Source organism: Microbacterium sp. Z11_20 (assembly GCF_057197605.1).
In genome coordinates, this window is record NZ_JBXVOQ010000002.1 from 278741 (window position 1) to 334692 (window position 55952).

53 protein-coding genes and 2 tRNA genes (2 of these 55 running past the window's edge) are annotated in these 55952 nt (G+C 69.5%); 25 read left to right on the top strand and 30 right to left on the bottom strand.

The features are described 5' to 3' along the window. Positions 1-43 carry the 5' end (the start) of an ABC transporter substrate-binding protein gene (locus tag AC2DFQ_RS06325; protein WP_484533298.1) on the bottom strand. Its footprint begins 905 nt before the window's first position, so 43 of the gene's 948 nt are visible here — the first part of the coding sequence; it begins with the start codon at positions 41-43; the stop codon falls past the left edge of the window. 197 nt (positions 44-240) lie between these two features. On the opposite strand from AC2DFQ_RS06325, the gene AC2DFQ_RS06330 reads away from it, so the two are divergent. Then, a complete protein-coding gene (locus AC2DFQ_RS06330; RefSeq protein ID WP_484533299.1) occupies positions 241-1677 on the top strand; it encodes an IclR family transcriptional regulator in 1437 nt (478 codons plus the stop codon). A gap of 9 nt (positions 1678-1686) precedes the next feature. Here AC2DFQ_RS06330 and AC2DFQ_RS06335 read toward each other — a convergent pair whose 3' ends face one another. Beyond that, on the bottom strand, positions 1687-2580 hold the full coding sequence (locus AC2DFQ_RS06335) for a LysR family transcriptional regulator (protein WP_484533300.1): 894 nt from the start codon (positions 2578-2580) through the stop codon (positions 1687-1689). A gap of 109 nt (positions 2581-2689) precedes the next feature. On the opposite strand from AC2DFQ_RS06335, the gene AC2DFQ_RS06340 reads away from it, so the two are divergent. The 3 genes from AC2DFQ_RS06340 to AC2DFQ_RS06350 are packed head-to-tail and all read left to right on the top strand — an operon-like array spanning position 2690 to position 8255. Beyond that, positions 2690-6151 carry a bifunctional proline dehydrogenase/L-glutamate gamma-semialdehyde dehydrogenase gene (locus AC2DFQ_RS06340; protein WP_484533301.1) on the top strand — a complete coding sequence of 1154 codons (3462 nt, stop codon included), beginning with the start codon at positions 2690-2692 and terminating at the stop codon, positions 6149-6151. Next, positions 6148-6792 (top strand): FMN-binding negative transcriptional regulator, encoded by a 645-nt coding sequence (locus AC2DFQ_RS06345; RefSeq protein ID WP_484533302.1) that lies wholly within the window; start codon positions 6148-6150, stop codon positions 6790-6792. The genes AC2DFQ_RS06340 and AC2DFQ_RS06345 overlap by 4 nt, the downstream gene beginning before the upstream one ends. Beyond that, positions 6792-8255, top strand: a complete 1464-nt coding sequence (locus AC2DFQ_RS06350; RefSeq protein WP_484533303.1) for an amidohydrolase — start codon at positions 6792-6794, stop codon at positions 8253-8255. Before AC2DFQ_RS06345 ends, AC2DFQ_RS06350 begins: the two co-directional genes overlap by 1 nt. A gap of 42 nt (positions 8256-8297) precedes the next feature. Here AC2DFQ_RS06350 and AC2DFQ_RS06355 read toward each other — a convergent pair whose 3' ends face one another. Then, positions 8298-9782: a helix-turn-helix domain-containing protein gene (locus tag AC2DFQ_RS06355; RefSeq protein WP_484533304.1), complete on the bottom strand. Its 1485-nt coding sequence runs from the start codon at positions 9780-9782 to the stop codon at positions 8298-8300. Positions 9783-9855: 73 nt separating this feature from the next. Here AC2DFQ_RS06355 and AC2DFQ_RS06360 point away from each other — a divergent pair, with 73 nt between their 5' ends. The 8 genes from AC2DFQ_RS06360 (at position 9856) to AC2DFQ_RS06395 (ending at position 20031) form a co-directional block, all read left to right on the top strand. Then, positions 9856-10962, top strand: a complete 1107-nt coding sequence (locus tag AC2DFQ_RS06360) for an S-methyl thiohydantoin desulfurase family protein (RefSeq protein WP_484533305.1) — start codon at positions 9856-9858, stop codon at positions 10960-10962. Beyond that, positions 10959-12539: a hydantoinase/oxoprolinase N-terminal domain-containing protein gene (locus AC2DFQ_RS06365; RefSeq protein ID WP_484533306.1), complete on the top strand. Its 1581-nt coding sequence runs from the start codon at positions 10959-10961 to the stop codon at positions 12537-12539. The genes AC2DFQ_RS06360 and AC2DFQ_RS06365 overlap by 4 nt, the downstream gene beginning before the upstream one ends. A 43-nt stretch (positions 12540-12582) precedes the next feature. Beyond that, the gene (locus AC2DFQ_RS06370; protein ID WP_484533307.1) at positions 12583-14172 is read left to right on the top strand and encodes an ABC transporter substrate-binding protein; all 1590 of its coding nucleotides are present in this window, start codon (positions 12583-12585) and stop codon (positions 14170-14172) included. A 10-nt stretch (positions 14173-14182) separates the two neighbouring features. Then, positions 14183-15196, top strand: coding sequence for an ABC transporter permease (locus AC2DFQ_RS06375; RefSeq protein WP_484533308.1), 1014 nt, complete (start codon positions 14183-14185; stop codon positions 15194-15196). A 9-nt stretch (positions 15197-15205) separates the two neighbouring features. Continuing rightward, a complete protein-coding gene (locus AC2DFQ_RS06380) occupies positions 15206-17023 on the top strand; it encodes a dipeptide/oligopeptide/nickel ABC transporter permease/ATP-binding protein (RefSeq protein ID WP_484533309.1) in 1818 nt (605 codons plus the stop codon). Next, on the top strand, positions 17020-17793 hold the full coding sequence (locus AC2DFQ_RS06385; protein WP_484533310.1) for an ABC transporter ATP-binding protein: 774 nt from the start codon (positions 17020-17022) through the stop codon (positions 17791-17793). The genes AC2DFQ_RS06380 and AC2DFQ_RS06385 overlap by 4 nt, the downstream gene beginning before the upstream one ends. Then, complete coding sequence (locus AC2DFQ_RS06390) at positions 17790-18980, top strand: M20 metallopeptidase family protein (protein ID WP_484533311.1); 1191 nt, start codon at positions 17790-17792, stop codon at positions 18978-18980. Before AC2DFQ_RS06385 ends, AC2DFQ_RS06390 begins: the two co-directional genes overlap by 4 nt. Positions 18981-19089: 109 nt before the next feature. Beyond that, positions 19090-20031 carry a hypothetical protein gene (locus AC2DFQ_RS06395; protein ID WP_484533312.1) on the top strand — a complete coding sequence of 314 codons (942 nt, stop codon included), beginning with the start codon at positions 19090-19092 and terminating at the stop codon, positions 20029-20031. A gap of 75 nt (positions 20032-20106) precedes the next feature. On the opposite strand, the gene AC2DFQ_RS06400 is transcribed toward AC2DFQ_RS06395, so the two are convergent. Then, positions 20107-21693 carry a phytoene desaturase family protein gene (locus AC2DFQ_RS06400; protein WP_484533313.1) on the bottom strand — a complete coding sequence of 529 codons (1587 nt, stop codon included), beginning with the start codon at positions 21691-21693 and terminating at the stop codon, positions 20107-20109. 47 nt (positions 21694-21740) lie between these two features. Here AC2DFQ_RS06400 and AC2DFQ_RS06405 point away from each other — a divergent pair, with 47 nt between their 5' ends. The 4 genes from AC2DFQ_RS06405 to AC2DFQ_RS06420 all read left to right on the top strand — a co-directional run bounded on the left by AC2DFQ_RS06405 (position 21741) and on the right by AC2DFQ_RS06420 (position 24171). Then, positions 21741-22535, top strand: a complete 795-nt coding sequence (locus tag AC2DFQ_RS06405; protein ID WP_484533314.1) for an inositol monophosphatase family protein — start codon at positions 21741-21743, stop codon at positions 22533-22535. Between the two features lie 327 nt (positions 22536-22862). Continuing rightward, a complete protein-coding gene (locus AC2DFQ_RS06410) occupies positions 22863-23936 on the top strand; it encodes a M23 family metallopeptidase (protein ID WP_484508366.1) in 1074 nt (357 codons plus the stop codon). 64 nt (positions 23937-24000) lie between these two features. Then, positions 24001-24072, top strand: a tRNA-Thr gene (locus AC2DFQ_RS06415). 25 nt (positions 24073-24097) lie between these two features. Further along, positions 24098-24171 (top strand) — tRNA-Met (locus tag AC2DFQ_RS06420). Positions 24172-24228: 57 nt separating this feature from the next. Here AC2DFQ_RS06420 and AC2DFQ_RS06425 read toward each other — a convergent pair. Further along, positions 24229-25353, bottom strand: coding sequence for an acyl-CoA dehydrogenase family protein (locus AC2DFQ_RS06425; RefSeq protein WP_484533315.1), 1125 nt, complete (start codon positions 25351-25353; stop codon positions 24229-24231). 96 nt (positions 25354-25449) lie between these two features. Continuing rightward, the gene (locus AC2DFQ_RS06430) at positions 25450-25872 is read right to left on the bottom strand and encodes a winged helix-turn-helix transcriptional regulator (protein WP_484533316.1); all 423 of its coding nucleotides are present in this window, start codon (positions 25870-25872) and stop codon (positions 25450-25452) included. A gap of 108 nt (positions 25873-25980) precedes the next feature. Between AC2DFQ_RS06430 and AC2DFQ_RS06435 the strand changes: the two genes are divergently transcribed. Both AC2DFQ_RS06435 and AC2DFQ_RS06440 read left to right on the top strand, forming a co-directional pair. Then, entirely contained in the window at positions 25981-26853 is an 873-nt protein-coding gene (locus tag AC2DFQ_RS06435; RefSeq protein WP_484533317.1) for an oxidoreductase, read from the top strand. A 270-nt stretch (positions 26854-27123) separates the two neighbouring features. Next, the gene (locus AC2DFQ_RS06440) at positions 27124-27402 is read left to right on the top strand and encodes a 2TM domain-containing protein (protein WP_484508370.1); all 279 of its coding nucleotides are present in this window, start codon (positions 27124-27126) and stop codon (positions 27400-27402) included. A gap of 13 nt (positions 27403-27415) precedes the next feature. Here AC2DFQ_RS06440 and AC2DFQ_RS06445 read toward each other — a convergent pair whose 3' ends face one another. From AC2DFQ_RS06445 to AC2DFQ_RS06460, 4 genes are all read right to left on the bottom strand, one after another. Continuing rightward, entirely contained in the window at positions 27416-29089 is a 1674-nt protein-coding gene (locus AC2DFQ_RS06445) for a glycoside hydrolase family 13 protein (protein ID WP_484533318.1), read from the bottom strand. Positions 29090-29155: 66 nt separating this feature from the next. Then, positions 29156-30055 carry a carbohydrate ABC transporter permease gene (locus AC2DFQ_RS06450; protein ID WP_484508372.1) on the bottom strand — a complete coding sequence of 300 codons (900 nt, stop codon included), beginning with the start codon at positions 30053-30055 and terminating at the stop codon, positions 29156-29158. Continuing rightward, complete coding sequence (locus tag AC2DFQ_RS06455; RefSeq protein ID WP_484533542.1) at positions 30055-30966, bottom strand: carbohydrate ABC transporter permease; 912 nt, start codon at positions 30964-30966, stop codon at positions 30055-30057. The genes AC2DFQ_RS06450 and AC2DFQ_RS06455 overlap by 1 nt, the downstream gene beginning before the upstream one ends. Continuing rightward, positions 30966-32273: an ABC transporter substrate-binding protein gene (locus AC2DFQ_RS06460; RefSeq protein WP_484533319.1), complete on the bottom strand. Its 1308-nt coding sequence runs from the start codon at positions 32271-32273 to the stop codon at positions 30966-30968. Before AC2DFQ_RS06460 ends, AC2DFQ_RS06455 begins: the two co-directional genes overlap by 1 nt. A 120-nt stretch (positions 32274-32393) precedes the next feature. Here AC2DFQ_RS06460 and AC2DFQ_RS06465 point away from each other — a divergent pair, with 120 nt between their 5' ends. Further along, on the top strand, positions 32394-33632 hold the full coding sequence (locus tag AC2DFQ_RS06465) for an ROK family protein (protein ID WP_484508374.1): 1239 nt from the start codon (positions 32394-32396) through the stop codon (positions 33630-33632). 70 nt (positions 33633-33702) lie between these two features. Here the strand turns inward: AC2DFQ_RS06465 and AC2DFQ_RS06470 are convergent, their stop codons facing one another. The 10 genes from AC2DFQ_RS06470 to AC2DFQ_RS06515 all read right to left on the bottom strand — a co-directional run bounded on the left by AC2DFQ_RS06470 (position 33703) and on the right by AC2DFQ_RS06515 (position 44330). Continuing rightward, a complete protein-coding gene (locus tag AC2DFQ_RS06470) occupies positions 33703-34410 on the bottom strand; it encodes a Type 1 glutamine amidotransferase-like domain-containing protein (protein ID WP_484533320.1) in 708 nt (235 codons plus the stop codon). Continuing rightward, positions 34410-35579, bottom strand: a complete 1170-nt coding sequence (locus AC2DFQ_RS06475; RefSeq protein WP_484533321.1) for an amidohydrolase family protein — start codon at positions 35577-35579, stop codon at positions 34410-34412. Before AC2DFQ_RS06475 ends, AC2DFQ_RS06470 begins: the two co-directional genes overlap by 1 nt. A gap of 35 nt (positions 35580-35614) precedes the next feature. Further along, the gene (locus AC2DFQ_RS06480; RefSeq protein ID WP_484533322.1) at positions 35615-36571 is read right to left on the bottom strand and encodes an ABC transporter ATP-binding protein; all 957 of its coding nucleotides are present in this window, start codon (positions 36569-36571) and stop codon (positions 35615-35617) included. Beyond that, the gene (locus AC2DFQ_RS06485) at positions 36571-37566 is read right to left on the bottom strand and encodes an ABC transporter ATP-binding protein (RefSeq protein WP_484533323.1); all 996 of its coding nucleotides are present in this window, start codon (positions 37564-37566) and stop codon (positions 36571-36573) included. The genes AC2DFQ_RS06480 and AC2DFQ_RS06485 overlap by 1 nt, the downstream gene beginning before the upstream one ends. Before the next feature lie 60 nt (positions 37567-37626). After that, complete coding sequence (locus AC2DFQ_RS06490; RefSeq protein ID WP_484533324.1) at positions 37627-38772, bottom strand: metal-dependent hydrolase family protein; 1146 nt, start codon at positions 38770-38772, stop codon at positions 37627-37629. Next, positions 38772-40340 (bottom strand): ABC transporter substrate-binding protein, encoded by a 1569-nt coding sequence (locus tag AC2DFQ_RS06495; protein WP_484533325.1) that lies wholly within the window; start codon positions 40338-40340, stop codon positions 38772-38774. The genes AC2DFQ_RS06490 and AC2DFQ_RS06495 overlap by 1 nt, the downstream gene beginning before the upstream one ends. A 118-nt stretch (positions 40341-40458) precedes the next feature. Beyond that, positions 40459-41631, bottom strand: coding sequence for a metal-dependent hydrolase family protein (locus AC2DFQ_RS06500; RefSeq protein ID WP_484533326.1), 1173 nt, complete (start codon positions 41629-41631; stop codon positions 40459-40461). 3 nt (positions 41632-41634) lie between these two features. Further along, entirely contained in the window at positions 41635-42489 is an 855-nt protein-coding gene (locus tag AC2DFQ_RS06505) for an ABC transporter permease (RefSeq protein ID WP_484533327.1), read from the bottom strand. Continuing rightward, positions 42486-43418 (bottom strand): ABC transporter permease, encoded by a 933-nt coding sequence (locus tag AC2DFQ_RS06510; protein ID WP_484533328.1) that lies wholly within the window; start codon positions 43416-43418, stop codon positions 42486-42488. The genes AC2DFQ_RS06505 and AC2DFQ_RS06510 overlap by 4 nt, the downstream gene beginning before the upstream one ends. 3 nt (positions 43419-43421) lie before the next feature. After that, positions 43422-44330, bottom strand: coding sequence for a MurR/RpiR family transcriptional regulator (locus tag AC2DFQ_RS06515; protein WP_484533329.1), 909 nt, complete (start codon positions 44328-44330; stop codon positions 43422-43424). Positions 44331-44655: 325 nt separating this feature from the next. Here AC2DFQ_RS06515 and AC2DFQ_RS06520 point away from each other — a divergent pair, with 325 nt between their 5' ends. Then, a complete protein-coding gene (locus AC2DFQ_RS06520) occupies positions 44656-45186 on the top strand; it encodes a hypothetical protein (protein ID WP_484533330.1) in 531 nt (176 codons plus the stop codon). Then, complete coding sequence (locus tag AC2DFQ_RS06525; protein ID WP_484508376.1) at positions 45141-45695, top strand: OmpA family protein; 555 nt, start codon at positions 45141-45143, stop codon at positions 45693-45695. The genes AC2DFQ_RS06520 and AC2DFQ_RS06525 overlap by 46 nt, the downstream gene beginning before the upstream one ends. 206 nt (positions 45696-45901) lie before the next feature. Here the strand turns inward: AC2DFQ_RS06525 and AC2DFQ_RS06530 are convergent, their stop codons facing one another. The 3 genes from AC2DFQ_RS06530 to AC2DFQ_RS06540 all read right to left on the bottom strand — a co-directional run bounded on the left by AC2DFQ_RS06530 (position 45902) and on the right by AC2DFQ_RS06540 (position 46743). Further along, positions 45902-46069, bottom strand: coding sequence for a hypothetical protein (locus tag AC2DFQ_RS06530; protein ID WP_484533331.1), 168 nt, complete (start codon positions 46067-46069; stop codon positions 45902-45904). Between the two features lie 127 nt (positions 46070-46196). Beyond that, complete coding sequence (locus AC2DFQ_RS06535) at positions 46197-46421, bottom strand: hypothetical protein (protein ID WP_484508378.1); 225 nt, start codon at positions 46419-46421, stop codon at positions 46197-46199. After that, complete coding sequence (locus AC2DFQ_RS06540; protein ID WP_484508379.1) at positions 46408-46743, bottom strand: DUF7882 family protein; 336 nt, start codon at positions 46741-46743, stop codon at positions 46408-46410. The genes AC2DFQ_RS06535 and AC2DFQ_RS06540 overlap by 14 nt, the downstream gene beginning before the upstream one ends. Positions 46744-46939: 196 nt before the next feature. Between AC2DFQ_RS06540 and AC2DFQ_RS06545 the strand changes: the two genes are divergently transcribed. Then, complete coding sequence (locus tag AC2DFQ_RS06545) at positions 46940-47101, top strand: hypothetical protein (protein ID WP_484508380.1); 162 nt, start codon at positions 46940-46942, stop codon at positions 47099-47101. A gap of 24 nt (positions 47102-47125) precedes the next feature. Here the strand turns inward: AC2DFQ_RS06545 and AC2DFQ_RS06550 are convergent, their stop codons facing one another. From AC2DFQ_RS06550 to AC2DFQ_RS06580, 7 genes are all read right to left on the bottom strand, one after another. Continuing rightward, positions 47126-47995: a metal ABC transporter permease gene (locus AC2DFQ_RS06550; RefSeq protein ID WP_484508381.1), complete on the bottom strand. Its 870-nt coding sequence runs from the start codon at positions 47993-47995 to the stop codon at positions 47126-47128. Further along, a complete protein-coding gene (locus tag AC2DFQ_RS06555) occupies positions 47992-48732 on the bottom strand; it encodes a metal ABC transporter ATP-binding protein (RefSeq protein ID WP_484508382.1) in 741 nt (246 codons plus the stop codon). Before AC2DFQ_RS06555 ends, AC2DFQ_RS06550 begins: the two co-directional genes overlap by 4 nt. Next, positions 48729-49658 carry a metal ABC transporter substrate-binding protein gene (locus AC2DFQ_RS06560; protein ID WP_484533332.1) on the bottom strand — a complete coding sequence of 310 codons (930 nt, stop codon included), beginning with the start codon at positions 49656-49658 and terminating at the stop codon, positions 48729-48731. Before AC2DFQ_RS06560 ends, AC2DFQ_RS06555 begins: the two co-directional genes overlap by 4 nt. A gap of 110 nt (positions 49659-49768) precedes the next feature. Continuing rightward, a complete protein-coding gene (locus AC2DFQ_RS06565) occupies positions 49769-50818 on the bottom strand; it encodes an LLM class flavin-dependent oxidoreductase (RefSeq protein ID WP_484533333.1) in 1050 nt (349 codons plus the stop codon). 2 nt (positions 50819-50820) lie between these two features. Beyond that, on the bottom strand, positions 50821-52146 hold the full coding sequence (locus tag AC2DFQ_RS06570; protein WP_484533334.1) for an O-acetylhomoserine aminocarboxypropyltransferase/cysteine synthase family protein: 1326 nt from the start codon (positions 52144-52146) through the stop codon (positions 50821-50823). Beyond that, complete coding sequence (locus tag AC2DFQ_RS06575) at positions 52143-52838, bottom strand: alpha/beta hydrolase (RefSeq protein WP_484533335.1); 696 nt, start codon at positions 52836-52838, stop codon at positions 52143-52145. The genes AC2DFQ_RS06570 and AC2DFQ_RS06575 overlap by 4 nt, the downstream gene beginning before the upstream one ends. A gap of 57 nt (positions 52839-52895) precedes the next feature. Further along, on the bottom strand, positions 52896-53093 hold the full coding sequence (locus tag AC2DFQ_RS06580) for an ATP-binding cassette domain-containing protein (RefSeq protein WP_484533336.1): 198 nt from the start codon (positions 53091-53093) through the stop codon (positions 52896-52898). A 159-nt stretch (positions 53094-53252) separates the two neighbouring features. Here AC2DFQ_RS06580 and AC2DFQ_RS06585 point away from each other — a divergent pair, with 159 nt between their 5' ends. The 3 genes from AC2DFQ_RS06585 to AC2DFQ_RS06595 all read left to right on the top strand — a co-directional run. Further along, entirely contained in the window at positions 53253-53915 is a 663-nt protein-coding gene (locus AC2DFQ_RS06585; protein WP_484508388.1) for a fasciclin domain-containing protein, read from the top strand. Positions 53916-53994: 79 nt separating this feature from the next. Beyond that, positions 53995-55596: a molybdopterin-dependent oxidoreductase gene (locus tag AC2DFQ_RS06590; protein WP_484533337.1), complete on the top strand. Its 1602-nt coding sequence runs from the start codon at positions 53995-53997 to the stop codon at positions 55594-55596. A gap of 32 nt (positions 55597-55628) precedes the next feature. Then, positions 55629-55952 carry the 5' end (the start) of a gamma-glutamyltransferase family protein gene (locus AC2DFQ_RS06595; protein ID WP_484533338.1) on the top strand. Its footprint extends 1470 nt past the window's final position, so the window shows 324 of its 1794 coding nt (coding positions 1-324); it begins with the start codon at positions 55629-55631; its stop codon lies off the right edge, out of view.

Consider the following 55952-nt stretch of genomic DNA (forward strand, 5'->3'; position numbering starts at 1 on the left):
ATATGGCTGCGGTGCGGGAGCGGTGGCTGGGGAACAGTTTCATGGGATCTCCGAATGCGGGCGACGGTGACAGGCGGGAGGGCGCGCCGGACATCCCCTTCGTGAGGGGTGGCCCGGCCGGGTCCGAACGAGTGTGCCCATTATTCGAACGCCGTGAATCGCTGCTGTTACAGTGCTCACCGGGCGCAAACCAGCAGGCACCGGATTGACGGTTCTGTCGAAGGGATCGGTGGGAAGCGGATGACCTCCCGTGTCACGGCCGGTTTGCGGGCCGTCCAGATGGTGGCCTCGCGGCTGGACCCCACGGAGCCGGTCGCCGTCGGTGCGCTGGCCCGCGAGCTGACGATGCCCCTCAGTTCCACCTCGCGCCTGTGCTCCGAACTGGAAGAACTCGAGCTTCTCGCGCGCGGGGAGGCGTACGGGACGTACCGGGTCGGCCCGGAGGCGCTCCGATTGTCCGGGGCGGCGGCCGCGCCGTTCGCACGCGCCGTCCGTTTCGTCCTCACCCGCGCGGGGCAGGAGACCGGCGAGACGGTATGCATGGCCGCACGCTCCCTCGCCGGGCTCCGGGTGATCGGCACCCTGGAGTCCCCGTGGACGCTGCACGCGCCTGCGGAGGTGGGGGAGACCCTGGACGATGACCGCAGCGCGATCGCGCGCGTCGCGCGCGCCCCAGGCGGGCCCATGACCGGAACCGGCGAGGCCTCGTGCGTCGAGGTGACCCGCGGGAAACAGGTGGAGATCGCCACGGCCGTGCTCGACCCCGACGGCGAGCTCGTCGGGGTGCTCGCCGTGCGGATGCCCGTCTACCGCGCGAAGCTCGGAGCGCCACGCGCACGCCGCGCGCTGGCTGCCGCGCGCCGGAACCTCGAGCGGGCGATCTCCGAGCAGGCCCACGAGCCGCGGAGGGTCCCGGTGGCGACCCCGCCTCCGGGGGACACCGCCCTTGCCGCCTCCCTCCGGATTCTCCGCCACCTGGCGTCGGGGTCGGATTCGGTCGGGGGCGTGGCCCAGGCGACGGGGTTGCGCGCCGACCGCGTGGGCCGGCTGATCGAGTCCTGTCGTCGAGCGGGCGTGGTGGCGGTGGGGGCTGAGCGCGGCACGGCGCACCTCGAGTGGGGTGTGCACGGCTGGTACCGCGCGGCGGCGGTCCCGATCCTGGTCGACGGTGGCACTCCTCTGGTCGCCGAGACGGCGTCCACGACGGGGGTATGCGCATTCCTCACCGTGCTCAAGGGGATGCGGAGCTTCACGATCGTCGAGGAGCTGGCGGTGCTCGGCGAGGGGCTGCGGATGGCGGCGTGGCGGGGCCGCCCTCATCCCATCGTGGGATCGGACGGCGGCCCCACTCTCGTGATGGACCTCGACTCCGAGCAGCTCACGCAGATCTTCCCGGCACGCCATACGCCCCAGGAGGTGGGGGAGTTCATCGAGCGGGTGGGCCGGGTCGCGCGCGACGGCGTCCTGTCGATGGAGTCGATCGACGAGTTCGGCATCACCTCGATCTCGTCGCCCGTGCGCGACGCCAGCGGAACCGTCGCTGCCGCCGCCTGCCTGGTCGGGGCGACGGAGGTCATCAAGCCGCAGCTGGCCGCCATGGAGAAAGCCGCCGTGCGGCTGGCCGAAGCCGTCTCCGCGCTCCTGCAGCATCCGCCGGCCGAGCGGGTCACCGGGTGACGGGGCGCGTCAGGCGGCGGGCGGTACCTCGTCGAACGCGTCCTGCAGCGCCGACTGCAGCGCTCTGATCCCCGGCCTCGCCGCCGAGCCGCGCCTGACGGCGGTGAAGATGTCGCGCCGGGGGTCCCCGGGAAGCGCGACCAGGGTCACCGGCGGATCCTCGCCGGCGAAGACGAGATCGGGCAGCATCCCGACGGCCAGTCCCGCCGCGATCAGCCGCACGTGCGCGGTCAGGTCGGCCAGCTCGAAGCGCACGTCCGGCTCGAAGCCGGCTGCGCGGCACTGCTGGGTGGCCCACTGCCGGGCGGCGGTTCCCACCGGCTCCATCACCCAGGGGCGGTCGCGCAGTGCGGGGAGGTCGATCGCCGGGTGGGAAGGGGTGAGGGCGAGGCGGATGGGGTCGTGTCCGAGTAGCGCGCGTTCCACCCCCTCGCGGTGTTCTCTGGTGTGCCCCGGGTATTGCTCGGCCACGACGAGGTCGAAGCCGCGTGCCCCGAGCTCGAACAGGCCCTCCTCAGGGGCGAGCTCGGCCACCTCGACCCGCAGGTCCGGCTCGCTCCCGGCCAGGAGGCCCAGCGCGCGCGGGACGAGCGCGTGTGCGGCGGATTGCATGGCGGCCATCCTCACGGGGGCGAGCGTGGGCTGCATGCGCTCCAGCTCGCTGCGCACTGCCTCGTCCGCGTCGAGCATCCGCGCCGCGTGGACGGCGAGGGCCTCGCCCTGCGCGGTGAGCCGTACCCGTCGCCCGTCGGGTTCGAGCAGTGCGACACCGGCCTCCCGTTCCAGCTGCGCCAACTGCTGGGAGATGGTCGACGGGCTGTACGACAGCGCTTCTGCGACGGCGGCCAGGGTGCCGCGCACCGACAACTCGTGCAGGAGCCGCAGGCGGCGCAGATCGAACATGCGGCATTCCCCTATTCGTCGGCGAGGCCGAATGGTATCCATCGTAAGTGGTCGCTTTTCTCGACGGATGCAGCGGCGCAGACTGGGCCCACCCACGGAAGGACCGTCCATGACCCTCAGCGAAGCCCCCGCCGGCCACCGCACAGCGCAGCCGGACGAGATTCGGCCGGCCGACCTCGCCGACGACGCCGTCGCGCTCGTGCGCCGCTGGCTGGAAGCCAGCCGCGCGGAGCCGGTCGACGCGTCGGCCCAGCGGCTGGCCGGAGTGCTGCGCGATCCGAACGGCCTCGCCTTCACGGTGGGCTTCGTCGACGGGGTGGTACGCCCGGATGACACCCGCGTCGCCGCTCGGAACCTTGCCGCCCTCACGCCGCTGATCCCCTCGTTCCTGCCCCTGCCCCTGAAGGCCGCCATCCGCCTCGGCGCGTTCGCCGCCCCGATCGCTCCCGGCATCGTCGTACCCGCCGCCCGCGCAGCCCTGCGGGGGATGGTCCGGCACCTGGTCGTCGACGCCACCGACCGCAAGCTCGGGCCCGCGATCGAACGCATCGGAGGGGACGGCACCCGCCTCAACGTCAACCTCCTCGGGGAGGCGATCCTCGGCAAGAAGGAAGCCGCGCGGCGCCTCGCCGGAACGCGCCGGCTGCTCTCCCGGGACGACGTCGATTACGTCTCGATCAAGGTGTCCTCCACCGTTGCACCGCACACCCCGTGGGCGTTCGAGGAGGCGGTGACCGATGCTGCCGCCGCCCTCCGCCCGCTCTACCGGGTCGCCCGGGACGGCGGGAAGTTCCTCAACCTCGACATGGAGGAGTACAAGGACCTCGACCTGACCCTCGCGGTGTTCATGCGGATCCTGGACGAGGCGGAGTTCCGCGACCTCGAAGCCGGAATCGTCCTGCAGGCCTACCTCCCCGACGCGCTGGGCGCGATGATGCGCCTTCAGGAATGGTCTGCGGCCCGCGTCGCCTCCGGAGGGGCGGCCATCAAGGTGCGCGTGGTCAAAGGCGCGAACCTCCCCATGGAACGCGTGGACGCCGACATCCACGACTGGCCGCTGGCGACGTGGGAGTCGAAGCAGGCAACGGATGCGTCGTACAAGGCCGTCCTCGACTACGCGCTCCGCCCCGAGCACACCGCGCATGTGCGCATCGGCGTCGCCGGGCACAACCTCTTCGACATCGCCTTGGCATGGCTGCTCGCCGAGCGGCGGGGCGTTACCGGCGGAATCGACGTCGAGATGCTGCTGGGGATGGCCACGGCGCAGGCGGCGGTCGTCCGCCGCACCGTCGGGTCGATCCTGCTGTACACGCCCGTTGTGCACCCGAAGGAGTTCGACGTCGCGATCGCGTACCTCATCCGCCGGCTCGAAGAAGGCGCGTCCGGCGAGAACTTCATGTCGGCGGTGTTCGACCTCGACAGCGACGCCGGACTGTTCGCGCGCGAGCGCGACCGGTTCCTCGCCGCCATCGCCGCCCTGCCCGAGGGCGTCCCGGGGCCGCACCGCGTGCAGGACCGCACCGTCGCTCCGGCGCCGGTCCGCGGATTCCACAACGCGCCGGATTCGGACCCCGCCATCGCTTCGAACCGGGCCTGGGCCGACGAGATCATCGCCCGCATGCAGACCTCGACGCTCGGCGTCGAGACCGCCGACACCCACCTCCTCGCCGACGAAGCCGCGGTCGATGCGGCCATCGATGCGGCCGTGGCCGCGGGGGAGAGCTGGCGGGCGCTGGGCCCGGACGGCCGCGCCGAGATCCTGCATCGCGCCGGTGACATCCTCGAGCGGCGCCGGGCCGACCTCATCGAGGTCATGGGCTCCGAGTGCGGGAAGGTCGTCGAGCAGAGCGATCCCGAGGTATCGGAGGCCATCGACTTCGCCCACTACTACGCCGAGCAGGGCCGCCGGCTGGACCAGGTCGACGGTGCCGATTTCACCCCGGTGGGGCTCACCGTGGTCACCCCGCCGTGGAACTTCCCCGTCGCCATCCCCGCCGGCTCCACCCTCGCCGCGCTGGCTGCCGGCAGCCCCGTCATCATCAAGCCGGCCCGGCAGGCCCGCCGCTCGGGTGCCGTCATGGTCGAGGCGCTGTGGGAAGCGGGCGTGCCGCGCGACGTCCTGACGTACGCGCAGCTCGACGGACGCGAGCTGGGCGAACGCCTCGTGGCTCACCCCGCCGTAGAGCGCGTCGTGCTCACCGGCTCCTATGAGACCGCCCAGCTGTTCCGTTCCTTCCGCCCCGACCTGTCGCTCCTGGCCGAGACGAGCGGGAAGAACGCGATCATCGTCACGCCCAGCGCCGACCTCGACCTGGCGGCGAAGGATGTCGCGTTCTCGGCCTTCGGTCACGCCGGGCAGAAGTGCTCGGCCGCATCCCTCGTGATCCTCGTGGGCTCGGTCGCGACGTCGAACCGATTCAGGGGGCAGCTGGTGGATGCCGTCACCTCGCTCGAGGTCGGGATGCCGTGGGAACCGGCGAGCCGGGTGGGGCCGCTCATCGGACCCGCCGACGGCAAGCTGCTGCGCGCGCTGACGACCCTCGAGCCGGGCCAGCGATGGCTCGTCGCGCCGAAGAAGCTGGACGCCGACGGGGCGCTGTGGCGCCCGGGCATCCGGGACGGGGTGCAGGCGGGGTCGGAGTTCCATCTCACCGAGTACTTCGGTCCGGTGCTGGGGGTCATGACGGCGGCGACGCTCGATGACGCGATCGACCTCGTGAACCAGATCGACTACGGCCTGACGTCGGGGCTGCACTCCCTGGATGACGAGGAGATCCAGACCTGGATGCGGCGCGTCGAGGCCGGCAACGCGTACATCAACCGGGGAACGACCGGCGCGATCGTGCAGCGCCAGCCGTTCGGCGGCTGGAAGAAATCCGTCGTCGGCGCGGGCACGAAGGCCGGGGGTCCGAACTACCTGACCGGATTCGGGACGTGGACGGATGCGCCGCCGTCGGCTCCGGCGTCGGCACCCCGTTTCGACGGGTTCGCGTCGGCCGCGCTCGCGGCCGTCCCCGCAGCCGATCGGGCGTGGCTTTCCGCCGCCTTGGCGAGCGATGCCCGCGCCTGGGCCGAGGAGTTCGGGACGGCGCGGGACGTGTCGGCGCTCGAATCCGAAGAGAACGTCCTGCGCTACGCGCCGGTTCCGGTCACGATCCGATTCGAGGATGCTCCCGAGGCGGCGCTCGTGCGCACGGCAGCCGCCGGTGTCCGCGCCGGCGCCGACGTGGTCGTGAGTGCCGCTGCCGAGCTTTCCCCCGCCGTGCGCGCGTGGCTGGAGGGCGCCGGCGTGACGCCCCACGTCGAGGACGACCCGGCGTCCTGGCGCCGCCGCGCGGAGTCGCTCGTCCGCAGCGGCGGGCGCGTCCGACTCCTCGGCGGCTCGGCGCGGGAGTTCGCGGAGGTGACGGAGGGGTCGCCGGCCGTGGCCCTGTACCGCGGGCCGGCGGTGACGGCGGGCCGGATCGAGATGTTGCCGTTCCTGCGCGAACAGGCGGTCTCCATCACCGCACACCGGTTCGGAACCCCCCGCCGGTACCCGGTGCCGGCCGCATCCGGCGGTGCCCGGTGAGACACGCGCCGGACTACGCCGCCGGCGACGAGGAGTGGGTCAAGAGCCTCATCCGGGAGAACCCGTGGGCATCGATCACCAGCTTCGTGCCGGAGAGGGGCCTGGTCGCATCGCACTATCCGGTGATGCTCGACGAGGATGCCGACGGCATCGTGCTGCTGAGCCACGTGGGCCGCCCCGACGAGCGGCTCCACCAGCTCGGCGAGCACGAGATGCTCGCGACGATCTCGGGACCGCAGGGGTACGTCTCACCCGGCTGGTACGACGTCAGCCCCGCGGTGCCGACCTGGAACTTCGCCGTGGCCCACCTGTACGGCACGCCCGAGCTGTTGAGCGACGAGGAGAACCTCGCGGTCCTCGGCCGGTTGGTCGAGTTCTTCGAGCGCCCTCTTCCGCACCCCTTCCTCATGACCGCCACGCTCGAGAACGAGGAATACGCACGCCGGATCGTAGGCGGTACGGTCGGATTCCGGATGCGGGTCACTCGCGTCGAGGCGAAGGAGAAGATGAGCCAGGACAAGCCCCAGGCCGTCGTCGACCGCGTGCTCGAGCAGTTGCGGGCGCCCGGCCCGTACCGCAATCCGGCGCTCGCCGACAGGATGGAGCGCGTTCACCACCCGCGCCGTGGAACGGAGTCATGATGGCCGACGTGCTGCTGCGCGGAGCCCGCCCCTACGGCGGGGAAGAACCCGTCGACATCCGTCTGTCCGGAGGCCTCGTCGCCGAGATCGCGCCGGCCGGCTCGCTGGAAGCGGGCGGCGCGGAGACCGTCGCCCTCGATGGGCGCTACGTCGGCCCGGGGTTGTGGGATGCGCACGTGCACTTCACGCAGTGGGTGATCCAGCAGCGCCGTGTCGACCTGGCCGGGACGCGCAGCGCATCCGACGCGGTCGCGGTGGTCCGGGCGGCGCTGGCGAGCGGGTATCCCACCACCCACGGCGTGCTCTTCGGATACGGCTATCGCGACGGGCTGTGGACCGAACCCACCAGCATCGCGGCCCTCGACGTCTTCGCCGAACCCGTCGTGCTCATCAACGGCGACCTGCACAGTGCGTGGATGAACACCGCCGGCGCCGCCCGGTTGGGGCTCGCTCCGGACGCGTCCGGAGTCGTCAGCGAGGGGGAGTGGATCGGTGTGCTGCAGCGATTCCACGCGGAGGCGCCGCTTCCCCTCTCCGACTACCGCATCGCCGCCGAGGCAGCCGCCGCGCGCGGCATCGTCGGAGTGGTCGACTACGAGAACGTGCTGAACGTCGACGAGTGGGCCGACCGTGTCGCGCAGGGCGTGCGGAGTCTGCGCATCGACGCCAGCGTGTGGCCGGACCGGCTCGACACCGTCATCTCCCGGGGGCTCCGCACGGGTGACCCGATCGATCCGGAGGGCCTGGTGCGGATGGGGCGGCTGAAGGTCGTCGTCGACGGCTCGCTCAACACCCGCACCGCCTTCTGCTGGGATCCGTACCCGGGCCTCGAGCCCCACTCGGCCCACGCGTGCGGGGTGTCCAGCGTGCCGGTGGCAGAGCTGCGCGGCCTGCTCATCCGCGCACGCGCGGGCGGCATCGAAGCGGCCGTGCACGCGATCGGCGACCGGGCGAACAGCGAGGTGCTCGACACCTTCGAAGAGCTCGGGATGACCGGCATCATCGAGCACGCCCAGCTCGTCCGGGAGGAGGACTTCGCCCGTTTCGCGCGACTGGGATTGATCGCCAGCGTGCAGCCCGAGCACGCGATGGACGACCGCGACATCGCCGACCGCTACTGGGCGGGACGCACCGGCCGGGCCTTCGCGTTCGGCTCCCTGCATGCGGCCGGTGCGCCGCTTCGCCTGGGGTCGGATGCTCCGGTGGCGCCCCTGGATCCGTGGCACGCGATCGCCTCCGGGGTGAGCCGCAGCCGCGGCCACCGGGAGGCGTGGCATCCCGAGCAGGCCCTTCCGCTGGCGGTGGCGCTCGCGGCGAGCACGCGGCATCCCCTGGCCGTGGGATCTCCGGCCGACCTCGTCGTGACCGACGCCGACCCGCACACGCTGGAGCGGGACGCGCTGCGGAACATGCCCGTGTCGGCCACCCTCGTCGCGGGCCGCTTCACCCACCGTGCCCTGTGACCCCGCCTGGTGAGGCGTCGAGCCTCCCGCGAGCGGTCCGCGTCAGCGGGGGCCGGCGCCCAGCAACCGGACGCGGCACGCGAGTTCGACGGAGAAACGGGTGTCGGGATCGTCCAGATCCAGCTGCAGCACGTCGCGGATGCGTTTGAGTCGGTACCCCACGGCGTTGGCGTGCAGGTTCAGGTCCCGCCCGGCGTGCGCGAGGGAGTTGTTGTGCGAGAGGTAGGCCAGTAGCGTCCGCACCGAGGTGGTCGCCCGTTCGGTGCCGAGCGCATCCAGCGGCGCGAGGACGTCGTGGAGCAGGCTCCGGCTGATGGGTGAGGCGTAGAAGTCCAGCAGCACACGCCGGAGCCCTGTCACGTCGGTCACCTCCACGCCCCCCGGCCGATCGGAGGCGGCGGCGGAATCGGCGGCGATCCGCGCCTCGGCCGCCGACTGGCGCAGACCGATCGCGCCCAGCCGCGGGGTGCCGAGTCCGAGGGTGTAGACCCAGCCGCCGCCGGCGAGGGACTGCGCGTGCTGCTGCAGGCGCACCCCCACCTCGCGCAGGCGCCGCTGGTGATCGCCCGCGCCGTGTTCCTCGGTGCTGACGAGCACGGCGTCGTCCTGGATGAAGGCGATGTGCCACATCTCCTCGCGGCCCTCCGTCAACTGCAGCGCGAACAGCTCGAGGGCGGGTTCGACGCTCCGGGGCGGGCGTGCGTCGGGGTCGCTCAGCGAGGTGGGCTTGAGCCATCCGACGACGTGGGCGTGCTGCAGCGGCAGCCCGAGACGCGCGGCCTGCCCGACGAACCCCTCCACCCGCGATGACTCGGCGAGGACGAGCTCCACGATGAGGTCGGCGCGGGATTGCGTGGGGGCGTACCGGTCGCGCATCTGCCGTTGCGCGGCCCGCGAGAGCAGCGACGCGACGACCGGGCGCACGACGTCGGTCGCCGCATCCGCGGCATCGGCGATCAGCCTGCCGATGGGCACCTCGCCGACGCAGACGGCGTCGTTGTCGGTCCACTGCACGCTCTGGTCGTCCACGAGCGAGAGGCGCACGCCCAGCGCGCGGCTGGCTGCGGCGAGGATCTCCTCGATCGTCCCGGAGGCTCCCGCCGCCGCGGCCGTGGCCTGCTCGATCGTGTAGGCGGCGCGGGTCATCGTCTCGGACGCGCCGCCGGAGAGCAGCCGGTCGATCGCGACGGCGAGGTCGGACGGCTTGATGCCCGCCGCGGCGAGGACCGGGACGCGACCGCGGTCGGCGAGCGCGACGGCGGTCTCGGCCAGCACCAACCGCGTCGTCACGATGAGGCCGGGCACACCGCGGGCGCTCGCCCGCCGCAGCGCCACGTCGATGCGGTATGGCGCGGGGGTCTCATCGGCCGGGACGATCGCCAGAGTCCCGGGGAGAAGCGCATCGAGGCTCTCGAGCGACGTGATGTCCACGCGCTCGATGTCGCCGCCCTCCTCCGGGCCCGCCACGAGCTCCAGCCCGAGGCGCTCGCGTTGAGCGAGCAGGTCGCGCACGGTGAACTGTGCCATGAGCACAAGTGTGCCGGATTCTTTGGGGTTGTGGCACATTGTCGCGGCGCGGGGGTGTCCCTACTGTCGGTACATGGTTCCCCGACCCTCCGCTGCGCCGACGCACGAGCGACTCACCTCGGTGGCCGCCGACGACGTCGCCGCCCTCGCGGCCGGCGCCGCGATCTTCGGCACGGGCGGGGGCGGCGCCGTCTACACGGCGCAGCTGGCGGCCGAGCAGGCCCTGCGCGGCGCCGGCCCGGTGCCGCTGATCTCCGTCGCCGAGCTCACCGGCGACGACGCGGTCATCGTGATGTCGGGCATCGGCGCTCCGACCGTCGGTATCGAGATGCTGTCGTCGGCGAACCAGATCGAGGTGCTGCTGCGGGAGGCGGAGGCCACCGCCGGCCGGCGGATCACGACGCTCATGGCGGCCGAGATCGGTGGCAGCAACGGCGTGGGTCCGGTCGGCTGGGCCGCCCGCCTGGGACTGAAGCTGCTGGATGCCGACGGCATGGGGCGGGCGTTTCCGGAGGCGACGATGATCGCCATGAACGTCGCCGGCGTGCCGTGCGACTTCGCGGTGATGAGCGATGTCGTCGGCAACGTCGTCACGATGAAGACGGTGGACCTGGCGTGGCTGGAGCGCCACGCGAGGGCCGTCACCGTCGCCAGTGGGGGGCTGTGCCTGGGAGCCCACTACCTGATGACCGCGGAGACCGCCCGAGGTGCGGTGATCGAGGGGACCGTCAGCGCGGCCGTGCGCGTGGGCCACGCGCTGTTGTCGTCGTCGGAACCGGTGGCGGCGGTCGCCGGCGAGCTGGATGCGGCGGTGCTGGTCACGGGCAAGGTCATCGACGTCGCCCGGCGGACCGAAGGCGGCTTCGTGCGCGGATCCGTGACCATCGCCGGGACAGGAGCCGACCGTGGTCGGCTCCTGCGGATCGAACTGCAGAACGAGAACCTCGTCGTCCTCGAAGACGGCGAGGTGCTCGCCAGCGTCCCCGATCTGATCACGATCGTGGACTCGGAGACCGGCCACGCGATCTCCACGGAGATGCTCCGATTCGGGCAGCGCGTCTCGGTGCTCGCGTGGGCGTGCGATCCGTTGTGGCGCACCGATCGTGGTCTCGAGCTCGCCGGTCCCCGTGCGTTCGGCTACGACCTGCCCTACGTGCCGTTCGAGGGAGGACGTCGGTGAACGATCCGGGAGCCCTGTCGATCGGCGTGGACGTCGGCGGCACCAACACCGATGCCGTGGTTCTCGACGGATCGGGACGGGTGGTCGCCGCCACCAAGCAGCCGACCACCCCCGATGTCACAGGCGGCATCCGCGGCGGGATCGCGCGCGTGCTGGCGAGCATCGGTGAGGATCGCGCACGGGTCACGCGGGTTATGCTCGGCACGACCCACGCCACCAACGCGATCGTGAGCCGGCGGCAGCTCGGCCGCGTGGCGATGATCCGGCTGGGAGCGCCGGCCGCGACGGAGTACCCGCCGCTCACCGGGTGGCCGGCCGATCTCGTTGCGGTGGCCCTTGCGGGCACGGCGATGCTGGGCGGCGGACACATGGTGGACGGAACCCCCATCGCGCCGCTGGACCGAGACGGCGTCCTCCGGTTCCTCGACGGTCTCCACGATGTCGACGCGGTCGCCGTCGCGGGGATCTTCAGTCCCTCCTACCCCGAGCAGGAACTCGAGGTCGCCGCCCTCATCCGCTCGCACCTCGGGCCCGACACCCGCGTCTTCGTCAGCCAGGACATCGGCCCGACCGGCCTTCTCGAGCGCGAGAACGCCACCGCACTCAACGCGGCGCTGTACGGCGTCGCCCGCTCTGTCACGCGCGCCCTGCTCACGGTCGTCCAGGAGGAGGGGCTGGACGCGACCACCTACTTCGCGCAGAACGACGGCACGCTGATGTCGCTCGACTACGCCGCCCAGTACCCGGTGCTCACGATCGGGTCGGGACCGGCCAACTCGATCCGGGGCGCCGCCTATCTCTCCGGCGTCGACGACGCGATCGTCGTCGACGTCGGGGGCACCACGTCCGACCTCGGGGTGCTCGTCAACGGCTTCCCCCGGGAGTCGACACTGCCGCGGGAGATCGGAGGCGTGCGCACCAACTTCCGGATGCCCGACATCCTGAGCCTCGGCGTGGGCGGTGGGACCATCGTCGATCCGGCCACCGGCGCGGTCGGCCCGCGCTCGGTCGGCTACCGCATCGAGCAGGAGGCGCTGCTGTTCGGCGGCTCCACCTCCACACTGACGGATGCTGCGGCCCTGGCCGGCGCGTCCATCGACGGCCGCACCCTTCCCGCCCTCCCGGCCGCCACGAAGAACGCCCTGCGTGAGGCGCTCGCCCGCGCGCACGGCCGTCTCGAGGAGGCCGTCGAGCGGCTGTCGCTGGGCCGCCTGGATCTGCCGCTCGTGGTCGTGGGCGGGGGCGCGTTCCTCGTGCCCGACGACCTCGCCGGCGCAGGCCCGGTGGTGCGCCCCGCTCATGGCGACGTCGCCAACGCGGTCGGCGCCGCGATCTCGCTCGCCGGCGGCCGCGCCGACCAGATGGCCGACATCGAAGACCGCGAGGCGGCGATCGAGGCAGCATCCCGGGCCGCCATCGCCAAAGCGATCCAGGCCGGTGCCGACCCGCTGCAGGTGGCGGTGGTCGACGTGCTCGAAACCCCCGTGTCCTACACCGCGCGGCCGACCGTGAAGGTGTCGGTGAAGGCAGCGGGTCCGCTCGCGCAGCTCGGCGCTCCGACCCCGGCCCATCACTGACGTTCCACACCCGATAAACGCACCAGCAACCCGAGGAGTAACCATGCATCGACGCACCACCCCGCCGGCGTTCCTCGCCGGAGGCGCAATCCTCGCACTTGCCCTCGCAGCCTGTTCCGGCGGCGGCGGTGGTGGCACGGACGCAGAACCCGCCACCGGCGGCGTCTTCCGCCACGCCGTCTTCCCCGAGGTCGGCAGCATCGAACCGATGACCGCCAATCAGCCGCAGGAGCTGCAGGTCCTCACGTACGCGTACGAGAGCCTCATCTACACCGACGGCGAGGGCGAGGAGTACCCGTGGCTCGCCGAGTCGTGGGAGATCGGCGACGACGGCATGTCGGTGACCTTCGAGCTCAAGGACGACATCACCTTCCATGACGGCACGCCGTTCGACGCGACGGTGGCCGCCGCGAACATCAACTATCACGCCGATCCGGCCAATGCGACGGTCCTCGCGGATGTGATGCCCGCGGGCCTGTCCGCCACCGGCGACGGGCTGACGCTGGAGGTCACCGCCGAGGCCGCCGACCCGTTCCTCTCGACCATCGTCGGCGACATCTTCATGGTCGCTCAGGCGGGCCTCGACGACCCGTCGAGCCTCGAGTCGGGGTCCAACGGGACCGGCCTCTACCACCTCACCGACGTCTCACCCGACCGGTACGTCTTCGAGACCCGCGACGACTACACCTGGGGCCCGGACGGACTCACCTCTGAGACCGAGGGACTGCCCGACGGGCTGGAGGTGACCGTCGTCACCGATGAATCCACGCGCGCGAACCTGCTGGTGTCGGGCGAGCTGAACGCGGCCGAGGTATCCGGCCCCGACCGCGACCGCATCGAGGGCGCCGGTCACGAGTACGTGGGCCGCATCAACCCGATCGGTCAGATGCTGTTCAACGAGCGCGCCGACCGTCCTACCAGCGACCCGCTCGTCCGCGAGGCGCTCGTGCTGGGCTTCAACCACGAGGACGCGACCGAGGTCGTCACCGGTGGGCACCCGTACGAGCTGACCTCCTGGATCACGGACGCCCCGTTCACCTGCTTCAACGAGGAGCCGGTGTGGGAGCGGCCGGCATCCGACCCCGAGCGTGCCGCGGAGCTGCTGGATGAGGCCGGATGGGCAGCCGGAGCCGACGGGACGCGCGCGAAGGACGGGACGCCGCTGACCATCGACTTCATCTACGACGCGACGTCGAGCGGTCATGCCTCGGCCGGCGAGCTCCTCGCGGAGGACTGGGAAGAGCTCGGCATCACGACCAACCTGGTCGCGATGGACGGCGCCGCCTGGTCGGAGTACCTCTATGAGACGTTCGACTACGACACCGGCTGGATTCAGATCGGCGTCGGCAGCCCGGTGACGCAGGACCTCTTCTACGGCGGGGCCTCGCCGGAGGACGGCGGCCTGAACTTCATGGGCGTCATGGACCCGGAGTACACCGCCTTCGCCGACCAGGCCCGTGCGGCCGCGGACCCGGAGGAAGCGTGCGGGTACTGGGAGGAGGCCGAGAAGGTCGTCGTGGAGAACTTCCACACCTTCCTGATGGCCGGCACGGAGTCGCCGACCTTCATGAACGGCGCGACCTTCGAGATCACCGACTACATCCAGCCCGTCACCATCCGCATGACGGAGTGAGGAAGCGGCGATGACCACGACCGACCTTCGGCAGGTGACGCCGGCCGTGCCCGCGCGGGAGCGGAGGACGCTGCAGCTCTCCCCGCGCAGCGACTTCGCCCTCCGGCGGATGGGCCGCCTCGTCGTCAGCCTGGTCGTCGTGGTCCTCGCCGCGTTCTTCCTCGTCCACCTGGTGCCGGGCGACCCCGTGCGTGCCGCACTCGGACCGACCGCCCCGGCGGCGCTGGTCGAGCGCACCCGCGAGGCACTGGGGCTGGACCTCCCTCTCCTGCAGCAGCTCGGGAACTACCTCTCCGGGCTGCTGCAGGGTGACCTCGGCACGTCCATCCAGTCGGGGCTCTCCGTCGGCGACACGATCGCGTCGCGCTTCCCCACCACGGTGACGCTCGCCGCTCTCGGCTTCGTGCTCGCCGTCCTCGGCGCGCTGCCGATCGGCATGGGGGCCGCGCTCCTGGTGCGTTCAGGTCGGGGTCGCGCCGCCAACAGCGGCGTCTCCGGCCTCCTGGGTGTGCTCATCGCCGTGCCCGACTTCGTGCTGTCCGTGGGGTTGATCGCCGGGTTCAGCATCTGGCTGGGACTCCTTCCGCCGGCGGGGTGGGGGGATGCCTCGCACGCGGTGCTCCCCGTCCTCGCGCTCGCCCTGGGCCCGATGGCGTACCTCGCCCGCATCGTCCAGGTCGAGATGATCACGGTGCTGGACTCGACCTACATCACCACGGCGCGCGCCAAGCGGCTCCCGCATCGGATCATCCTGCTGCGCCATGCGCTGCCGAACATCGTCACCGCGACGCTGACCGTCGGTGGGCTGCTGCTCTCTGGGCTGGTCGCCGGCACGGTGATCATCGAGACGGTGTTCGCCATCCCGGGCGCCGGCAACACCCTCATCTCCGCGGTCGGAACCAAGGACTACCCGATGATCCAGGGCATGGTGCTCGTCTACGCCGCGATGGTCCTCGTGGTGAACCTCGTGGTCGATCTGATCCTCATCACGATCGACCCTCGCACCACCATCTCGGAAGGCTGAGCACCCGTCATGACGACTGCTATCCCCGGCATGATCGAGGTTCCGGTCGTGGGCGCACCGCTTCCCACCCGGCGGCGGCGTTCGGCCTGGATCAGCCCCACCGGTATCGTCGCGATCGTCGGTTCGGCCGTGTTCCTGATGATCGCGATCGTCGGTCCCGGCCTGTGGTCCGAGGCGGCCACCGCGCGGAACATCGCGGAGCGCTGGGCGTCGGCAGGGCCCGGGCACCTCTTCGGCACCGACGACATCGGCCGGGATATCTTCGCGCGCGTGATGGTCGCGGCGCGCATCTCGCTGCTCTTGACGGCCGGAGCGACGGCGATCCTCATCGGCGGCGGTCTCCTCATCGGACTCACCGCGGCGATGTTGCCCCGGCATGCGCGCCGGGCGGTCGTCTGGGTCATGGACATCCTCCTGGCGTTCCCCTGGCTGCTGCTGGTCCTCTTCTTCTCGGTCATCTGGGACGTGTCGGCGATCGGAGCGATGCTGGCGATCGGCCTGGCGGGGATTCCCAGCATCACGCGGCTGGTGTACAACATGGCGGCGTCGGTCAGCGACCAGGACTACGTGCGCGCGGCGCGCGTGGTCGGCGTGGGCCCGCTCGGGATCATGGTCAAGCACGTCCTCCCCAACATCGCCAACCCGCTGCTCGTCCAGTCGGCGGCGGCGGCGAGCACCACGCTGCTCGCCTTCGCAGGGCTGTCCTTCCTCGGACTGGGCGTCCAGGCGCCGGAGTACGACTGGGGCCGCCTACTGAATGAGGGGCTCGGCCATCTCTACACCAACCCGATGGCCGCCCTCGGACCCGGTCTCGCGGTGGTCTTCGCGGCGCTCGTCTTCACGATGATCGCCGACACCCTCGGCGGCCAGCCCGGCCAGGGACTCCGCGCCGTCGCGAACGCCAGCCGTGCCGCGGTCATGGCCCGGCGTCGCGCCGGACAGCCGGCGGCGAGGCCGACGCGCGCCGCCGCGGCTCCGCTGGCGGAGGTGCGCCAACTGCGTATCGCATTCCCGGACGGGCAGGGCGGCGTCGTGGAGCGCGTGCGCGGTGTCGATCTCTCCGTCTTCCCGGGAGAGGTCGTCGGCATCGTCGGCGAATCCGGGTCGGGCAAGTCGCTGACGGCCATGGCCCTGGCGGGCCTCCTCGAGGCCCCCGCCATCGTGGACGCGGAGCTGCGGTGTTTCGACGACATCGACCTCGACGAGAGGCTGCGCCCCGCGGATCGCAAGCGGCTCGGTGTGGAGGTCGGCATGATCTTCCAGGATCCCCTCACCTCGCTGAATCCGGCGCTCACCATCGGGCGCCAGCTCACCGAAGTGCCCCGTGTGCACCTCGGCATGAGCCGTGCTGACGCCCGGAAAGCAGCGGTGGAAGGCCTGCGCGTCGTGGGCATCCCCGACCCCGCGGCCCGTCTGGGCGACTACCCGCACCAGTTCTCCGGCGGCATGCGCCAGCGCGCCATGATCGGCATGGCGCTGACGGGCAAGCCGCGGCTGATCATCGCCGACGAGCCGACCACGGCGCTCGATGTGACGGTGCAGAGGCAGGTGCTCACCGTGCTGCGTCGCGCCCAACGGGCCACCGGCGCGGGGATCGTGTTCATCTCCCATGACATCGCCCTGGTATCGGGCTTCTGCGATCGCGTGGTGGTCATGAAGGACGGAGAAGTGGTCGAAGAACTCGAAGCCGCGCGCATCAAGGAACAGGCGATGCACCCCTACACGCGGGGGCTCATCGCGTGTCTGCCCGACATGCGGACGGATCGCACGCAACCGCTGCCCGTCATCGCCGGCACGGTGCCGCCGGGGGAAGGGGCGCCACGATGAGCGCACTGCAGATCGAGGACCTGACGGTCCGGTACGGGCATCGCGAGGTCGTCTCCGCCGTGTCCCTCGTGGTACCCGCGGGTCGGACCGTGGGCCTGGTCGGCGAGTCCGGATCGGGCAAGTCGACGGTGGCGAACGCCGCCGTCGGACTCGCGCCGGTCCACGCCGGCGACATCCGCGTGCACGGCCGGAGCACCCTCGGCCGCAGCAGCGGTGCGCGGACCGCGCGACGGCGTCTGCAGCTGGTGTTCCAGGATCCGTTCTCCGCACTGGACCCGCGGATGTCCATCGGGGACTCCATCGCCGAGGGGCTCATCGCTTCGGGTCGGAGCTATTCGCGCGCCGAACGCCGCGACCGCGTCGCCGAGCTGCTGCGGCAGGTCGACCTCGACCCGAAACGCGCGGGCGAGCTCCCTCGGTCCTTCTCCGGGGGGCAGCGCCAGCGGATCACCATCGCCCGGGCGCTGGCCGGCGACCCCGAGATCCTCATCGCCGACGAGGTCACGAGCGCCCTCGATGTGTCCGTGCAGTCCACTGTGCTGAATCTGCTGCGCGACCTGCAGCAGCAGCTGGGGCTGTCGATGCTGTTCATCTCGCACAACCTCGCGGTGGTCCGTTACATCAGCGACGAGATCTGCGTCATGCGCGGGGGCCGCGTCGTCGAGGCCGGACCCACCGAGCAGCTGCTGGACGACCCCAGCGAGGCCTACACCCGGGAGCTCCTGGAGGCCGTCCCCGTGCTCGGGCGGCGGATGGAGCTCGACGCATGAGCTTCGAGGCATCCGAAAGACTGCGCGATGACCTCGTCGCGCTGCGGCGCGAGTTGCACGCACGCGCCGAGGTGGGCCTGCATCTGCCCGAGACCCAGGAGCGCCTGCTCGCCGCGCTCGCCGACCTCGACCTGGAGATCACCACGGGGCGGCAACTGTCGTCGATCACGGCCGTGTTGCGCGGCGGCCGTCCGGGGCCCGTCGTGCTGCTCCGAGCCGACATGGACGCCCTGCCCCTGACCGAGGCGACCGCCCTCCCGTTCGCCGCCGGTGGAGCGATGCATGCCTGCGGGCACGACCTGCACATGGCAGGGCTCGTCGGCGCCGTGCGTCTGCTGTCGGAGCGTCGGTCGGAGCTCCCGGGGACCGTCGTGTTCATGTTCCAGCCCGGCGAGGAAGGGTATGCCGGCGGTCGGATCATGCTGGAGGAGGGCGTGCTCGATGCTGCCGGTGAGCGTCCGGTCGCGGCGTACGCCGTGCACGTGGACTGCGTCACGGCGGGCGGCACGGCGGTGACCCGCAGAGGCCCGATGATGGCGAGCGCCAGCGGCCTGCGCATCCGGGTCACCGGAACCGGCGGGCACGCCGCCTTCCCGCACCATGCGGTCGACCCCGTTCCGGTCGCTGCGGAGATCATCCTCGCCGTTCAGGCCTTCGCTGCGCGGCGCGTCCCGGCCACCGACCCGGCGATCGTGTCCGTGACGAGGATCTCCTCCGATTCCCCGGCGGGCAACGTCCTGGCGTCCGCCGTCGACCTGGAGGCCAGCATCCGCACGCTCTCCCGGGAGACCCTCCAGCTCGTGCGGGAGGAGCTGCCGCGGCTGGTCACCGCGATCGGGGAGGCGCACGGGTGCTCCGTGGAGGCGCACTTCATCGATTCGTATCCGGTGACCGTGAACGACCCCGACGAGACCGGCCTCGTGCTCGATCTCCTCGACGAGCTCTACGGACCGGAGAACGTCGTTCGTCTCGCGGCGCCATCGATGGCCTCGGAGGACTTCGCCTACGTGCTGGAAGAGGTGCCCGGCACGCTCGTGTTCCTGGGCGTCCGGCCCGAAGACGTCGCCGAGGGGGACGCGGCGCCGATGCACTCGGAGCGCGCGGTCTTCGACGACGGCCGACTCGGCGCGCACGCCGAGCTCCTCGCCGAACTCGCCTGGCGACGCCTCTCTCGCCGACGGGGCTGATCGGGCCGCTCAGCTGGGGATGACCGGATCATCCCCCACTCGGGCAGCGCGGCCACGCGCGCGCGCAGGCCCGTGCCAGGATGGAGCGACTCTTGACGAGAGGATCGCCATGACCATTTCCCCGCAGCAGCATCCGCCGCAGCAGAATCCTGCCGCCACCGACCGCAGCCGCACCCTCCTCCGCTTGGCGATCTGGGTCGCCATCGGGGCACTGATCCTCGCGGCCCTCGTGTGCGTGGTGTGGGTGCTCCTCGGCCCCGAGAACGACATCATCGGCCGCGCCTTCCTCACGATCCTCCTCCTCGCAGCGTTCGCCGGAGCGGCGATCCTCGACGTGCACCTGTCGGCACGCCGGCCCGCCTGGTTCGCCCTGACGAGCATGATCACGTGGGTCATCGCGCTCCTCGTCGGCGCGTTCCTCATCTGGATGCCCACCGAGGAATACGGATTCGAGGGCTTCACGCGCTTCGTGTCGTTCCTGCTGGTCGTGCTCATCCTGCAGCTCGCCCTGCTGCACGTGCGCCTCTACCTCAAGGCCCACGCGCGATACGTCACCACCTTCACGCGCATCATCGCCGGAGTCACGGTGGCGCTCGTGGTCATCCTCGCGATCATGCTCATCGTGCCGTTGACGTTCCACGAATTCATCGACTTCCGCGACCTCTACTGGCGGATCGTGGTGGCCATCACCATCCTCGCCGCCGTCGGCACCGCCCTCATCCCGCTGGTGAACGCGCTCTTCGCGCCGAAGGCCCCGCGGCCGGCGGCTGCGTCGGCGGCGTCGGCTCTGCCGCCGTGGCCCACGTACGCCGACGGCGCCACGCCGCTGCCGGTGATGCCCGACGGGTCGCCCGACTGGAACGCGTACTACACGGGCTATCCGACGTACGCGCAGCAGCCGGGAGCGGTCGCAGCCCCTCCCGCCGCCGCCGAGCCCGACCGCGGGCCGCAGGCCGCCCCCGGTCAGCAGCCCCCGGCGTCCCCGCCCCCCGCTGTCCCGCCGCACCCGGGCTTCGAGGGCTACCCGCCGCCGCCTCCCGCCCCCCGCTGACCCGCACCGCCCGGCGCCCGCCTGGGCGGCGACCCAGACCGCCCGTTGCCGAACCGGCCCGGGCGGTCTGCGGCGTCAGAGGTTCAGCAGCTCCCGCGCGGCCATCGCGGCGTTGTGTCCGCCGATACCGCTGACCGCGCCGCCCCGCTGGGCGCTCGATCCGCACAGCAGGATGCGGGGATGCTCCGTTGCCACACCCCAGCGTTCGGCGGCGCCGCCGGCCTCCTGCTCCCGCCACGGCCACGACAGTGCGCCGTGGAAGATGTCGCCACCGGACATCCCCAGGTCGGCCTCGAGGTCCGCGGTCGTGCGGGCCTCGATGCAGGGCTGCCCGTCCGGCGCCTCGTACACGCAGTCGGCGATCGGCTCCGCCAGCACCGAGTCGAGGCTCTCCTGCGCGGCGGCCAGGAGCGCGGTGCGTGACGCCGCGGCATCCGTTCCCGCCACGAGCCGATGCGGCACCTGGAGGCCGAAGAGCGTCAGCGTGTGGGCGCCCTCCGCTTGCAGCTCGGGGCCGAGGATCGACGGATCCGTCAGCGAGTGGCAGTAGATCTCGAGGGGCAGCGGGTCGGGCACGCGTCCGGACACGGCGGCGGTGTACGCGGCATCCAGCTGTGTCATCGTCTCGTTGACGTGGAAGGTGCCGGCGAAGGCCGCTTCTGCCCGCACCGACTCGTCGCGCAGCCGTGGCAGGCGACGCACGAGCATGTTGACCTTCACCTGCGCCCCCTCCGCGGGGGCGGGCGCTTCCACATCCGCCCCGCCATCGCGCAGCAGACGCGCAAGCACGTCGCGTCCGACGCCGCTGAGCACCACGCGTCCGCGGAGGTTCTCCCCCTTCCGGTCGTCGACATGCACGTCGCCCTCGGGCGTGATGGCGGTCACACGGGCGCCCAGGCGAAGCTCGGCCCCCGCGTCGCGCGCGGCGCGCTCGAGTTCACCGCTCACGCGCCCCATGCCGCCCACCGGAACGTCCCAGTCGCCGGTCCCGCCGCCGATCACGTGGTAGAGGAAGCATCGATTCTGGCGCAGGGAGGGATCGTCGGCGGCGGCGAACGTGCCGATGAGGCCGTCGGTGAACGCCATGCCGCGGGCGATGTCGCTCTCCAGCGACGAGCGCAGCAGAAGCCCGAGGGGCTTTTCGACCACGTCACTCCACAGCGCGTCGTCTCCGACGCTCGCGCGCACCTCCGCAGCCGACGGCAACGGATCGGTCATGGTCGGGAAGATCGATCGGGCCAGCGGCCGGATCCCCTCGGAGAACGCCGCGAACCGCTCCGCCTCGCCGGCGTCGCCCAGAGTCCGGGCGAAGGACGCGGCCGTGGCCTCGGCGTCGGCGGTATCGACGAGGATGCCACGTGACGGGTCGCCCGGGTCGGGCGTGTAGGAGGCGTAGCGGCGTCGACGCAGGTCGATGCGGAGCCCGAGGTCGCGGATGATCCGGCGGGGGAGGAGGCTCACGAGGTAGGAGTACCGCGACAGCCGGGCGTCCACACCCTTCCACGGCCGCTCCGACACGGCGGCACCGCCGACGCGGTCGAGCTGCTCGATGACCACGACGCTGGCGCCCGCCCGCGCGAGGTAGGCCGCCGCGACCAGCGCATTGTGCCCACCCCCCACGATGACGACGTCGTGCGTATGGCCCGGGATGCGCGCGGTCATGCCCTTACGCTAGCCGCGTCGCCCCGCGGCGCCGATAGCGTGGAGTCATGACTGCCGCCGCCGAACTCCTCGAACTCGCCATCGACATCGCACGCGAGGCCGGGGCGCTGGCCCGGACGCGGCGGGCCGAGGGCGTGACCGTCGCGGCCACGAAGTCGGCGCTGGCCGACATCGTGACCGAGGCCGACCGCGAGGTGGAGGCGCTGATCCGCGACCGACTCCGCGCTGCCCGTCCCGGCGACGGATTCCTCGGGGAGGAGTCGGGCGCGCAGACGCGCGAATCCGACATCACGTGGGTCGTCGACCCGATCGATGGGACCGTCAACTACGCCTATGGGCTCCCCGCATACGCGGTCAGCATCGCCGCCGTCGGGGGAGATCCCGATCCCGCGACCTGGACGCCGTTGGCGGGGGTGGTCTACTCCCCGCCGACCGAGGAGATCTTCTCGGCGAGCCAGGACGGTGGGGCGTGGCTGGGCGACCGGCGGCTGCAGGTCAACGCCGATGCCGGTCCGGCCGGCGCCCTCATCGCCACCGGGTTCGGGTACGACCCGAGCAGTCACGCGGCGACATTGGATCAGATCGCGCGGGTCATGCCCATCGCGCGGGACCTCCGCCGGGGCGGTTCCGCCTCCATCGACCTGGCATCCGTGGCGGCGGGCAGGCTCGACGCGTACTACGAACGAGGGCTGCAGCCCTGGGACCACGCGGCCGGTGCGCTGCTGGTTCGCGAGGCCGGGGGCGTGATCTCGGGGTCGCCGGGGGGCCGCCCCGGTCGCGGCATGACGATCGCGGCAGCGCCCGGCGTCTTCGAGCGCCTCTCCGAGTTGCTCGATTATTAACAGGCGGGATTGGGGGCGCACATGGCGTTCCCAGTCCGCGCGCGATAGTGTTTATCCGATCGTTACCTTTACCGCCCGAACGGTAGGGGTGGCCGAAGCTGTACCGCCCCATGCCGTCGCGCCCCTGCGACATGACCCGGAAGCCTCTACGTCTTGACAGACCCCCGCCCGGCTGAGCCCGCCCTTCCCCGGTGGTCCAGCTCTCGACCCGACGCGCCTGCGACCGGGTCGCCCGCTCTCACGCGGGCCGAACTGCGACGCAGGGCGCTCGCCTCGGCGTCGGCTCCGGCCCCTTCCGCCTCCACGCGCCGCCAGGTGCGCGGGCGAGTGGGAGGAGACGCGCCCGTCACTGCCCTGCCGGTGCTCGAGCCCGCGCTCGCGGTGGAAGACCTGCCCGACCTCGCCCCCGAGGCGCTCGAGCTGCCCGATCTCCACGCCGACGTTCCCCTGGTCGTCGAGACCGCGGCCGGTGCGGTCCTGACCTCGCCGATCGCGTTGCCGGCATCGCCGATCGCTCTGCCGGGACCCGTGACGGAGTCCGACGACTCCGTGCTGGACGAGTTCGAGGCGGCAGCGCGCTTGTTCTCCTTCACCGGTGAGACTCCGGTTCAGGTGGCCGCCGCCGCTCTCAGCGACGACGTGCCGGCTGACACCGGGATCCAGGAGCGTCGCCGCGGCCTGTCTTTCCGGCGTGTGGCCACCGCATCCTTCTCCGTCGTCGTCGTCGGCATCGTGGGGCTTCTCACGGTCGGCATGACGACGCCCGTCGAGGCCGTCGCGGCCGCGCAGGGCGGCACCCCGGTGCTGAGCGCCCTCGAAGCTCACGACGCTTCCGAGGCGCAGGAGGAGGAGATCCAGGCCTACGTCGCTCCGGCGCACGTGCACAACGAGGGCGTCCAGCGTCTAGACGGCTACACGACCGCGAGCCTGGCGGACATCGCCGCCGAGTCGGGCATCTCGAATTTCTCCAGCTTCTTCGTCAACGACCCGACCGCCGCGATCCAGTGGCCGTTCGCCGTCGGCGTGCCGATCACCTACGGCTACGGGATGCGCTCGGGCCGCATGCACGAAGGCGTCGATTTCGTTCCCGGGGCCGGCGCGCCGGTTCAGGCGATCGCCGACGGCACCGTGCGCCTCGCGACCGAGTCGGGCGGCGCTTTCGGGGTGACGGTCGTCATCGACCACGTCATCGACGGCGAGCTGGTCTCCAGCCGGTACGCCCACCTGCAGTACGACTCCCTTCAGGTCTCGCCCGGCCAGCAGGTGCGCGTCGGCACGTTCATCGGCCGCACCGGCAACACCGGCCGCTCGTTCGGCGCCCACACGCACTTCGAGCTCCTCGCCGGCGGCACCACGGCGATCGACCCGCTGCCCTGGCTGCGCGAGCGCGCCGGAGGTTGACCGGCGTAAAGCCGGGCCCAGGGCTCTGGTATTCTCGTTGAGTTGCCCGGATCGCTCCGGGTACGCCCCGATAGCTCAGTGGTAGAGCACTTCCATGGTAAGGAAGGGGTCGTCAGTTCAATCCTGACTCGGGGCTCGATGCATCCTCACGGATGCAGCGCGGCAGGGTAGCTCAGTTGGTGAGAGCGCACGACTCATAATCGTGAGGTCGCGGGTTCAAGCCCCGCTCCTGCTACAAAAAATCCCCGGCATCGCCGGGGATTTCCTGTTTTCGCACCGTGTCGATCGGTTCTCACCCCACCGGCGCGTAGGAGGATTCCGCTCGCTGGTCGTCCAGAACGTAGCCCAGGAGCACGGCGTGCCGTGATCCGGTCTGCACGTCCCGCCACAGGCGCTGCATGCGGCTGGTCCGCACCAGCGCGGATGCGCCGAACAGGTCGAGCATCCGGTCCACTGCTTCGCGGGCCTGCCGAGCGGAGCGGGCGAAATCGGAGCGCACCGCGAGGGCGACTGCGGGGTCTCCCGCTCCGCGCTCCAGCCTGTCGCAGGCAGCCTCGGCCCGGCGAACGGCGTCGTCGAGGGCCTGTGCGGCGTCGAGGAGGAGTGCGCGCGCGGCCGGTGAGTGCCCGATGCTCTCGGCCTGCATGCCGGTCGGGCGACGGGAGGAGGTGCGCAGCAGGTCTTCGGTCTCCCGAAGCGCCGCCTGGGCCGCGCCCAGGACAGGAGCGAGCACGGTGAGCGCTCCGAACGCGGGGAGGTTGGGTTCGAAGGCGAAGGGGGCGACCGCCGACGCGGGCACGTGCGCGCCGTCGACCGTAACGGAATGAGATCCGGTCCCGCGCATGCCTACCGGGTCCCAGTCGCGGTCGATCACGAGGGCGCTGGCCGGTAGGAGCACCACCATCGGGACCGGGCCGTCAGCCCCTTGCGCCATCGCGACGAGCGCGGCGCCGTCGGCGATCTCGCCTCCCGACACCATCGGCCACCGCCCGTTCAAGACCCACCCGCCGTCGGGTTGCGGGGTGAGTGTCCCGGACGGTTTTCCGCTCCCACAGGAGGGGGCGGAGGGCGGGATGAAGGATGCCGCGACGTCCGTCCCGAATGCCAGCTCCACGAGGCGTTTGGAGACGGCAGAAGTGCCGACGATCCACGCTGCCGACGCGTCGGCCGCTCCGAGCACCCGCAACACCGAGAACAGGTCCCTGAAGCCGGCGTCCTCACCGCCGACCGCCATCGGAAGGGTGAGTCCGTACACCCCCGCCTCGCGCGCGGCGTCGATCTGATCGAGGGGAGGCCGGAGATCCGCCTCGGTCTGCGTCGCGTCCGCGCGCAGTCGCTCCGCGAGCTCCTGCAGGTGCGGCGAGTCGGAAAGCGACGTGTGTGTGGGTGGCTTCGAGGGGCTCAAGGTATCGGTCATCAGGGGCCTTCCGTGTCCGGGGGGAGTGAACGGGGCCACATTACCTTCGTGGGGAGGAGGTGGCGCCGTCCGGCCGCTGGGAGAGCGCCGACCCCTTCATCGCACGGCGTCGAAGCGTTCCTGGTGCGCGGCGACCTCGTCCCGGTGCACTTCGGACCAGAGCTTGAGTTGCCGCACCGTGTCGTGCAGAGAGAGCCCGAGGTCGGTGAGTTCGTAGTAGACGGTGACCGGGACGGTCGCGGTGGCGGTGCGTGCGAGCAGACCGTCCCGCTCGAGCGACTTGAGCGTCTGCGACAACATCTTCGGGCTGACTCCGGCCAGGAGTCGCGCCAACTCGGAATATCGCATGGGGCGTGGTTCGCCGTCGCAGTCGGGGCCGCTGCCGAGTGCGGACATGACGAGGGTCACCCACTTGCCCGACACGCGTCCGAGCAGCCTCTGGCTGGGGCAGGCGGCCAGGAAGGCGTTGTACTCCGTCTTGGCGACGGCCTTCTTCTCTGCAGCGGTCATCGTCGTCATGTCTCTCCCTCTGGGTACTAACGCACTAAATGGTAACTACTTCCGATTCGGTAGTCACGGGCACAGAGTGGTTCACGGTCACCCGCTCGAATTCCCGAAAGGCCTCCTGTGAACGCTCAGACATCCGCCCTCCCCGGCGGCACGTGGACCTTCGGTGACACCGCCGTCAGTCGCTTCGGCTACGGCGCAATGCAACTCGCCGGCCCGGCGGTGCTCGGACCGCCCGCCGATCACGAGGGTGCTGTCGCCGTCCTTCGCGAAGCGGTCTCCCGTGGCATCACGCACATCGACACCGCCGAGACGTACGGACCCCGCGTGGCCAACGAGCTGATCCGCGAGGCTCTGCATCCGTACGGCGCTGACCTCTTCATCGCGACCAAGGTCGGCGGTCGCCGCGATGCAGAAGGCGGCTGGCCGAGCGCCCGGACGCCGGACGAACTGCGACGGCAGGTCGATGACAACCTCCACACCCTCGGCGTGGATGTCCTCGACCTGGTGCACCTGCGTCTCGGTGACGCGAACGGCCCCGTCCCCGAGCGCATCGGCGACGCATACGAGACGGTGGTCGACCTGCAGCGGCAGGGGATCATCCGTCACCTCGGTGTCAGCAACGCCACCCTCGAGCAGATCGACGAGGCGCAATCGATCGCGCCGCTCGTGTCGGTGCAGAACATGTACAATCTCGCCGTGCGCGGCGACGACGAGCTCATCGACCGGCTCGCGGCCGAAGGCGTGGCCTACATCCCGTTCTTCCCCCTGGGCGGGTTCGCCCCGCTCCAGTCCGACGCCCTCTCCGCGGTTGCGACACGGCTCGCCGCCACGCCGATGGCGGTGGCGCTGGCGTGGCTGCTGCGCCGCTCGCCGAATATCCTCCTCATCGCCGGGACCTCTTCCGCGGCGCATCTGCGCGAGAACATCGCCGGAGCGGGCCTCGACCTCTCCGACGCCGACCTGGATGAGTTGAACAGGATCGCCGGCTGAGCCCTCCGAACCAGGTGCGGATGATCGCTGTTACTCGCAGCACGACCGGTCCATATGGTTTACTGATCCCCATTCCGTACCGATCGGTACGCGAATTCGGCTCGCACGCGGCTCAGCAGCCGTCGACCAGCCCCGGGGGTACGCCATGCCGCAAGAGTGGGGGTCGTCCCCGGAGCACATCCGGTCGATGACGCCCGGCTGCAAAAGGGGTTGACCTCGGTCGGCGACCGGCGCATGAACCGCCAACACCAACCGAAAGGACGCACCATCATGGCTACATCGAACGACTCTTACGAACTCGCGCGTCGGCGCGTCATCGCGAAGACGATCTTCACCTGGGTTGTGGCCGCATGGGTGCTCCTCGCGCTCGTCCAGGTCGCGATCTGGTACCTGACGACTCCGGACGGCTACTTCTGGCCGGTGTGGCCCATCCTGGGAACGCTGGTGGTGGTCATCGTGGTGGGCGTCATCACGTACGGACGGCGTCCCGCTGCGGTGTCGGAGAGCCGTATCCAGGCCGAAATGGCCAGGATGCGAAACAACAGCTGACTCTGCCCCGCCGTCAGCCCGGGCGCAACCACACGGTCGTTGCGCCCGGGAGGTCAGCGGAGGTCGGTCCGCTGGCGAGGAGCACGTGGCCCTCGGGCAGCGGGACCGGGTCGCCGCCGAAGTTGGTGACGTTCGTCCATCCGCCTGGCCGGGTGAATGCGAGAACACCGCCGCGGGAGAGCTCCTCGTCCCACGCGAGCGACTCGTCGGTCTGCAGTGCGCGTCGAAGACGCAGCGCCTCGCGGTAGAGAGTGAGAGTGGATGCGGGATCGTGCTCCTGCGCTTGGACGGAGAGCCCTCCGAACCACGCCGGCTGCGGCAGGTGTGCGCCGTCCTCGCCGAAACCGAACGACGACCCGGTCTCCTTCCACGGCAGGGGGACGCGGCATCCGTCTCGCCCGAGTCCATCGAAGCTCCACTCGGGTTCACCCACCGAGCGATGGTAGGCGGGGTCCTGCCGCGCCTCGGCGGGCAGGTCGCCGACTTCGAAGAGGCCGAGTTCCTCTCCCTGGTACAGGTAGGCCGAGCCGGGGAGGGCGAGCAGGAACAGCGTCGCGGCGCGCGCACGGCGGCGGCCCAGATCGAGGTCAACCGCGTCGGCGGGGGCGCCGGCGAGCATCCACTCCGTTCCCTGCTTCACGTCGCGGCCGTCCAGGGGAGGAAGCCCGTACCGCGTCGCGTGGCGGGTCACGTCGTGATTGGAGAGCACCCACGTCGAGGATGACCCCGTCATGGCCGACTGTGCCAGGTTCTCGGCGACGATCGTGCGGAACTGGCCCGCGTCGAAATCAGCCGTGAGCAGATCGAAGTTGAAAGCCTGCCCGAGGCTGGTGGGGGCGGCGTACTTCGCGCGACGCTCGGGCGAATCGACCCAGGCCTCGGCGACGGCGGTACGAGGCGGGTCGTACTCGTCGAACAGGGCGCGCCACTGGGCATAGACCTCGTGCACCTCATCCCGGTCTTGGAGGGGGTGGCGTCCGGAGGCCGGGTCGAGCAGGTCCAGTTCGGCCTGGGCGGGGAGGGGGTCGATGAGCTCCTTGACGAGCATGTGCGCGACGTCGATGCGGAAGCCGTCGACGCCACGGTCGGACCAGAAGCGCAGGGTCGTCAAGAAGTCGTCGCGCACCTCGGGGTTGTCCCAGTTGAAGTCCGGCTGCTCCCTCGCGAACGAGTGCAGGTACCACTGCCCGTCACCGACGCTCTCCCACGCGGGCCCCCCGAACACCGATGTCCAGTCGGCCGGAGGGAGCTCTCCGTGCGCACCCGACCCGTCACGGAAGAGGTACCGGTCGCGTGCGGCGCTTCCGCGCCCGGCCTCGAGCGCTTCCTGGAACCAGGGGTGCTCGTTCGAGGAATGGTTGGGCACGATGTCGACGATCACCCGGATGCCCACCTCGTGCAGGGCAGACACCATCCCGTCGAATTCGGCGAGGGTGCCGATCCGCGGATCGACGTCGCGGTAATCGGCGACGTCGTAGCCGCCGTCGGCGAGGGCCGACGGATAGAACGGGCTCAGCCACACCGCGTCGACGCCGAGGTCACGGAGGTACGGCACGCGCGAGACGATGCCGCCCAGGTCGCCGATGCCGTCGCCGTTGGAGTCGGCGAACGAGCGGGGGTAGATCTGGTACACCGCGGCCTGGCGCCACCACGAGGCGGCGGGGGCGATGACGGATTCTGCTGCCATCGGTCTCTCTTTCGAAGCGGGAAGGCAGGGCGCAGCGCGTGTCCGGCTCCCCGTGCGGTCGGTCGGTCAGCCCTTGAGGGCGCCCTGGGTCACGCCCTCCATCACCCAGCGTTGGGCGAAGAGGTACGCGAGGATCGCGGGCGCCATCGCCATCAGGTAAGAGGCGAAGGCGACGTTGTACTCGCTGCTGAACTGCGTCTGGAAGAGGTTCTGACGCACCGGCAGCGTCTGCAGGTTCGCGTCGGAGATGATGAGCGACGGCATCATGAAGTCGTTCCAGGCGTACAAGAACGCGAAGATGCCGACCGTTGCGCTCATCGGCGCCAGCAGCGGGAAGATCAGGCTCCAGAAGGTCTGCCACGTCGACGCACCGTCGATTCGCGCACTCTCCTCCAACTCGATGGGGATGGAGCGCAAGAACGCCGTGAACAGCAGCACGCTGAAGCTGAGCTGGAACATCGTTGCCAGGATGATGACGCCGAACGGGTTGTCGAGGCCGACGCGGCCGGTGAGTTGGATCTGCGGGAGCGCCACGACCGGGAACGGAATGAACATCGCCCCGAGCAGGTAGAAGAACGACCAGCGAAAGACCCGCCGATCCCAGTTGCGCACGATCGCGTACGACGCGAAAGCAGCGAGGAGGATGGTGGCGACGACGGTTCCGACCGTCACCAGCAACGACACGGCAAAACCCACGGGGAACCTGGTGAGTTGCCACGCGTCGATGAAGCCCTGGATGCTGAAGGGCATCGGCAGCGAGAACGCATTGCCGTCGACGGCCTGGCCGGGGGTCTTGAACGACATCGAGATGGTGACGTACAGCGGCAGGAGGACCGTGACGGCGCAGAGGAGCAGGATGACCGTCCCCGACCAGCTGACGCGTTCCCCCTTGCCCCTTCGGCGCGCGCCGGATGGGGGAACCACGATGTTCTTGGTGCTCGCTGCGGTGGCGGTGTCCGTGGTCATCAGAGGGCGCTCCTTCCGCGCGTCACCGAGAGTTGGGCGATGGCGATGACGACGGTGACGATGAAGAACAGCGTCGCTGTGGCCATCTGATAGGCGTAGTCGCCCGTCTGGAAGCCCCGGATGATGGTCATGGCGATGCTGCGCGTCGACGTGCCCGGTCCGCCGTTGGTGAGGCCGATGATGATGTCGTAGGCGTTCAGGAAGTTCTTGAAGCCGAGGATGACGTTGATCACGACGTATCCGGCCACCAGCGGCAGAGTGATGCGCAGCAGCTGCTGCCGCTTCGAGGCGCCGTCGATGTCGGCCGCCTCGTAGACGTCCCCGGGGACGGAGAGGAGCCCGGCGATGTAGATGAGCAGCGTGCCCGGGATGGACTGCCACGCAGTGACGATGACGATCCCGACCCAGGCGAGGTTGGGGTTGGCGAGGATGCTCTCCTGCAGCGCGGGGATGCCGAGGGCCGAGCCGATGGCGGGCAGGGAGTTCTGGAAGAGGAACTGGAAGACGTAGGCGATGATGATGCCCGAGACGACCATGGGGATCACGAAGATCGCCCGCAGCCCCACCTTGAACCGGATGCGGGAGGTCAGCCCCACCGCGAGGAGGAACGCGGCGACGTTGACGACGATCACCGTCACGAGCGAGAACCCGAACGTGAACAGGAAGCTGCCGAGAATGGCCGGGTCGCTGAACGCAGCGACGTAGTTGGTGACGCCGATGAACTCCCAGTCGCCCAGGCCGATGGAGTCGGTGAAGCTGAAGAAGATGCCGATGATTCCCGGGACGGTGATCGCCAGCGTGAACAGGATCACCGGGGGGAGCAGGAAGAGGTAGTAGATCGGCTCGACCCGCTTGCGGCTGTGGTGCACCGGGGTGTCGCCGCCGGTCACGATCGTCGTGGTGGTGGTCATCATCCTGCCGTCTCCTCGGTCGACACAGCCGGTTGGCGGAACGCCAGTCGGGCCCAGTCGGCATCCATCGTCCGCAGGAGGCGCAGGGGGTCCGTGCCCAGGACCAGCGCTTGCGCGTAGTTCTCGGTCGGAATCGCCCGCGGAATCAGGACGCCCGGGCCCTGGTACACGGCGCCCTCGTTGTAGTACGCGATCATCCCCTCGATCCGCGGATCGCTGGGATCTTCGCCGGTCGTGGTCGGCACGAATCCGAGCTGCGAGTCGTTGTACGCCTGGATGATGTCGGGCTGGAAGAGGTACTCCAGGAAGTCGAAGGCGCCCTCCTTGTTGGAAGCCTCATCGGGGATGAGCGTGACCAGGTCCATGTTGACGCGCACCTTGAGGTCGGCGGGGTCCTCGGTCATGGGCAGTGGGAAGGTGCCGAGTTCGAGGTCGGGTGACGTCCGGGCGATCTCGCTGAAAGCCCACGGGCCCTGCAGGTACATGGCGCCTTCGCCCTGCGCGAAGGCGACGTTGCCGGTGTCGTAGTTGCGGCCGTTGGCATTGGGCTGCGTGTACTCGCTGGCGAGGAGCTGCATCTTCTCGATCGGCTCGAGGAAGTCCTTCTGGAACGACACGGGGGAGTCGGGTCCGATGTCGGCGCCCTGGGCGGCGAGCTCGTCGAAGAATTCGAGAGGGTCGATCGCACCGCCGATGCTGTAGTCGAACCAACCCTGGTTGACGGTCCACGCGTCGGCGAACGTGCCGTAGAACGGCGAGACCCCCGCCGCCGTCAGCGTGTCGCACACCTCGATGAGCTCGCTCCAGGTCTGCGGCACCTCGAGGTCGTGCTCGGCGAAGATCGCCGTGTTGTAGATGACCGACGCGCCCATGACCGAGTACGGCAGGCCGGTGATCCGACCTTCGCAGACGCCGTACTGCTCGAGGAGTTCCTGCATCTCGGGCCGGATGGTGCTGGCCGCTTCGGTGTCGGACAGATCGGCCAGCGCACACCGCTGGACGAAACGCGACACCTCGTGGTTGTAGTTCGCCAGCATGAGGTCGGGCGGGTTCCCTCGGACGAAGCTGGCCGCGATCGGGTCAGGGCCCGATGTGTCCATATTCACGCGGAACTCGTCCTGTGAGGCGTTGTAATCCGCCACCACTCCCTGCATGAACTCGATCGCCTCACGCTTGTTGAAGGTGAAGTGGACGCTCTGCGTTCCCGAACCGGCGCCCGTGCCGCACCCGGCAAGCAGCGATGCGGTCAATACGGCGGTCAGACCTGCCGCCAGCAGGCGCGCGGTGCGCCTCGTTATTCGAGACATCCTTGTCCTTCCCAACGACCATCGTTTTAGATTCGGGCAGTAAATCTAGGCACCGCATCTAAACGACGGGACCACTGTCTCACCCGGGGACCGACCCGTCAACCTTGTATCGTCGGGGGCATGACTCTGGGGTCGGCGAGCTCGCCGCAGCTGATGAGGCGCATGAATTCGGGGGCGGTGATGCGGTTCGCCCTGCGTTCCCCCGAGTTCACGGCGGCCGAGGCGATGGCGGCGACGGCGCTGACCCGGTCGACGATTCTGGGCGTATGCGACGATCTCGTGACGGCGGGATGGCTCGAGGAGATGGCCGACAGCCGGGCCGCGGGCCTGACACGCAAGGGACGGCCCGCGCGGCGCTACGGCCTCCGCGAGGAGGCCGGTGTGGTCGCCGGCCTCGACGCGGGGGAGCATCGTTTCACCGCCGCCGTCGCCGACCTGCGCGGACGGACGCTCGCGGAGCGGACCGCCGTGCCACCACCCCTTGACCGGAACGCGGTCGCCGGGGCCGGCGTCGGTCTATCCGCCGCCGCCGGGCGTCGGGACCTCGCGGCCACGCTGCTGCAGGAAACGGTGCGCGCCGCCGGGCGGGATCCGGCCGACGTCCTGCTCTGCGTCGTCGGCGTACCGGCTCCCGTGGACTCCGCGGGACGATCGCCGAACGGCGATCACGACTTCTGGATGACGATGAACCCGGGTTTCCACGGCCTCCTTCCCGGGGCTGCGGTGGCCGTGGAGAACGACGCCAACCTCGCCGCCGTCGCGGAGCAGACCCACGGGGGACAGGCGCAGATCGGAAACGTGGCCACCGTCCTCTCCGGTGAGCGGCTAGGCGCCGGCGTCATCGTGGACGGCCGGCTTCTGCGCGGCGCCCGCGGAGGCGCGGGCGAGATGCGCCTGCTCAGCATCGTCGACGGTGCGGGCTCCCCGGACGGGATCGGTGCGCTCGCGCGCGGGTGGGCGCAAGCGGCCGTGCGGGAGGGCGCCGAGACGGCCCTGAGGTCGGTAGGCGCCGCCGACATCTCCGCGGAGGACGTCTTCCGCGCCGCCCGCGACGGCGACCCTCTCGCGTGCGACATCATCTCCCGCCTCGGATCACGCGTCGCGCGAGTCGTCGTCGTGCTGGCGAGTCTCCTCGACATCGACCGCGTCGTGATCGCGGGGGCGATCGCCGACGCCGTCGAGCCGGTTCTCCGCCAGGCCCGCCGAGTCCTGGAGAAGGATTTCCCGCCTCCCGTGCCCGAGGTCGTGGCCAGTTCGCTCGGTCGGGATGTGGTCGTCCTGGGCGCGGTGGAGTCGGCCCTCGCCCGTGTGCGTGAGGAACCGCTGGCCTTCACGCCTCGCGCACGAGCGCTGGCCTGAGTTCCGCGTCGGGACCGCCCGAGCCGCGAGGCGCGCGGCGTCCCGGATCTGGCTCCAGCGGCACGGCGGATCAGAGACGGCGCACCTGCAGTTCGTGTTCTATCGCCCGGTCGCCGTCGCGGTCTACACGGAAGGTGCAGGGCACCTCGGCCGAACTCACCACCTCCACCAGACGGTCACCCTCGAAGTGAAGTGAATCCAGGTTGCCGATTGCGTAGCCCGGTGGGAGAGCGCCCGAAGCGACGGCGTCGAGGTAGACCGGCCGGCGCTGTGGGTCCGCGTCGTAATGCGGGCAGACGCTGCCCCGCAAGAACCCCAAACCGTCGTGGAGAAGGCGCACGGTCGGCCCGTACGAGTCGGTCGTCCCGTTCTCGAACCAGCACAGGGCTCCGGCGCTGCCGCCCGCGAACACGTAGCTCGCCGCGTCGTCCTCCCACATCTGCCGCAGGACCCGGTCGAGACCATGGAAGCGCCAGACCCCGAGCATCGCCCCGGTGTTACCGCCTCCGACATGGATGACGTCGAAGCTGCGCACGTAGGCATCCAGGTCGTCCTGGTCGGGCATGTAGAACTTCAGTCGACGCGCGTAGGCGCGGTCTGCGTCGTAGGTCTCGAAGAAGCTGAGCGCGTAATCGGGGTGGTCACCGTACGCCGTACCCACGAAGAGCACGCGCGGGCGCTCTTTGCCCGTCAGCCCGAGGATGAAGTCGTGCGTCGGGTCGTTCGGGTTGTCCATGATCGCCTTGCCGGCTCCCGCCGCGACGATGTGCGAGACCATCAGGCAGCCGGCCGATAGAAGACGTCGCCGTCCTTCATGACGAAAGGGGGGAGGTTCAGAACGCTGAAGTCCTCGAGCGGATCCCCGGGCGCGGCGATCAGGTCCGCAACCTTCCCCACCTCGATCGTGCCGAGTGTGTCACCCATTCCGATCAGATCGGCGCCGTTGCGGGTGCCCGCGAGAAGGGATTCCATCGGCGTGAATCCGTACCGCGAAAGGATGCTGAGCTCCTCCCATACCTTGCCGTGCAGCGAGTCCGTGCCCACCGCGACCTTGAGCTTTATTTCGGCGGCGTAGCGCAGCGATTCCAAGGCGTCGTCGATGGTGTTCCGCAATTTGTCCTTGACGTAGTCAGGGATCGTCGGCATCTCGAGCGCCTTCACCCCGTACGTGCTGGTCGAGGTGAGATACGTCCCGTGCGCTTTCATGAGGTCGTAGTCATCCTTGCTGAGAAGCAGCCCATGCTCGATGGAGTCGACCCCGGCTTTGACGGCAACGGCGACACCCGGCCCGCCGTGACCGTGGGCCATCACCCGGCGACCGAGACGGTGGGCCTCGTCGATGCACGCGACGATCTCTTCGTCGGTCATGTCGGGGGCGTACACATCCGATCCCGCGGTCGCGGCGCCACCGGAGACCATGATCTTTATGACGTCTGCGCCTCGGCGCACTTCGTCGCGGATGGCGGCGCGCAAGGCCCAAGGCCCATCGGCTTGGCGGCCGACGACCCAGCCGTGCCCACCGGTGCGGGCGATGAGCCGGTGTGCCGACACGATCCGCGGGCCCGTGATGATCCCGTGCTTCAGTGCCCGCTTGATGAGGTTTCCCGTGTCCCCCGGGTCGCCTGCCGTGCGCACGGTCGTGACACCTTCCTTGAGTATTTGCTGCGTGTGCAGGGCCGCCTTCATGGCGTAGTACTCGGGGGCGTCGAGTCCCTGCTCCATCTCGTCCTCACCGAAGATCAGGCCGAGATGCTCGTGGCAGTCGATGAGGCCCGGAACGACCGTCATCCCGGAAAGATCGATGACCTCGGCATCCTGCTCGTCGGCCGCGCCGGCGGGGGCGATGGCGGTGATGAGACCGCCGGAGACGACAATGTCCTGGCGCTCCCGGGGGCGCGACCCGGTGCCGTCGATGAGTGTGCCCGCTCGGAGGATGTAGCTCGGCATGGATGGCCTTTCTCGTTGGTTGATGGGGACGCTTGTCACGCCGCCTCGACGGCGTGACAAGCGAAGGACCGCCCGCGGGAATCCTCCTCGAGCGGTGGAACCTCGACGACGCAGCGATCGAACGCCAGAGGGCAACGCGTGCGGAACCGGCATCCGCTCGGCGGGTGCAGGGGGCTGGGGATCTCGCCGACCAGCGGGAGCTGGTCCCGCGAGCGCGTCGGATCCGGTTCGGGGACAGCCGACAGCAGGGCGCGCGTGTATGGATGCATCGGCTCGTTGAAGACCGCGTCGTACCCGCCCACCTCGGTCAGGCGACCCAGGTACAGCACCGCAACCTCATCGGCAATGTGCTGGACGACGGAGAGGTCGTGGGAGATGAAAAGGTAGCTGAGCCCCAGCTCGCGCTGCAGCTCGAGCAAGAGGTTGATGATCTGGGCCTGGATCGACACGTCTAGCGCTGACACGGGCTCGTCGCACACGATGAGCTCAGGTTTGCTGGCCAGAGCGCGCGCGATTCCGACGCGCTGGCGTTGCCCCCCGGAGAATTCGTGGGGGTAGCGGTCGGCGAACCGCGCGGGCAGCCCGACTGCGTCGAGCAGCCTCGCGACCTCTGTCCGCCGGTTCCTACGGGAAACCAGCGAGTGAATTCGCAACGGTGCCTCGAGGGTCTCGGCCACGGTGGCCCGCGGGTTGAGGGAGGCGAACGGATCCTGGAACACGAGCTGCATGGAGCGTCGCATCCGCCGCAACGGTTGCGACTTCATTCCGACCAGCTCCACGCCGTTGAATTTGACGCTGCCGGTGGTCGGCCGCACCAACTGCAGGACGCTGCGCCCGAGAGTGCTCTTGCCCGACCCCGACTCGCCGACCAGACCGAGCGTCTTGCCGCGCTCGATGGTGAAGGACACCCCGTCGACAGCTCGCACCGTGCCGCCGGGAACGTCGAAGTGAGTTGCCAGGTCAGTGACCTGCAGCAGTGGGGGAGTAGTCATCATGCACCCATCACCGCGGGAAGCGGGGTTTGTGGTTTCACCCAGCAGGCGACGCGGTCGCCGTTGGGAAGAGTCTCCAGCGGCGGCATCTCGATGCGACAGCGCTCCCGCACGAACGGGCACCGCTGTGCGAAGGGGCATCCCGGCTGACGGTCACGAGGGTCGGGTGGGAGGCCGGGGATGGCCGGAAGCGTCGACTGGTGGGCGAAAGCGGGAGACGGAATCGACTCGAGGAGACCGATGGTGTATGGATGCCGCGGGTCACGGTAGATCGCGTCACACGGCCCGGACTCGACGACGTGTCCCGCGTACATAACCGAGATGCGATCGGCTATCCCAGCGAGCAGCGCCAGGTCGTGGGTGATCCAGATAACAGCCGTGCCGTACTGGCTCTGCAGGTCTTTGACCAACTCGACGATCTGGGCCTGCACCGTGACGTCTAGAGCCGTCGTCGGTTCATCCGCGATCAGAAGGGCCGGACGACTGGCCACTGCCATGGCGATCATGACGCGCTGGCGCATGCCGCCCGAGAACTCGTGCGGATACCGCCTGGCGCGTGCCGCAGGGTCGGGGATGCCCACCCGGTCCAGAAGCTCGACGGCCTGCCGTGAGGCTGCGTGGCGCGATATGCCGCCCTGCGCGACGATGGCCTCTCTGAGCTGCGCGCCCACCCGCATGACGGGGTTCAAAGAGGTCATCGGATCCTGGAAGACCATCTTGATCTTCGTCGCCCGGAGGCGGCGACGTTCGGCCGTGCTCAACGCGAACAGGTCGCGTCCTTCGAACACCGCGGTTCCGACGTCCACGCGAGCAACCGACGGAAGGAGATCGAGGATCGCCAACCCGGACAGGCTCTTGCCAGACCCCGATTCGCCAACCACGCCCAGCGTTTCGCCCGCGTCCAACGCGAACTCCACGTCGCGGACGACGGTCGTTCGCGACTTCTTCGAGCCGATGCTGACCTGCAGGCCCCTCATATCGAGCAGTGCACTCATTTCCCGTCACCTCTTTCGGTGCCGGGGCGCAGCGCCCTCGCGCTGCGCCCCGGGGTCCGATTACTTAACCCAGCGTCCGGCCTGCATCACGCGGTGCACTTTGCGCAGCGCGCTCGGGTCGGTGAGCGGATCGCCGTCCAGGACGACGAGGTCGGCGATCTTGCCCGGCTCCACCGAGCCGAGGTCAGCCTCGCGACGCACGACCTTGGCGCCGTTGAGCGTGAGCGACCGAATGGCTTCGACCGGACTCCATCCGGCGTCCACGAGCGCACCCATCTCGATGTCCATCCGCGCGTGCGCGGTGTCACAGCCGACAGCCACCGTTACTCCGGCGTCGTGTGCCCACCCCAGCATCGTGGCGCTGGCTGCGATCGACCCCGCGATCTTGTCGCGATAGTGGTCGGGCATGCCGGGCATGTCGGCGACCGCGCGAGCGACGGCCTCCGTGCTGATGAGGATGGTGTTCGACTGGGCAATGAGACCGACCTGCTCCTCGGTGAGGAGCACGCCGTGTTCGATCGTGTCGATCCCGTTCTGCACCGCCACCGTCACCCCCGGACCCCCGTGGGCGTGCGCGGCGATGGGTCGCCCCGCCCGGTGAGCCTCGTCGATTGCGGCGATGATCTCGTCGTCGGTGAACTCCTGCACTACCGGCGATGAGCCCGCGGTCGACATGCCGCCCGACGCCATGATCTTGATGACGTCGGCCCCTTTCTTGAGCTGCTCCCGCACGGCCTTGCGTACGTCGTCGACACCGTCCGCCTCGCGCCCGAGGAAGTGAGCATGACCCCCGGTTCGCATGATCGGCTCGGCCGCGACGTACATGCGGGGGCCGGGGATCTCGCCGGCCGAGATGGCTCGACGCATCTCGAGGTCAACGCCCTTCGGTGATCCGAGGCTGCGAAGCGTCGTGATGCCCGCTTCCACGACCGTGCGCGCGTTGGCGACCGACTTCATCGACATGTAGCTGACGGGCTCCCGAGACTGCGCCTCCTCGTCGCCCACATCAAGGTCGAGGTGATCGTGACAGTCGATCATTCCCGGGATGACCGTGTAGGCGCCGTAGTCGAGATCGACCGATTGGCCGCTCTCGGCCGGGGTGATCGCGGTGATGCGATCACCCTCCACCGTGATCACGACATCGGAGACGGGATCCGCTCCGGTTCCGTCAACGAGCACGCCCACCTTGATGCGAAGAGGGGCCATCACTCGGTGCTCCCGACCTCGGTCACGACGATGTACTCGTCCATGCGCAGGTGGATTCCGTCGATGCTGGTCGAGACGGCGGTGATCGCCGGCTCCCAGTACAGCGGCACGATCGGCAGCTCGTCATAGGCGACGGACTGGATCTCCTCGTAGGCGGCTGCTGCCTCGGCGTCGTCCAGCAGTGCCGCGCTCGCGTCGATCTGGGCGGTCAGGTCCTCGTTGCAGTAGTAGTTGCGCCCCAGTTTGCAGTGGAAGAGACCGTTATAGAACGAGGTCGGGTAGAGGGTGAAGTCCGTGGAACCGAGGAAGTAGAAGTCGAAGGCGTCCGTGCCCTTGGCGGCCTGCCCGCTGTACTCCGACCACGGTAGCGACGTGAACTCGACATTCACGCCGACATCTTCCAGCATGCTGGCGATGGCCTCGCCGACCTGCGCGTCCATCTGGTAGCGGCCCTGCGGTGCGCCCACCCGGATCACGGATCCGTCATAACCGGACTCTTCGATCAGGGCGGCCGCTTCATCAGGGTCGAACGCGAACGGCTCGAGGTCAGAGGCGTATCCCACCGTCCCCGGAGGGGAGACCGAGTTTGCGACCTCCGTCGTTTCGCCGAGCAGATCGCTCACCAGACTTTCGCGGTCGATTGCGAGCGAGAGCCCCTCGCGGAAGTCGGCGTTCTGGACCCACTCGTTCGTGAAGAGCGGAACCATCATCATGACGCGCATCGTGCTCGCGCTGAGGATCTCGATGTCCGAGTCGGACTCGAGCGTGGGCAGCTGGTCCGGCGGGATGTTCTCAGCGATCTGGACCTCTCCCGACTGCATCGCGGCGATGCGCGCCGATGCTTCGGGCATGATGCGCCATTCGATGGACTCGGGCCCGCTTTGTTCGCCCCAGTAGTCGGCGTACTGCTGGATGGCGACCTCGCTGCCGGGCGTGTAGGAGACGAACTCGTAGGGCCCTGTGCCGACCGGGTTCAACGTGTACTCGGCTCCGAACTCCGCGACTGCTTGCGGAGAGACGATCGGCAGCTGGACGAGGGAGTTGAGTAGGCCGCGCGCGGGCGTGAGCGTGTGGATGACCAGCGTGTGCTCGTCTTCCGCCTCCACCGATTCGATCGTCGACGTCCAGGTCTTCAGCGGTGTCGCGAAAGCGGGGTCCATGACCGAGTCGATGGTGAACTTCGCCGCTTCTGCGGTGAATGGCTCGCCATTGTGAAAGGTGACGTCCTCGCGGAGGTGGAAGACCCACGTGGTGTCGTCGCGGGTCTCCCACGTTTCCGCGAGGAGACCAACGATCTCGACGTTGCCCTCGCCGTCGTCCATGCGTTCCACGAGCGGCTCGTAGATGTGAGCGTTGACGCTGTAACCCTGGCCGACCCACGTGAGGCGCGGATCGAGGTTGACTGGGTCGGCGCCGATTCCGACGGAAAGGGTTTCGATTGCCTCGGGGCGGGCGTCCCCTTCGCCTGAGTCGGCGGGCGTTTCTGATGAACAGGCCGCGAGCGACAGCGCGATGGCGCCGACGACGAAGACGGCGACGCCGCCCCTCACTCGATTGTTAAAATGCATTGCTTCTCCTCTGATGCAACAGGAATCTGTCGTGTGGTGTCACTTGGGGAAGGGAATCGGTAGCCGCCGATTCCCGCAGCCCGCCTGCCCTCGTTCTCGAGCGTGCGGGCGGGCTGCGTCACGGTGCGGGGCTGTATTCCTTGACCGGATAGAGCACCCCCTCTCGGTAGACGCGACGGACGTCTCCGTATGAGGTCGTGTCCTCGAGCGGGTTGCCGCCCAGCACTGCGAAGTCGGCTTGCTTGCCGACGCCGATCGTTCCCCTCGTGTCATCCACGCGGCACAGACGTGCTCCCTCCAGGGTGAGCGAGGACAGCACTTCGAGGGGTTCGAAGCCCGCATCCAGTAGCGCCTGAGCCTCCGTCGCGACCTTCCCGTGGTTGCCGTCGCATCCGATTGCCACCTTCACGCCCCGGGCGCGCGCTTCACCGAGCATGTTGATTCGCTTCTCGAGTGCGCGCTGTGCCTTCGCACGGTAGAAGGCTGGCGCGTCCGGGTCGTCGGCGACCGCGCGCCCGATCCCCACGGTGCTCACCAGCCAGATGCGGGCCGCGGCGAGCTTGTCGAGCTGATCATTGTCCAAGAACGCGCCGTGCTCGATGCTGCGGAAGCCTGCGGCGATCGCCGTGTCCACAGCCGGGCCGCCATGCAGATGACCGGTGACATCGAGCCCCGCGCGTGCCGCTTCGTCGCCGATCGCGAGCAGTTCGGCGTCAGTGAACTCCTGCACCATGGGATCGCTGCCCGGCGTCGAGTTCCCGCCGGAGGCCATGACCTTGATCCACGAGGCCCCACCTTCGAGGTGTTTGCGCACCGCTTGCCGCACCGCGTCCTCGCCATCGGCGACGGTCCCCATGAAATGCGCGTGGCCGCCGGTGCGCGTTATCGGAGCGATCGCGGGGATGATGCTCGGGCCGGGGATGATGCCCTCGTCGATGGCGCGCTTGGCCTTGATGTCCATGGCGTCGGAATCACCCAGAGTGCGGACGGTGGTGATGCCGGACTCGATGATGGTGCGGGCCACGACGGTGGCGGTTACCGCCTGCCGGGTGAACGGACGGGTCGCCTGCTCGACCTCGTCTCCGCCACCGATGGTGAGGTGGTCGTGACAGTCGACGAATCCAGGCACGACGACGAACTGCGATGCGTCATGCACATCGATGCCCGTGCCTGTCCACTCGGCCGCGGGGGTGATCGAGCTGATGGTGCCGTCTTCCACCTCGATGATCTGGTCGTGGGCAGCGCCCGTGAGTGGGTCGACAACTGTGCCGGCGTGAAGTGCGAAGTGCATCCTTCAGTTCCGTCCTTTCTTCTGGGTGGGATCGAGAGCGTCACGCAAACCGTCTCCGAGGAGGTTGAAGCTGAGCGCAGTGAGGACGAGGGCGAGACCGGGCAGTGCAGCGATCCACCAGGCGGTGATCACGTAGTCGCGACCATCCGAGAGCATGGAGCCCCACGTCGGGATGTCCGACGGAACGCCCAGCCCGAGGAAGCTGAGGGAGGATTCGGCGATCACCATCGCAGCCGCCTCGAAGGAGGCCAGCACGAGGAACGGTGACATGACGTTAGGGATGATGTCGCGCCGCATGATGGTCGAGGGGCGACCCCCGATGGCTCGCGTCGCTTCGACGAAGTCTCGGCCCGTCAGGCCGAGGGTCGTGGCGCGCACGACCTTGGCGTACGACACCCAGCTGGTGATCGCCAGCACGATGATGACGTTCAACAAGCCGGGACCGATGATCGCCGAGATGACCATCGCGAGCAGGAGAAACGGGAAGGCCAGCTGCACGTCGAGGATGCGTTGGATCAGCGCGTCCAGCCACCCCGCCCGATATCCGCTGACTACGCCGATGACGAGTCCCAGCCCGCCGCCGAGTACCACGGCGGCGATCGCGACCGTCAAGGAAACGCGGGCGCCGTGGATGAGCAGCGTCAGCATGTCGCGACCGAGCTGATCGGTGCCCGCAAGGTAGAAGCGCCCTTCGTCGTCAGTGCTTCCGGGCGCCAGGAGGCGGTTTCCCAGGCTCTGCTGGGCATGGTCGAGAGGAGCGATGATGTCGGCGGCGACTGCAGTCACGGCGAGGACCACCAGAATGGTGAGCGCCGTCGCAGCGAGGGGGCGGCGCAGGAGTGCGCGGAGGACGGTCACGCGGTGCGTCCCTTCAACTTGATGCGCGGGTCGAGCACCCCGTACAGCAGATCAAGCACCAGGTTCACCAGAATGAAGATTGCCGCCGAGAGCATGATGATGACCTGCACGACCGGATAGTCGCGGCTGCCGATCGCGCTGACCAGCAGCGAGCCGATCCCCGGCCATCCGAACACCGCCTCGGTCACAACGGCACCGCTCAACAGGGCGCCGAGCTGCAGACCCAGCATTGTGATGACCGGAAGGATCGCGTTGCGCAGTCCGTGCCCGAAGATGACCTGCCCCTCGCCGATGCCCTTGGATCGCGCTGTCCGAAGATAGTCCTGGGAGATCACATCCAGCACGCTCGACCGCGTGAGCCGGCTGATCAGTGCGATCTGCGCGAAGGCGAGCGTGATGGTCGGGAGGATCAGGTCCCTGAACTCGCCGTAACCCGAGGTCGGCAGCCATCCGGTGCGTGCCGCGACGAACACGATCAGCATGATCCCGATCCAGAACGTGGGCATCGATTGTCCGAGCACCCCGAGCACGCTGACGACGCCGTCCACCCACGTGCCCTTGCGAAGCGCAGCGATCGTCCCGAGGGGCACGGCGACGACGACCGTGAGGATCAGTGCCGCCGTGGCGAGCTGTAGCGTCGCCGGGAGATACTCCAGAACGATCGCGAGCGCGGGACGGTGACGGGCGATCGACTCGCCGAAGTTACCCGTGAGGACTTGGCCCAAGAACGTGAAGAACTGCACAACGAGTGGCTCGTTGAGCCCCATGCTGTCGCGGAGCTCCTTCACCTGCTCGGGCGTACCGAACTCCGAGAGCATCAGCGCGGCGGGGTCTCCGGGCAGCACCCTCAACAGAAAGAACGCGACGATGAGTACGCCCACCAGTGCGATCGCCGCCTGCCCGACACGGCGGGCCACGAATCCGAGCACGCGTCAGCCCTCGGGCCTTTCCTCGCCGCGGTGGCGCATGCGGGGAGGCTGGGAATAATAGAACGTGTCGTAGATGCGCTCGATCTCGGCGAGATTGGCGGCCTGTCGTTCCGTGTCCCCGGTCGTGGCGATGAGGAGGAGAAGCAGGTTGACGATGCCGACGGTGCCCACGTGGCTGAGGTAGAAACTGGGACCACCGACCTTCGCGTAGAACACGTAGTCCGAAAGCGGCACGAGCGGCGAATCAAACGAGTCGGTGACGGTGACGATCTTGGCGCCGCGTTCGCGGGCGAAATTCACCTCGGCAACGGTTTCCCGGTTGTAGTGACGCAGGATGAAGGCGAGGACGACATCGCGCTCGTCGAGCGAACGGAGTTGGTCGTAGATGTCTGAGTTCGCATTGTCGAAGTGGCGGCTATTGGCGAGCAGAGCGTTGAGATAGACGGCGGCAATGCTCGCGGGCGCCCGAGAACTGCGTGAGCCGATCACCGCGATCTGGCGTGCGTTGCTGAGGAGCTTCGCCGCCGCCTCCGCGTCTGCGGGGACGACGGCCTGCATTGTTTGGGTGAGGTTGCTGATGTCGGAGTCGAGTGAGTGCTGAATACGGTCGTCGATCGTCGAAGACTCGCTCTGCGCCGTTCCCCGGTACAGGTCGAGGATTCCCAAGTCGTCCATCAACAGGTTCCGGATGGCTTCCTGCAGCTCCGGGTATCCCCGAAAGCCGAGATCTTTCGCGAAGCGCACCACGACCGACTCGCTGACGCCGGATTCGCCGGCCAATTGCGCCGCATTGAGGAACGCGGCGTAACGCCAGTTCTGCACCACGAAATCGCCGACTGCGCGCTTGGCCGCGCTCATTGAGGCGGACCGAGCGCGGATCGCCTCGAGTGTGGAGGGTGTCTTCTGGTTCATAGCTGCAAGAAATCTTGTCGTTTCGACGCGGGTTGACGGATATCTTGCGTCGGACGCTATTCCACGGGTAGTGCGGAATGCAAGCGCCACGGGCATCGGGTGCCCTGGAGAAACAAACCTTTAACAATCACGCCACCCACCCGTGCGATGCTCTGAGAATTCCGCGGTCAGCGGCCCCTTCGTCGTCGGTGGCCTGGCGGCCCTGCTCGGCGCCGCTCTCATCGCCAGCCTGCCCCTGTGCAGGACCTGACGAACAGCCGGGGAGCCCGGTACCCCTATGCTGTGGCTCGTGAATTCACGACGCGTTGCGCCCTTCAGTTTGAGGTTGAGTCTCGCCGCCGGGGTACTCGCCCTCGCCCTGCTCGTCACCTCGTGCGCACCGTCGGCGCCGGAGCCGTCCACGCCGCCCACGCAGCCGAGCCCCTCCGCCAGCTCCGACGGGCCGAGCGCGGAAGCGGAGGTCGCCACGGCGACGGCGACGCTGGTGGACGGCACGATCGACGTCATCGTCCGATCGCTGGAGCTGGATGACAACGACACCACGATGACGTTGCGCGTGGCCTTCATCCCGCATCTGGAGGGCGACCAGGAGAGCTACACGCTGTCGGCGATGAACGGGTACATCTTCACCCACCCCGTTCTGCTCGACCGTCAGAACCTCAAGCGCTACAGCGTCATCGAGGGGGAAGGCGCGCAGGACTGGCTGACGAACGCCGATGCCGAATCCGTCGACGGTGAGCCGCTCGAATCGTGGTTCGTCTATGCGGCGCCGGAGGACGATATCGACGTGATCACGTTCACCATGGACGAGTGGTCGATCGAGCTGCCGGACATCCCGATCGGCGGCGGCCGGTGAGGTCGGCGGCTGCTGCGGCCACCGTGGGGCTGCTCCTGGCGGCAGGCGGCCTCGTCGACCGGCGGGATGCGCCGGATCCGACGCCCGACGACATCGAGACCTCGGTCGTCGTCTACTCGACCGAGGACTCGGTCGAGCTGCTGGTGGCGAAGGCGGACGATCAGACCCTGACGCTCGGTTCCGACGTGCTCTTCGCATACGGGTCCGCAGACCTGGACGCCGGCGCGCGGTCGGCGCTGCAGGGGGTGATCTCCGACCTGCCGGACGGAGCATCCGTCGCTGTGGACGGTCATACCGACTCCCGTGGCGGCGACGGCGTCAATATCCCGCTGTCGCAGGCACGAGCACAGGCAGTCGCGGACGTGATCGCCGGCGAGCGGCCCGATGTGACCGTCGCCGTTGCCGGTCACGGGTCCTCAGCCCCTGTCGCCCAGGAGTATCCCGGCGGGCAACCCGACTACGACGCCATGGCGACGAACCGCCGGGTCGAGGTCCGCGTCGGCCCCTGAGGGAGCCCGGGTCTGCAGCATCCGCTGTTGCGGCGCCTCCGGGCTTAGCGGACTCGGGCGCCGAGGGAAAGGGTCGGCCGGAATCGGGTTGGGGCCGTTACAAGTAGTGGATGGACAGGATTCACTACGCCGGCGACTCCATCCTCACCGGGACGGAGATCGCCCACGCGCTGCTCGGGTACGCCGGGGCACTTGCTGAGGTCGGGTCATCCGCGACGGTGGAGATCCCCACGGTCGACGAGCAGGGCGAGCGGGGGCGTTCGACGATCCTGGTGGGCCCGGCCAGTCAGCTGATCTCCGACTCGGTCGAGGTCGACGTCGACGAGGTCGTGGATGCGGCGCTCGTCGCCGATCTCCGGGCCAAGACGGATCATCTTCATCGCTTCGGGATCCCGCAACCCGCCGCGACCGTTCAGGGCGAAGACGTGCCGGCGGCGGTGGAGGGGTGGAGCGATTTCGAACGACCTCTGAGGGTCTCGTCCGCAGGCCACGGGGCGCAGCTCAGGCCGGGCCGAGCTCGTCAGCGGGAATCGGGATCAGCGCGAGGTCGGTGCCGGGCGCGATCAGGAGGTAGGCGGGCCGTGGTGCGCCTTCGCCCGAGTTGACCTCGAGCCAGAAGCTGCGAGAGTCGTGCGCGGCGGCGAGGATCTCCTCGCGCAGTTCGTCGGTGTCGCGGTTGCCGACGGAGTACTGCTGCCCGCCGTAGAGGATGTCAATACGCTTCATCGGGCGCCCGCTCTCCGCCGGGGTGTGCCGGCGGCTCCGGAACGACGTAGAGCCCGCGGGGCGAGTTCGCGGTGAACATGAGGGCGTCCACCCATGCCCGGTTGAGCGCCGGAATGCGACCGCCGTAGTACTTGTAGGTGATCACGCTGTGCGGGTGCACCCAGATGGACGTCCGGCCGTTGCCGATGCTCGAATCGTCCTTCCAGCTGAAATGGAAAGACTCGCCCCGGCGCAACTTCGCGCCGATCACCACTTGCAGATGGGCGAGCAAGCGGTCTTCGAAATCCGCCTTCAGCTGGCCCTCGAACAGAAACTTGCCCATGATCTTCCTCTTGCCCCGCGGCGTCCCCGGCGGGTACGGCCCCAGCCTGCCATACTCCCGGTGCAGAAATCGCGCGGATCGGCTACAACCCGCTGTCACGCACGCGCACCGCGTAGTGGCTGTGCCGGTGGCGCGCAAGCCCGCGGGAGGCGGTGCTGCTCTCCCTAGGCTGGACCCTGCTGAAAGGAGCGTGGACATGATGAGTTCTCCCGTCCCGCCCGTATCGCCCGAGGACGAGAACCCGGCGAGCGAGCTGAAGACCGATGTGGTGCACGACGTCGAACGCGAGCATACGATCACCAGCGACGTCGGGGTCGACGACGAGTCGGCCGACGGCGACGGATCCGCCGACGCCTGACTCTTCCGAATCGTCGTCGCGCGCTCAGCCGGTCGGCTGCGTCGCGGTGCGTTGGCGCCGCATCCGCCGTCCCAGCACGCCGTGGCGCGGGCTGAAGAGGTACACCGCCGCGAACACGGCCCCCTGGACCACCACCACCAGCCCGCTCGAGGACGCGTCGAGCCAGTAGCTGAGGTAGATCCCGACGACCGATGACGCTGCGGAGAGCACGGGAGCGATGATGAGCATGTGCCCGAAGCGGTCGGTGAGAAGGTACGCCGTGGCGCCGGGGATGATGAGCATCGCGACGACGAGGATGACCCCGACGACCTGCAGAGCGACGACGGCGGTCAACGCGAGAACGCCGAGAAGGAGCGCCCCCAGTAGCCGGGGCGACAACCCGATGGCGAATGCGTGGGCGGGGTCGAACGCGTAGAGCGTGAGGTCGCGCCGCTTGATCACGAGCACGACGAAGGCGATGAGGGCGAGCACCGCGATCTGCACGAGGTCGCCGGTGGAGACGCCCAGGATGTTGCCGAAGATGATGTGGTTGAGATCGGTCTGACTCGGGGTCACGGAGATCAGGACGAGCCCCAGCGCGAAAAGCGTCGTGAAGACGATGCCGATGGCGGCGTCTTCCTTTACGCGGCTGGTCCCGCGGATCAGCCCGATGAGTGCGACGGCGAGGAGCCCGAACACGATCGCGCCGATCGCGAACGGCGCCCCGACAACGTAGGCCAGGACGACCCCGGGGAGGACCGCGTGCGAGACCGCGTCGCCCATGAGCGACCATCCGATGAGGACGAGCCAGCACGACAGGACGGCGCACACGACGGCGGCGATCACGGTCGTCACCAGGGCGCGGGTCATGAATTCGTACTGCAGCGGCTCGATGAGCAGGTCGAGGAGGTTCACCGTTGCGGTCCGTCCACCGGGGCGTCCAGGCCGAAGGCCCGGGCGAGGTTGTCGGGGCGGAGGGCCTCGGACACGTCGCCCTGGAACACGATGCGGCGCAGCAGCAGCACCGCATCGTCGGCGAGGTCGGGCAGGGCATGCAGGTCGTGGGTGGAGACCAGGACCGTGCGCCCGTCGCCGGCGAGTTCCCGCAGGAGCCGCACGATGGTGGCTTCCGATCTCTTGTCGACCCCGGCGAAGGGTTCGTCCAGCAGCAGGATCGCGGCATCCTGCGCGATGCCGCGGGCCACGAACGCGCGTTTGCGCTGACCGCCGGAGAGCTGCCCGATCTGCCGACCGGCGAGACCGGTCAGCTCCACCCGTTCGAGCGCGTCATCGACCGCGGCGTGGTCGGCAGCCCGAGCCCGGCGGGTCGGGCCCATGTGGCGGTAACGGCCCATCATCACCACGTCGCGCACCGAGACCGGGAACGCCCAGTCGACGTCTTCGCTCTGCGGCACCGATGCGATGAGACCGTGCGTGCGGGCTGCCGCCGCCGTGCCGCCCTCGACGCGCACGCTCCCGGCCTGCGGCCGGATCATGCCGAGGACCGTCTTCAGAAGGGTGGACTTCCCCGAACCGTTCATACCGATCAGGCCGGTCACCCGCCCTGGTTGCAGCGTCAGCGACACGTCCTCGAGGGCGACCACGTCGCCGTAGCGCACCGTCACCGCCTCGACCTCGATCGCCGCACTCACGAGGACTGCCCGGTCAGGGCCCGAAGGATCGTCGCGGTGTCGTGCCGGATGAGGTCCAGGTAGGTGGGGACGGGTCCGTCGGTCTCCGAGAGCGAATCGACGTACAGGGTGCCGCCGAAGTCGGCACCCGTCGCCTCGACGACCTGTTGCATCGGCCGGTCCGACACCGTCGACTCGCAGAAGACCGCCGGTACGTCGTTGGTCTCCACGAAGCGGATGGCCGCTGCGATCTGCTGCGGTGTGGCCTGCTGTTCGGCATTGACCGGCCAGATGTACGCCTCCGTCAGTCCCGCGTCGCGCGCGAGGTAGGAGAAGGCGCCCTCGCACGTGACGAGGGCGCGCTGGTTCTCCGGCACGGCGGACAGCTCGGCGACGAGCGCGTCCTGGATCTGCTGCAGCTCGGCGGTGTACTGGGCGGCGTTGGCTGCGTACTCCGCGGCGTGCTCGGGGTCGAGGTCGCTGAAGGCGTCGACCATGTTCTCGACATAGATCTGCGCGTTGAGCGGGCTCATCCACGCGTGGGGATTCGGCCTGCCTTCGTACGAGTCTCCCGCGATGTCGATCACCTCGACCCCCTCGGAGACGACGACGTGGGGCACGTCGGTGGACTCGACGAACTGCGCGAACCACGCCTCCAGGTTCAGCCCGTTATCGAGGATGAGGTCGGCCTCGGAGGCCTTCGCGATGTCGCCGGGCGTCGGCTCATAGCCGTGGATCTCGGCGCCGACCCTCGTGATCGAGTCGATCTCGAGGTGCTCACCCGCGACGTTCCGCGCCATGTCGGCCAGAACGGTGAACGTTGTGAGGACGCGAGGGCGGTCATCGCCTCCGGCGGCGGCATTTCCGCCCGCGCACCCCGAGAGGAGAGCAGCGGCCGCCGCCATCCATGCCAGCCGTCTCGCTGCGACGGAGCGATTTTTCGGCATACCGAAAAACTACCCTGCCCCGTGCCCGCCGACAACCTGTCGAGTCGCCAACAACCGCGCGCAGGACGAGCGAGACACGACAGATCGTGGCGACTGGACGGGGGGAGGGATCAGGAGACGAGAGAGCTCTGGGGCACGAGGGGGAAGACCTGCTCGGCGATCCGCTCCAGTTCTTCCCTCAGGGGGGACGACTGGATGAGGAGCAGGGTGATCCCCGCGTCACCGTAGGCGCGGATGCGGTCGGCCACCTGCTCGGCGGTTCCGACGAGGTTGGGGCGGAGCCCCCGTGTCCCCACGGAATACTCGCGCTTGGTGAGCTCCAGCGACAGGTTCGAGTTGCGCTGGAACTCCTCGAACGACGCGTAACCGGGGGAGCCGGGGTCGACGGTCGTGATCCGTTCGAGCTCGCGCTGCGCCTCGGCCTCGGTGTCTCGGACGATCACGTACGCGGGCATCCCGATCTCGCGCAGCGGACGCCCGGAGACGCGCAGCGAACGCTCGGTGATGTCGGCCACGTTCGCCCGCGCCTCCTCGATCGTGCCGCCGTGCATGACGTAGGCGTCGGCGAAGCGGGTGATGGCGTCTTTGCCGGCTTCGCTCTCTCCGCCGGCGTAGATCACCGGTGTTTCCGCCGGCTTCGGCTCGACGATGGTGTCTTCGAGCTCGTAGTAGTCGCCGGCGAAGGTGAACGGCGTCTGCGCCCACAGGCCCCGCAGGACCTGCACGAATTCTTCGGCCTGGACGTAGCGCGCGTCATGCGTCGTGAAGTTCCCGCCGAATTGGCGTGCCTCCTCCGCCCACCACGCGGCGACGACGTTGAGCGCGACGCGTCCGGGCGCGATCGAATCCAGCGTGCTCACCGTCTTGGCGAGGACGGCGGGGAGGTGGAAGCCGGGACGGACGGCGGTCATCACGCGCAGGTGATCGGTGACGGCGAGGATAGCCGCCGACAGCGACCAGGCCTCCAGGCTCGGGGCGCGCACGCCCTTGCGGTCGTTGAGGTAGAGCTCGGGAACGAGGGTGGTGTGGAATCCGAGGCGATCGGCGGTGACGGAGACATCCCGGATCGATGCCCACGTCGCCGCCATCCCCTCTTCGTCGGCGACGTTGCGGAGGAATCCGCCGTAGACCGGCGTCCAGTAGCCGAGATCGATGCCCATGGTCACACCTCCGGATGGGGGATGGCGCTCGCCGCGTCCAGGGCCTGGGCGAGGTCGGCGAGAAGGTCGGCGGGATCTTCCAGGCCGATCGAGAGGCGGATGGTCGTGGGGGATATTCCGGCATCCGCCAGCTGAGCGGCGTCCAGGTGGCTGTGGGTCATCGAGGCCGGATGCGCCACGAGGCTCCGGGCGTCACCGATGTTGGCGACGAGCTTGATCAGGCGCAGCCCGTCCACCACGCGGTGGACGCGGGCACGGTCGGTGTCGGCGTTTCCCGAGGGGGCGAGGTCGAACGAGAACACGGCGGGCACGCCCCGGGGAAGATAGCGCCGTGCCGCCTCCGCCCACCGGTTGCCGGGGAGGCCGGGATGATGCACGACGGCGACGTCCGGGCGAGCGTCGAGGAAACGCGCGACCTCGAGGGCGGATGCGGTGTGCTTGGCGATGCGCAGATCCAGGGTCTCGATGCCTTGCAGCAGTTGGAACGAGTTGAACGGTGCGAGCGAGGGACCGAGGTCGTGGACGTACTTCGTCTTCAGCAGTGCGGCGAAGGCGAAGCCCTGCGGGCCGAACCGGTCCCACAGCACGATGTCGGACACCCGCGGGTACGGCTGGGTCAGCTGCGGCCAGCGCTCGGGCTCGGCACTGAAGTCGAACGACCCGATGTCGACGACGACCCCGCCCATCGAGGTGCCGTGGCCCCCGAGGTACTTGGTCGCCGAGTGCACCACGATGTCGGCGCCGAATTCGCCGGGCCGCTGCAGGTAGGGCGTGGCGACGGTGTTGTCGACGACGAGCGGCACGCCCGCGTCGTGGGCGACATCGGCGACGGCGGAGATGTCCAGCACCTGCGCGGTGGGGTTCGTCACCGACTCGGCGAAGAGCGCGCGAGTCTCGGGCCGGATGGCTGCGCGCCACGCGTCCAGGTCGTCCTGATCGACGAAGGTGACGTCGATCCCCCAGTCGGCGAAGGTCTCCTGGAGGAGATCCACCGTGCCGCCGTAGAGCTGCCGAGCCGCCACGACGTGCTGGCCTGCCTTGGCGAGTGCCAGGAGGGTGATCGCGACGGCCGCCTGCCCGGATGCCACGGCCACGGCAGCGCGTCCGCCCTCGAGGGCGGCGACACGCTCTTCGAGGATCAGCTGCGTCGGATTGGCCGAGCGGCTGTACAGGTTGCCGGCCTTCCGCAGCGCGAAGATGTCGGCGGCTTCCTGCAGCGAGGCGAACTCGTAGGCGGTGGTCTGGTAGATCGGTGGCGCGACGGCGTTCTGCGGAGTGCCGGGGGTATAGCCGCGGTGCACCTGCGACGAGGCGAAGCCCTCGCTCACAGCTGCACGCTCTCCACGATCGGGACGCGGACGTCTCCGGCGCGCAGCCTCTCCAGCCACAGCACGATCGTGGCCGCGACCGAGCGGTGCGACTGGTCGTTGAGTGCGTCGTGCAACCCTCCGACGGTCTCGACCAGATCCACCTGCGGAAGGGCCCGCAGCACCGCCCGCGCGCCGCCGACCGGAGCGATCGAGTCGGCCTGGCCGTGCACGGCGAGCACCGGCACCCGGATGCGCGCGAGATCGGCGGCATCCGGGATGGCCGTCGCGCTCGTGTCGGCGCGGGCGCGGGAGTCGGCGGACCCCAGTACCCCCAGGTGCACAGGGCATGCCGTGCGCTCGTGGGCCGCGGCCGAGGAATCGTCCGCGCCGGCGACCGGCAGGCCCGCAATGACGACGCCGTCGGCGATCGCGCTCGCCGCCACCAGCGCGAGCGCCGCCGCCGCACCGCGGTCCGATCCGACGAGCACGCGGGGGGCATCCGGCTGCGTCGCGAGCCAGTCCGCCGCATCCGCCGCCGCCGTCGCCTCGAACGCGGCCAGGACATACCCGTCGGCGGACAGCCGCCGGCCGAACCGCTCGTAGACGCCGGGGGTCTCGCCGGCGCCGGCGATCACCGCGAGCGCGCCGCGCACGCGCACCCCGGTGGGCGGGGTCCACAGGTCGGGGGCGAGGGTCGAAGGAGAGGACATGGGTTCCATTTCACCGGGGGATCGGCTGGGGAGGGCTCGTGTTGCGGTCTATTGCGGTCAGGCCGTGGTGGCGACCACGGTGCGCAACTGTGCGCGGCGGTCGCGGTCGGCCCCGGCGCCGTGCCACGTGGGCGCGGATTCGAGGAGCAGGCGCGGCTCGAGGATCAGCGCGCGGGCGATCGCGACGCGCTGCCGCTGGCCACCCGACAGATCGCCCGGACGGCGCGTCACGCCGAAGGTGATGTACCGCGCCATGCGTCTGCTCCCATCGCTGCCTGTCCTCGGGATGAGCGATCGGGGAATCCGATCCCGGACCCGCTCCGAAGATCAGGTACGCGCTCACCGGAGCGGGTTCGCCCCTCGAGGCGGCACAGCACACGGAGTCTTGCGGGGCTCCTGATCTCGGAGGATCTCATGCTCACTCACACCAAGCGCCTCACCGGCGGTTTCGCCCTGGTTCTGGCCGCGTCCTTCGCTCTCACCGCGTGTTCCATGGGCTCGGGGTCGAGCTCCACGGAGGAGAGCGAAGAGCCCATGACCGAATCCAGCGCGCCCGCCACCGAGGAGACGATGGACCCCATGGCCGACCTCGTCGGCGCCGGATGCGCGGACTACGCCGAAATGGTTCCCGACGGCGACGGCTCCGTGTCAGGCATGGCACAGGATCCCGTGGCCGTCGCCGCGTCGAACAACCCGCTCCTCACCATGCTCGCTTCGGCGGTCAGCGGAGAGCTGAACCCCGATGTGAACCTCGTCGACACGTTGAACGGGAGCGAGTTCACGGTGTTCGCGCCGGTCGATGACGCCTTCGGGAAGATCGACGCTGCGACCATCGAGACCCTGAAGACCGACAGTGACATGCTCACCTCGATCCTGACCTACCACGTGGTGCCCGGTCAGGTCGCACCCGACGACATCGCCGGGATGCACACGACCGTGCAGGGCGCCGAGGTCGAGGTCACCGGCAGCGGTGACATGCTGATGGTCAACGACGCGAGCGTCATCTGCGGTGGCGTGCAGACCGCCAACGCGACCGTGTACCTCATCGACACGGTGCTGATGCCCCCGGCCGCCTGAGCCGACCGGATAACGGCAGAACGAGGAGCGGGCGCCAGAAACGGCGCCCGCTCCTCCGACCCCAGGAAGAGGGACCGGGATGAACCGGCGAAGCGTTCCGCGGCTGTGGATGTGGATGTGGGCAGGGGTGGTCGGTGCCATCAGTGCCGCCGTGGTGCTGGCCGTCAGCGAACTCGTGGCCCTGCTGGCCGCACGCGACGCGAGCCCGCTGCTGGCGGTCGGCTCCTTCGTCGTGGATGTGGTCCCGCGCCCGCTGAAAGAGTTCGCCATCGAGACCTTCGGTGCGGCGGACAAGATCGTCCTCCTGGCCGGGCTCGGGGTGGCCGCGACCGTCGCGGCCGCACTGGCGGGCATCCTCCAGCTGCTCCGCCCGCCCGTCGGCGCGATCGTCCTCGGCGCCGGTGCCGCCGTGGCCACCGCGGCCATCGTCACCCGATCCGGTGCCACCCTCCTCTCGTGGATCCCGCCGATCGTCGGCGGGATCGCCGGTATCGCCGTCCTGGTCCTCCTGACCGGGCGACTCCGCCGGTGGGCGACGGCGGCCGCCGCACGCCCTGCCGCAGCGGCCGACGACGAACCGCGCGACGACACGGCGGAGGACTCCGCCGTGCGGGTCGACCGCCGGTCGTTCTTCACGATCACGGCGCTGGTCGCCGCATCCGCCGTCGTGGTGGGGATCGGCGCCCGCGCCATCAACGCGGTCTCCAGTTCCGTGGCGGCCCTTCGCGACGCCGTGCGGCTGCCTTCGCCGCGCTCGCGGGTCGCCGTGCCGGCCGGTTCGGAACTCGACATCCCCGGGCTCACCCCCCTGTTCACCCCCAACGACGAGTTCTACCGGGTCGACACCGCCCTGACCGTCCCCGCCATCGACCCCGATCAGTGGCGCCTGGTCGTGGACGGGATGGTGTCGCGGCGGGTCGAGCTGACCTTCGCCGACCTTCTCGAGATGGGGCTCGACGAATACGCCATCACCCTCACGTGCGTCTCCAACGAGGTGGGCGGAGAACTCGTGGGCAACGCCACGTGGCTCGGTGTTCCTCTTCGTGACATCCTGCAGATGGCGGGGCCCTCGTCCGACGCCGACATGCTGCTCTCCCGCAGCGTCGACGGGTACACCGCCAGCACCCCGCTCGCCGCGGTGACCGATCCCGGCATCGACGCCATCCTGGCCGTCGGGATGAACGGGGAGCCGCTGCCGCTGGAACATGGATTCCCGGTGCGGATGGTCGTGCCCGGACTGTACGGATACGTATCCGCCACGAAGTGGCTGACCGGGCTGACCGTGACGACATTCGCCCAGGATGAGGCGTACTGGACGCCCCGCGGCTACAGCGCCGAAGCGCCGATCAAGTTCTCCTCCCGCGTGGACACGCCCAAGATCGGCGCGGCGTTACCGGCGGGACGCGTGCCGATCGCCGGGGTCGCCTGGGCGCAGACCGTCGGCATCCAGCGGGTCGAGGTCAGTATCGACGACGGCGCGTGGCAGGAGACGACGCTGTCGGTCCCGCTCAACGACGACACGTGGGTGCAGTGGGTCATGGAGTGGGACGCCACGCCCGGCACCCATTACCTCAGCGTGCGCGCCACCGACAAGAACGGCCAGCTGCAGATCGAGGAGTCCGCCCCGATCGCGCCGAACGGGTCGTCCGGCTGGCAGCGCACCCTCGTCACCGTCACCTAGGTCGCCCGGCCGTCACCGGCCAGAATGGGACGATGTCGTCTTCCCCCTGGACCCGCCCGGCGTCCTTCACCACCCGGCCCACCCTCACCGGCACGTACGGGATGACCGCCTCGACGCATTGGCTGGCCACCGGGACGGCTCAGAGCGTGCTCGAGCGCGGCGGCAACGCGTTCGATGCGGCAGTGGCAGGTTGCTTCGTCCTTCATGTCGCCGAGCCGCACCTGAACGGCCCGGCGGGCGACCTCGTCGGGCTGGTCGCCGCGGAGGGCACCGCTCCGCGTGTGCTGTCGGGCCAGGGGCCCGCTCCCGCCGCCGCGACCATCGCGCACTATCGCGGGCTGGGACTGGACACCGTA

Bases quoted from the DNA above. Each gene is read 5' to 3' on its own strand.
- AC2DFQ_RS06330 (WP_484533299.1), top strand. From the start codon at position 241: ATGACCTCCCGTGTCACGGCCGGTTTGCGGGCCGTCCAGATGGTGGCC.
- AC2DFQ_RS06335 (WP_484533300.1), bottom strand. From the start codon at position 2,580: ATGTTCGATCTGCGCCGCCTGCGGCTCCTGCACGAGTTGTCGGTGCGC.
- AC2DFQ_RS06340 (WP_484533301.1), top strand. From the start codon at position 2,690: ATGACCCTCAGCGAAGCCCCCGCCGGCCACCGCACAGCGCAGCCGGAC.
- AC2DFQ_RS06350 (WP_484533303.1), top strand. From the start codon at position 6,792: ATGGCCGACGTGCTGCTGCGCGGAGCCCGCCCCTACGGCGGGGAAGAA.
- AC2DFQ_RS06355 (WP_484533304.1), bottom strand. From the start codon at position 9,782: ATGGCACAGTTCACCGTGCGCGACCTGCTCGCTCAACGCGAGCGCCTC.
- AC2DFQ_RS06360 (WP_484533305.1), top strand. From the start codon at position 9,856: ATGGTTCCCCGACCCTCCGCTGCGCCGACGCACGAGCGACTCACCTCG.
- AC2DFQ_RS06370 (WP_484533307.1), top strand. From the start codon at position 12,583: ATGCATCGACGCACCACCCCGCCGGCGTTCCTCGCCGGAGGCGCAATC.
- AC2DFQ_RS06375 (WP_484533308.1), top strand. From the start codon at position 14,183: ATGACCACGACCGACCTTCGGCAGGTGACGCCGGCCGTGCCCGCGCGG.
- AC2DFQ_RS06380 (WP_484533309.1), top strand. From the start codon at position 15,206: ATGACGACTGCTATCCCCGGCATGATCGAGGTTCCGGTCGTGGGCGCA.
- AC2DFQ_RS06385 (WP_484533310.1), top strand. From the start codon at position 17,020: ATGAGCGCACTGCAGATCGAGGACCTGACGGTCCGGTACGGGCATCGC.
- AC2DFQ_RS06390 (WP_484533311.1), top strand. From the start codon at position 17,790: ATGAGCTTCGAGGCATCCGAAAGACTGCGCGATGACCTCGTCGCGCTG.
- AC2DFQ_RS06395 (WP_484533312.1), top strand. From the start codon at position 19,090: ATGACCATTTCCCCGCAGCAGCATCCGCCGCAGCAGAATCCTGCCGCC.
- AC2DFQ_RS06400 (WP_484533313.1), bottom strand. From the start codon at position 21,693: ATGACCGCGCGCATCCCGGGCCATACGCACGACGTCGTCATCGTGGGG.
- AC2DFQ_RS06405 (WP_484533314.1), top strand. From the start codon at position 21,741: ATGACTGCCGCCGCCGAACTCCTCGAACTCGCCATCGACATCGCACGC.
- AC2DFQ_RS06425 (WP_484533315.1), bottom strand. From the start codon at position 25,353: ATGACCGATACCTTGAGCCCCTCGAAGCCACCCACACACACGTCGCTT.
- AC2DFQ_RS06430 (WP_484533316.1), bottom strand. From the start codon at position 25,872: ATGACGACGATGACCGCTGCAGAGAAGAAGGCCGTCGCCAAGACGGAG.
- AC2DFQ_RS06440 (WP_484508370.1), top strand. From the start codon at position 27,124: ATGGCTACATCGAACGACTCTTACGAACTCGCGCGTCGGCGCGTCATC.
- AC2DFQ_RS06445 (WP_484533318.1), bottom strand. From the start codon at position 29,089: ATGGCAGCAGAATCCGTCATCGCCCCCGCCGCCTCGTGGTGGCGCCAG.
- AC2DFQ_RS06450 (WP_484508372.1), bottom strand. From the start codon at position 30,055: ATGACCACGGACACCGCCACCGCAGCGAGCACCAAGAACATCGTGGTT.
- AC2DFQ_RS06455 (WP_484533542.1), bottom strand. From the start codon at position 30,966: ATGACCACCACCACGACGATCGTGACCGGCGGCGACACCCCGGTGCAC.
- AC2DFQ_RS06460 (WP_484533319.1), bottom strand. From the start codon at position 32,273: ATGTCTCGAATAACGAGGCGCACCGCGCGCCTGCTGGCGGCAGGTCTG.
- AC2DFQ_RS06465 (WP_484508374.1), top strand. From the start codon at position 32,394: ATGACTCTGGGGTCGGCGAGCTCGCCGCAGCTGATGAGGCGCATGAAT.
- AC2DFQ_RS06470 (WP_484533320.1), bottom strand. From the start codon at position 34,410: ATGGTCTCGCACATCGTCGCGGCGGGAGCCGGCAAGGCGATCATGGAC.
- AC2DFQ_RS06475 (WP_484533321.1), bottom strand. From the start codon at position 35,579: ATGCCGAGCTACATCCTCCGAGCGGGCACACTCATCGACGGCACCGGG.
- AC2DFQ_RS06480 (WP_484533322.1), bottom strand. From the start codon at position 36,571: ATGACTACTCCCCCACTGCTGCAGGTCACTGACCTGGCAACTCACTTC.
- AC2DFQ_RS06485 (WP_484533323.1), bottom strand. From the start codon at position 37,566: ATGAGTGCACTGCTCGATATGAGGGGCCTGCAGGTCAGCATCGGCTCG.
- AC2DFQ_RS06490 (WP_484533324.1), bottom strand. From the start codon at position 38,772: ATGGCCCCTCTTCGCATCAAGGTGGGCGTGCTCGTTGACGGAACCGGA.
- AC2DFQ_RS06495 (WP_484533325.1), bottom strand. From the start codon at position 40,340: ATGCATTTTAACAATCGAGTGAGGGGCGGCGTCGCCGTCTTCGTCGTC.
- AC2DFQ_RS06500 (WP_484533326.1), bottom strand. From the start codon at position 41,631: ATGCACTTCGCACTTCACGCCGGCACAGTTGTCGACCCACTCACGGGC.
- AC2DFQ_RS06515 (WP_484533329.1), bottom strand. From the start codon at position 44,330: ATGAACCAGAAGACACCCTCCACACTCGAGGCGATCCGCGCTCGGTCC.
- AC2DFQ_RS06530 (WP_484533331.1), bottom strand. From the start codon at position 46,069: ATGATCCGTCTTGGCCCGGAGATCGGCGACGAGCGCCGCATCCACGAC.
- AC2DFQ_RS06535 (WP_484508378.1), bottom strand. From the start codon at position 46,421: ATGAAGCGTATTGACATCCTCTACGGCGGGCAGCAGTACTCCGTCGGC.
- AC2DFQ_RS06540 (WP_484508379.1), bottom strand. From the start codon at position 46,743: ATGGGCAAGTTTCTGTTCGAGGGCCAGCTGAAGGCGGATTTCGAAGAC.
- AC2DFQ_RS06545 (WP_484508380.1), top strand. From the start codon at position 46,940: ATGATGAGTTCTCCCGTCCCGCCCGTATCGCCCGAGGACGAGAACCCG.
- AC2DFQ_RS06560 (WP_484533332.1), bottom strand. From the start codon at position 49,658: ATGCCGAAAAATCGCTCCGTCGCAGCGAGACGGCTGGCATGGATGGCG.
- AC2DFQ_RS06565 (WP_484533333.1), bottom strand. From the start codon at position 50,818: ATGGGCATCGATCTCGGCTACTGGACGCCGGTCTACGGCGGATTCCTC.
- AC2DFQ_RS06575 (WP_484533335.1), bottom strand. From the start codon at position 52,838: ATGTCCTCTCCTTCGACCCTCGCCCCCGACCTGTGGACCCCGCCCACC.
- AC2DFQ_RS06580 (WP_484533336.1), bottom strand. From the start codon at position 53,093: ATGGCGCGGTACATCACCTTCGGCGTGACGCGCCGTCCGGGCGATCTG.
- AC2DFQ_RS06585 (WP_484508388.1), top strand. From the start codon at position 53,253: ATGCTCACTCACACCAAGCGCCTCACCGGCGGTTTCGCCCTGGTTCTG.
- AC2DFQ_RS06590 (WP_484533337.1), top strand. From the start codon at position 53,995: ATGAACCGGCGAAGCGTTCCGCGGCTGTGGATGTGGATGTGGGCAGGG.